Annotated in this window: 43 protein-coding genes, 1 pseudogene and 2 other annotated features (1 of these 46 only partly in view); of the genes and pseudogenes, 5 read left to right on the forward strand and 39 right to left on the reverse strand. The window is 44.0% G+C overall.

Annotated elements, in window-relative coordinates:
* The 10 genes from OW255_RS18640 to OW255_RS18685 form a co-directional block, all read right to left on the reverse strand.
* Positions 1-5,813 carry the 5' portion of an InlB B-repeat-containing protein gene (locus tag OW255_RS18640; RefSeq protein WP_268114945.1) on the reverse strand. It extends 421 nt beyond the left edge of the window, so 5,813 of the gene's 6,234 nt are visible here — the first part of the coding sequence; its start codon is at positions 5,811-5,813; its stop codon lies beyond the left edge, outside the window.
* Positions 5,810-5,974, reverse strand: coding sequence for a hypothetical protein (locus tag OW255_RS18645; RefSeq protein WP_268114946.1), 165 nt, complete (start codon positions 5,972-5,974; stop codon positions 5,810-5,812). Before OW255_RS18645 ends, OW255_RS18640 begins: the two co-directional genes overlap by 4 nt.
* 10 nt (positions 5,975-5,984) lie before the next feature.
* Entirely contained in the window at positions 5,985-8,243 is a 2,259-nt protein-coding gene (locus OW255_RS18650; protein ID WP_024834784.1) for a DUF6273 domain-containing protein, read from the reverse strand.
* Positions 8,227-9,195: a hypothetical protein gene (locus OW255_RS18655; RefSeq protein WP_024834783.1), complete on the reverse strand. Its 969-nt coding sequence runs from the start codon at positions 9,193-9,195 to the stop codon at positions 8,227-8,229. The genes OW255_RS18650 and OW255_RS18655 overlap by 17 nt, the downstream gene beginning before the upstream one ends.
* 1,535 nt (positions 9,196-10,730) lie before the next feature.
* A complete protein-coding gene (gene prfA / locus OW255_RS18660) occupies positions 10,731-11,804 on the reverse strand; it encodes a peptide chain release factor 1 (RefSeq protein WP_024834782.1) in 1,074 nt (357 codons plus the stop codon).
* A gap of 41 nt (positions 11,805-11,845) precedes the next feature.
* A complete protein-coding gene (prmC, locus tag OW255_RS18665; RefSeq protein WP_331485685.1) occupies positions 11,846-12,712 on the reverse strand; it encodes a peptide chain release factor N(5)-glutamine methyltransferase in 867 nt (288 codons plus the stop codon).
* Positions 12,709-13,653, reverse strand: coding sequence for a DUF1385 domain-containing protein (locus tag OW255_RS18670; protein ID WP_268114947.1), 945 nt, complete (start codon positions 13,651-13,653; stop codon positions 12,709-12,711). The genes prmC and OW255_RS18670 overlap by 4 nt, the downstream gene beginning before the upstream one ends.
* A 107-nt stretch (positions 13,654-13,760) precedes the next feature.
* Positions 13,761-13,967 (reverse strand): 50S ribosomal protein L31, encoded by a 207-nt coding sequence (rpmE, locus tag OW255_RS18675; protein WP_024834780.1) that lies wholly within the window; start codon positions 13,965-13,967, stop codon positions 13,761-13,763.
* A 134-nt stretch (positions 13,968-14,101) separates the two neighbouring features.
* Complete coding sequence (rho, locus tag OW255_RS18680) at positions 14,102-15,874, reverse strand: transcription termination factor Rho (protein ID WP_268114949.1); 1,773 nt, start codon at positions 15,872-15,874, stop codon at positions 14,102-14,104.
* 165 nt (positions 15,875-16,039) lie between these two features.
* The gene (locus tag OW255_RS18685; RefSeq protein WP_268114951.1) at positions 16,040-17,359 is read right to left on the reverse strand and encodes a replication-associated recombination protein A; all 1,320 of its coding nucleotides are present in this window, start codon (positions 17,357-17,359) and stop codon (positions 16,040-16,042) included.
* An 830-nt stretch (positions 17,360-18,189) separates the two neighbouring features.
* Between OW255_RS18685 and OW255_RS21120 the strand changes: the two genes are divergently transcribed.
* Positions 18,190-20,274: a spore surface glycoprotein BclB gene (locus tag OW255_RS21120; protein WP_326498162.1), complete on the forward strand. Its 2,085-nt coding sequence runs from the start codon at positions 18,190-18,192 to the stop codon at positions 20,272-20,274.
* Between the two features lie 400 nt (positions 20,275-20,674).
* On the opposite strand, the gene OW255_RS18695 is transcribed toward OW255_RS21120, so the two are convergent.
* From OW255_RS18695 to OW255_RS18705, 3 genes are read right to left on the reverse strand one after another with little or no spacing between them, the layout of a single operon-like run.
* On the reverse strand, positions 20,675-21,202 hold the full coding sequence (locus OW255_RS18695) for a ClbS/DfsB family four-helix bundle protein (RefSeq protein ID WP_024834776.1): 528 nt from the start codon (positions 21,200-21,202) through the stop codon (positions 20,675-20,677).
* Positions 21,203-21,255: 53 nt separating this feature from the next.
* Positions 21,256-21,816, reverse strand: a complete 561-nt coding sequence (locus tag OW255_RS18700) for a flavin reductase family protein (protein ID WP_268114952.1) — start codon at positions 21,814-21,816, stop codon at positions 21,256-21,258.
* Positions 21,817-21,869: 53 nt separating this feature from the next.
* Positions 21,870-22,787, reverse strand: coding sequence for a helix-turn-helix transcriptional regulator (locus OW255_RS18705; RefSeq protein ID WP_268114953.1), 918 nt, complete (start codon positions 22,785-22,787; stop codon positions 21,870-21,872).
* 534 nt (positions 22,788-23,321) lie between these two features.
* Between OW255_RS18705 and OW255_RS20930 the strand changes: the two are divergent.
* The 3 genes and pseudogenes from OW255_RS20930 to OW255_RS18715 form a co-directional block, all read left to right on the forward strand.
* A pseudogene (locus tag OW255_RS20930) lies at positions 23,322-25,118 on the forward strand (hypothetical protein); the annotation flags it as partial.
* 205 nt (positions 25,119-25,323) lie between these two features.
* Positions 25,324-28,869, forward strand: a complete 3,546-nt coding sequence (locus OW255_RS20935) for a thioesterase domain-containing protein (protein WP_331485692.1) — start codon at positions 25,324-25,326, stop codon at positions 28,867-28,869.
* Between the two features lie 552 nt (positions 28,870-29,421).
* The gene (locus OW255_RS18715) at positions 29,422-31,008 is read left to right on the forward strand and encodes a transposase (RefSeq protein ID WP_024835214.1); all 1,587 of its coding nucleotides are present in this window, start codon (positions 29,422-29,424) and stop codon (positions 31,006-31,008) included.
* 172 nt (positions 31,009-31,180) lie between these two features.
* Here OW255_RS18715 and OW255_RS18720 read toward each other — a convergent pair whose 3' ends face one another.
* The 18 genes from OW255_RS18720 to OW255_RS18805 form a co-directional block, all read right to left on the reverse strand.
* Positions 31,181-31,900, reverse strand: a complete 720-nt coding sequence (locus tag OW255_RS18720; protein WP_024838271.1) for a polysaccharide deacetylase family protein — start codon at positions 31,898-31,900, stop codon at positions 31,181-31,183.
* 446 nt (positions 31,901-32,346) lie between these two features.
* Positions 32,347-32,550, reverse strand: coding sequence for a cold-shock protein (locus OW255_RS18725; RefSeq protein WP_024838270.1), 204 nt, complete (start codon positions 32,548-32,550; stop codon positions 32,347-32,349).
* A 252-nt stretch (positions 32,551-32,802) separates the two neighbouring features.
* Positions 32,803-33,174: a 50S ribosomal protein L7/L12 gene (rplL, locus tag OW255_RS18730; protein WP_026893227.1), complete on the reverse strand. Its 372-nt coding sequence runs from the start codon at positions 33,172-33,174 to the stop codon at positions 32,803-32,805.
* A gap of 121 nt (positions 33,175-33,295) precedes the next feature.
* Entirely contained in the window at positions 33,296-33,790 is a 495-nt protein-coding gene (gene rplJ, locus OW255_RS18735; RefSeq protein ID WP_268114955.1) for a 50S ribosomal protein L10, read from the reverse strand.
* Between the two features lie 60 nt (positions 33,791-33,850).
* Positions 33,851-33,996, reverse strand: a sequence feature (ribosomal protein L10 leader region).
* A 40-nt stretch (positions 33,997-34,036) separates the two neighbouring features.
* Entirely contained in the window at positions 34,037-34,732 is a 696-nt protein-coding gene (gene rplA / locus OW255_RS18740) for a 50S ribosomal protein L1 (protein ID WP_024838267.1), read from the reverse strand.
* Positions 34,733-34,864: 132 nt separating this feature from the next.
* A complete protein-coding gene (gene rplK, locus OW255_RS18745; RefSeq protein WP_024838266.1) occupies positions 34,865-35,293 on the reverse strand; it encodes a 50S ribosomal protein L11 in 429 nt (142 codons plus the stop codon).
* Positions 35,294-35,378: 85 nt separating this feature from the next.
* Entirely contained in the window at positions 35,379-35,894 is a 516-nt protein-coding gene (gene nusG, locus OW255_RS18750) for a transcription termination/antitermination protein NusG (protein ID WP_024838265.1), read from the reverse strand.
* A gap of 23 nt (positions 35,895-35,917) precedes the next feature.
* Entirely contained in the window at positions 35,918-36,121 is a 204-nt protein-coding gene (secE, locus tag OW255_RS18755; RefSeq protein ID WP_024838264.1) for a preprotein translocase subunit SecE, read from the reverse strand.
* Positions 36,122-36,145: 24 nt separating this feature from the next.
* The gene (gene rpmG / locus OW255_RS18760; protein WP_024838263.1) at positions 36,146-36,295 is read right to left on the reverse strand and encodes a 50S ribosomal protein L33; all 150 of its coding nucleotides are present in this window, start codon (positions 36,293-36,295) and stop codon (positions 36,146-36,148) included.
* Positions 36,296-36,527: 232 nt separating this feature from the next.
* Positions 36,528-37,373, reverse strand: a complete 846-nt coding sequence (gene rfbD, locus OW255_RS18765; RefSeq protein ID WP_024838262.1) for a dTDP-4-dehydrorhamnose reductase — start codon at positions 37,371-37,373, stop codon at positions 36,528-36,530.
* Between the two features lie 25 nt (positions 37,374-37,398).
* Complete coding sequence (rfbB, locus tag OW255_RS18770) at positions 37,399-38,421, reverse strand: dTDP-glucose 4,6-dehydratase (protein WP_268114958.1); 1,023 nt, start codon at positions 38,419-38,421, stop codon at positions 37,399-37,401.
* Positions 38,422-38,449: 28 nt separating this feature from the next.
* The gene (gene rfbA / locus OW255_RS18775; protein ID WP_024838260.1) at positions 38,450-39,334 is read right to left on the reverse strand and encodes a glucose-1-phosphate thymidylyltransferase RfbA; all 885 of its coding nucleotides are present in this window, start codon (positions 39,332-39,334) and stop codon (positions 38,450-38,452) included.
* Positions 39,335-39,421: 87 nt separating this feature from the next.
* Entirely contained in the window at positions 39,422-40,612 is a 1,191-nt protein-coding gene (locus tag OW255_RS18780) for a MerR family transcriptional regulator (RefSeq protein ID WP_268114959.1), read from the reverse strand.
* Between the two features lie 17 nt (positions 40,613-40,629).
* Positions 40,630-41,121 carry a GNAT family N-acetyltransferase gene (locus tag OW255_RS18785; protein ID WP_268114960.1) on the reverse strand — a complete coding sequence of 164 codons (492 nt, stop codon included), beginning with the start codon at positions 41,119-41,121 and terminating at the stop codon, positions 40,630-40,632.
* 42 nt (positions 41,122-41,163) lie between these two features.
* Positions 41,164-41,874: a ComF family protein gene (locus OW255_RS18790; protein WP_268114961.1), complete on the reverse strand. Its 711-nt coding sequence runs from the start codon at positions 41,872-41,874 to the stop codon at positions 41,164-41,166.
* 71 nt (positions 41,875-41,945) lie between these two features.
* Positions 41,946-44,171 carry an SF1B family DNA helicase RecD2 gene (gene recD2, locus OW255_RS18795; RefSeq protein WP_024838256.1) on the reverse strand — a complete coding sequence of 742 codons (2,226 nt, stop codon included), beginning with the start codon at positions 44,169-44,171 and terminating at the stop codon, positions 41,946-41,948.
* A 110-nt stretch (positions 44,172-44,281) separates the two neighbouring features.
* Entirely contained in the window at positions 44,282-45,283 is a 1,002-nt protein-coding gene (mreB, locus tag OW255_RS18800) for a rod shape-determining protein (RefSeq protein ID WP_330371971.1), read from the reverse strand.
* A 458-nt stretch (positions 45,284-45,741) separates the two neighbouring features.
* On the reverse strand, positions 45,742-47,298 hold the full coding sequence (locus OW255_RS18805) for an ABC-F family ATP-binding cassette domain-containing protein (protein WP_024838254.1): 1,557 nt from the start codon (positions 47,296-47,298) through the stop codon (positions 45,742-45,744).
* A gap of 177 nt (positions 47,299-47,475) precedes the next feature.
* Here OW255_RS18805 and OW255_RS18810 point away from each other — a divergent pair, with 177 nt between their 5' ends.
* Entirely contained in the window at positions 47,476-48,330 is an 855-nt protein-coding gene (locus tag OW255_RS18810) for a putative ABC transporter permease (RefSeq protein ID WP_024838253.1), read from the forward strand.
* Between the two features lie 57 nt (positions 48,331-48,387).
* Here the strand turns inward: OW255_RS18810 and OW255_RS18815 are convergent, their stop codons facing one another.
* The 8 genes from OW255_RS18815 to OW255_RS18850 form a co-directional block, all read right to left on the reverse strand.
* Complete coding sequence (locus tag OW255_RS18815) at positions 48,388-50,124, reverse strand: phospho-sugar mutase (protein WP_268114962.1); 1,737 nt, start codon at positions 50,122-50,124, stop codon at positions 48,388-48,390.
* Positions 50,125-50,200: 76 nt separating this feature from the next.
* Positions 50,201-51,178 carry a protein kinase family protein gene (locus OW255_RS18820; protein WP_024838251.1) on the reverse strand — a complete coding sequence of 326 codons (978 nt, stop codon included), beginning with the start codon at positions 51,176-51,178 and terminating at the stop codon, positions 50,201-50,203.
* Between the two features lie 106 nt (positions 51,179-51,284).
* Positions 51,285-52,487 carry a CCA tRNA nucleotidyltransferase gene (locus tag OW255_RS18825; protein WP_024838250.1) on the reverse strand — a complete coding sequence of 401 codons (1,203 nt, stop codon included), beginning with the start codon at positions 52,485-52,487 and terminating at the stop codon, positions 51,285-51,287.
* A gap of 32 nt (positions 52,488-52,519) precedes the next feature.
* On the reverse strand, positions 52,520-53,953 hold the full coding sequence (proS, locus tag OW255_RS18830) for a proline--tRNA ligase (protein ID WP_024838249.1): 1,434 nt from the start codon (positions 53,951-53,953) through the stop codon (positions 52,520-52,522).
* A gap of 52 nt (positions 53,954-54,005) precedes the next feature.
* Positions 54,006-54,216: a binding site (T-box leader), on the reverse strand.
* A 53-nt stretch (positions 54,217-54,269) separates the two neighbouring features.
* Positions 54,270-54,842: an HD domain-containing protein gene (locus tag OW255_RS18835; RefSeq protein ID WP_268114964.1), complete on the reverse strand. Its 573-nt coding sequence runs from the start codon at positions 54,840-54,842 to the stop codon at positions 54,270-54,272.
* Positions 54,839-55,954 carry an AI-2E family transporter gene (locus OW255_RS18840; protein WP_024838247.1) on the reverse strand — a complete coding sequence of 372 codons (1,116 nt, stop codon included), beginning with the start codon at positions 55,952-55,954 and terminating at the stop codon, positions 54,839-54,841. The genes OW255_RS18835 and OW255_RS18840 overlap by 4 nt, the downstream gene beginning before the upstream one ends.
* A 113-nt stretch (positions 55,955-56,067) precedes the next feature.
* Positions 56,068-56,757 carry an RluA family pseudouridine synthase gene (locus OW255_RS18845; RefSeq protein ID WP_268114965.1) on the reverse strand — a complete coding sequence of 230 codons (690 nt, stop codon included), beginning with the start codon at positions 56,755-56,757 and terminating at the stop codon, positions 56,068-56,070.
* 7 nt (positions 56,758-56,764) lie between these two features.
* Entirely contained in the window at positions 56,765-57,502 is a 738-nt protein-coding gene (locus tag OW255_RS18850) for a nitroreductase family protein (protein WP_268116634.1), read from the reverse strand.
* Positions 57,503-57,671: the final 169 nt, after the last annotated feature.

Consider the following 57,671-nt stretch of genomic DNA (forward strand, 5'->3'; position numbering starts at 1 on the left):
CACTCATTGCTTGCAGGAGTCCCGTCCGGCTTAATATAAGTAACATCCTTTGGATTCTCCGGGTTTACGTTAAAGGTACCACCATCATTCCTCACGCTTGGCTTTGAAGTACTGTCTATGGAAGGAATCTCTGGAACAGTCACGGCCTCATTATCCTTAGCTTTTGATTCATTTGGCTTTACTGGATCTGGCTTTACTGGATCTGGCTTTGTGGGTTCTGGCTTCGTTGGCTCCGTGTCAGTTGGCTCCGTGTCAGTTGGCTCCGGATCGGTCGGTTCTGGCTTCGTTGGTTCCGGGTCAGTTGGCTCCGGTTTTGTCGGCTCTGGATCGGTTGGTTCCGGGTCAGTATTTCCATTGTCTACTTTCTTATAATCATCTGAAGTACCTGGTTCTCCATCTGGCCCATTTAGCCAGGTTTCAGTATCATGATCCCAACTTCCTCCGTTCCCTGGCCGGATATGCGTTACGTCTCCGTTGTCGATGTAATAACCGCCACCGGGCAGTACATGGATCTGCCTATCATTATCGGTTCCCGGTTTTCCGTCCGGGCCATACCACCAGTGTTCCGTTCCACTTGTCCAACTTCCTCCGGTTCCCGGTCTTATGTAGGTTCCGTTTCCGTTGTCAATGTAATAACCGCCGCCGGGCAGTACATGGATCTGCCTATCATCATCGGTTCCTGGCTTTCCGTCCGAACCGTACCACCAGTGTCCCGTTCCACTTGTCCAGCTTCCTCCAGTTCCTGGTTTTATGTAGGTTCCATCTCCGTTGTCGATGTAATAACCGCCTCCGGGCAGTACATGGATCTGCTTATCATCATCGGTTCCTGGCTTTCCGTCCGGACCGTACCACCAGTGTTCCGTTCCACTTGTCCAGCTTCCTCCAGTTCCCGGTCTTATGTAGGTTCCGTCTCTGTTGTCAATGTAATAACCGCCTCCGGGCAGTATATGAATCTGTCTATCATCAGAAGTTCCCGGTGTTCCATCTGGCCCATACCACCAGTACTGTGTTTCACTTCCCCAGTTTCCTCCGGCTCCTGGTCTTATATAGATTCCATTTCCACTGTCAATGTAATAAATGGGTGTTCCGTTGCTTCCATTCCCTCCGTTATAAATCCGGACATCATCATAGGTTCCAGGGATTCCATCGGGGCCATTCCACCAAAGTTCAATTCCACTGGCCCAGCTTCCCCCTGTACCTGGTCGGTAATGAGTTCCATTTCCATTGTCTGCATAGGAACCAGTCCCATTTGCAAAGGTAAGGATTCGCTTGTCATCGGAAGTCAGAGAAATTCCATCAAGCCCTTTCCACCAGAGTTCATCATCAGTGGTATTCCACGTTCCATCGGCTCCGGGTTTTCTGTAAGTCCCGTTTCCATTGTCGATAATTCCGATGGTCCAGTGCCCATAATAGGTCTGATCCCCCAGTGCTGCCAGTGTAGTCTCCTTGATCCGGGTTCCTCCTTCTGGTTCAGTAAACCAACCAAGGAACACATAACCTGTCTCATTTAGATTAGGCAGCACACCAATAGGAAGAGCATAGGTCACGGTCTTATCTTCCGGATCTTCCATGGTCTCAGATTCTGGTAGATTTCGCTCAAAATGAATCGTATACTGGTTTGCCTTCCATTTGGCTTTATACTCTGTATCACCAGCTTCCACCCAACTTCCGGCCGTCACTTGCTCCCCGTTATCTTTAAACCAACCACCAAAGGTATAGCCTGGCTTCTCCGGTGACGGAAGGGTTCCGAGACGGGAGGGATAATCCTGATTTATTTCTATTACAACTTGCTTTCCATCTGCATCATAGTAAACAAATTGAATTTGATAAGAATTTGATTCCCAGCCTGCATGATAGGTATATCCCTCTGCTCCAGACTGTGGCTGAAAGATGGTCTGAGGATTGATTTTTTTGTTTTCCCCATCATACCAACCTGTAAAGGTATACCCTTTCTCTTCCGGAGCCGGAAGCGTTCCAAATGCCTGGTCATAGGTCTGGTTCACCGTAAAGGTCTGTACTGATTCTTCTTCTGGTTGTTGAGCCTTTGAAATAAACCGAACCTCATAGGATATTGGGTACCAATTTCCGTAATAGACCACATCTTTGGATTCCACCATGGAATGGCTAGTCAGTTTTGTTCCTGTCCCATTCTTTCCGGTCCACCAGCCATTAAATTTCCAGCCGTAGATTTCAGGAGCCGGAAGGGTTCCCAGTTCCGTATCAAACGTATGCTCTTTCTTTAACACTCCTTCCGTCCACCTCACATGATCCGGATCAAAAGTCACTTTGTAAGTATTGGGGAACCAATGAGCATACACGGTCACATTAATGGACGGCATCTGGTTACCTCTGTAGGAATAGATACTTCCTCCAGATGCACTTGTGTACCAGCCATCGAACTGATATCCAGGTCTTTCTACAAGATCTTTTCCATCTTCTAGTATCTGGTCAAAGGATTGATCAAAGGAAATGACCACTTCTTTTTTTGGACTTCCCTCCAGAGTTCCACCGTTTCCATCTAACGTTAGTAAATACCCGTTTATGGAATACTGGGCGGTGACTTCCTTATGGTCCTGAATGTTGGCCGTTGGCTTATCCCAGCCAATAAATGTGTACCCAGCTCTCTCAGGTGCTTCCGGTGGCGTTGCATCGGCCCCTAGTAAAATCTCCTGCCTATCAATGACAGTTCCATTCCACTCTTTAAAAGTAACCTCGCTGGAGCTTCTTTCCCACTGTGCATATACAGTCAGATCTGTATCAGGCATTACATTTCCGCTTTCCGGATATTTACTGCCCTCGGTGGGAGCTGTATACCAGCCTGTAAAGGTATAATACTTACGAATTGCATTGTTTTTTCCATCTGTAAGATCCTGATCTAAGGACTCTCCAGCCGTAACATCCATTGTTATGTTTGTTTTTCCGGACAGACTTCCTCCGTTCCCATCTAAGGTAAGGCGATGAGAATTAATCTCATATTGAGCTGTTAGGACCGTATCTTCCTGGATATTTGTGGTTGAATTATCCCAACCAATAAAACGGTATCCAGTGCGTACTGGTGGTTCTGGCAGCACTGCACTCTCACCATATAGAACCGTTTGATTGGATAGAATATTCCCATCCCAATCCTTAAATGTTACTGTGAAATCTCTTACATATTTAGCATACACATTTACATCTATAGTTTTAGCACTTTGTACTGGGTCTTCTGGTTTTAACCCAAGGCTAAAATCTATAGGATTTGTAAACTCTTTATCGTAATAGAACCCCTTAAATACTCTGCCGTCATCGTATATTTTTTCATTCTTTAGGTTAATTAAATTATCATAATTATCTGAACTTATTACCTCATCATATTTACCATACACAAAACCCGATGTATTACTCTCCCAACTAGAAGTGGTATTGCTTGGAAACCAGGCAATAAATTTTAAGGTTTTTGGAGTTCTTGCAAAATATACATTTCTATTTGTAGTAGTGGCATATTTAAGATCAGTTGGTAGTATTACACCATTATCATCACACCACCCGTTACCATATCCAGTACTTATATATCCCGGAACTTCCATACTTGCAGTTGATGGTAGATATCTTTCGCATAACACTTTATCACTATTGCTTGAATTTAGGGTCATTGTTCTAGGTGGTCTGCTATCTCCAATACCATAGTTTATGGTATAATTTACGGTCCAGTTATCCCATTTTCCATATAAGTTTAAAGACTCTCCTGGCATTTTATAGTCTGGCTGTACACCGGAACCATATTCAAAAGCATATCCAAACTTTTCTAAATGCCATTTAACAATTCTTTTACCATTACTACTAGAGAAGTTGGGCGGGTTTCCTATAGCATCACCCTCATTTATTTTACCTACTCTCTGATAATTGGTGTCCGAGCCATCTAAATTTCTATAATAAATAATATAATTTGAATTACGTTCCCATACTGCATATAGAGTTAAGTCGCTACCTAGTCCGCTAGGGTAGTAGCTTGATCCACTTCCTTCTGGATTTGTATACCACCCCTTAAAGTTGTATAAACTTCTAGTTGTTTTTGATTCTAAATTCTTAAGTAAGTCATATGTACGTGTTCCATAAATTAACTCTTTCGTATATGTTTCACTGCCATCTATTAAACCACCATTACCCATTAAAGTTAATGTCACTGTGTCTTTATACTGAGCCTTAAATGTGGAATCTTTTGATATATTGGAATAATCTCCACCCCAACCGGTAAATATTTTACCAGGTATTACAGGAGGTGTTGGAGCTGTGGCTGAATTACCGGATAATACTATTTGCTCACTTAGTATATTACCGTCTATATCTTGAAAAATTACTGTATTTTCAAGTGGCTTAAATGAAGGAAATACCCAAGTAACCTTACCACTAGTACCGCAATTAATCTCTGTACCACTAGCTATATAATCACCATATCCACTACCTAGTCTCCAACCTTCAAAAATATATCCTGATTTTGATGGTTTACTTACTGAATCTATATTAAATGAACTATTTCTTCTTACTTTAATATCTTGAATATCATAGGTATAGTTACCTACATTGAAATACTCTACCTTTTTATTTACACGATCCTCCTGCTCCCTAGCAAAAATATACATGTCTGCATTATCTGGACACCACACACCATATATTGACGTAGGATACCACTCATCAGATTTAAATATAAATCCTTGAGATAGTAAAGTGACACTACTGTAATAACTATCTATATTTGCAGGGTCTCCATTTAGTAAGTCATACCCTATTACTACGTTAGATGCGTTATATCTCGGAACTGAAAAACTATTGTCATTACTTCTATAGCTTGCCCAAGCTACAAATTTTGAAGTAAAGTTCATACCTCTATCTATAGCCGATTGATACGGCTTTTGAGGATACATTGTGCTACCTCCCATAGATGGGTGATCTTTTATAAGGTATTGATTAGACGGAATACTTGACCTAAACTGTCCAGGAGCGTCTAAATACCACTCATAATCATAATAAGTAGTGGCCATCAAACTGGCTCTTAACATATTATTTACATTTATCACTCCATCTTCATCGGAATAGTACCAGCCTGGCTGACCTTCTCGTTCTTCCTCATTTATTATGATTCCATAAAAGTGATATCCTAGATTTCCATTATCATCACTTTCTAAATGCCAAATATAATACCCTGATGTATCCCAATTTTTAAAACCACTTATCTTTTTTCTAATGTAATCATTAATTTCATTATTATTAGAAAATAGCCTCCAAGATAAGCTTGTCCATGCAGTTTCATCTGGCACTACGCTCCTATATACAAAAGGAGCCAAATCGTAATACTCCTCATCCAGATTCACCGAATCAGAAGCATCATCAACCGTCCCGGTCAGATCCGTCACATACCATAGAGGAAATTCTACATCTCCTTGTAAATATCCGTAATCCCGGTACTGCATCATCCCATACCGGTCCTCAAATTTCCAAAATTTCTTTCCTAAATCCGATGCCTGGGAGTAATATTCCGGAATTTCTTCCGGCTCCACTCTCACAAACTTTTTTACTACCTCAGAAGGTGTTGCTTTTCCATCTGGAATTTCTGCTTCCGATGGTGTGGCCTCTCTCCCTAGGCTTTCCGCTTCTGAAGGCGTAGCAGTTGAGCCTTGCTTTGTAGATTCCGATGGAGACGCAAGCAATTCCAATGCTTTCTCCATATTTGTCTTCCAAGATGCTAAGGAAGTAAATGGAGGGGCATATCCTACTGTGGTTACTGCAATGACAGCAGCAAGGAAAAGACTTAATATTCTTTTTCCATTCCCTTTCATGTTTTATTCTCCTGTATCCTTTGTTTAAATTCTCTTATCCACTGCATTTGTTCCTTATCATTAATTGCCCTTTGTTCTGGGCTTATTTTAAGGATATTTCCTAAGAATATTGCAGAGAAGATAACGATAATTAAAAGAAGCAAAGACATAATTAGTAGCATCTTAATCTCCTTATCCTTGTGGAATTGCCATTACAGGTCGGACTCCTATGTTTGTTTCAGAAACCTCCACAGGCCGAATATTACCACCTACCAAACTAACCGTATAAATGGCATCCCCGTACTGAATATCTAAATTTCCACTATCCTGCGGTGTACGAAGATAATATCCTTTAGAGTAAGCTGAAACTTGAGATTCTGGATTGTTATTTACACTCCCGTTAAACTTCCATAAGTAATCCTTATACTTAATTGCCTCATCCACAGACAGGATAAACACCCGGTCCTCTAACTGCTGAAATAACCTTGCCTTTCCCTGTAAGCTGTTCTCTGAAAACTGCTCATATGCTCCCGTACTCGTTGATCCCATATAAGAGTTTGTTATACCTATGTAAGTATCATGAACAAAATCAGCTTTGGCATTTTCAAGGAGCCACCCCCTGACTTTGGAATATTTATAATTATTGTTATCCCCAAAGTTCAATTTTTTAGAAGACCCTTGGACATCAGACCTTATTACACTGTCACAGATAAATAAAGCAAGCTTTTGGCTTTTTCCCAAGGCATCCTCATAATCATCGTCAATGCAGCGGAACAAGTATAGTTTGTCTCCGATAGCTCTTACCTGTACATCTCCAATACTGTAATGTACTGCTTCCGGAGCTTCATCTGACGGCTCTTGACAAATATCACAGGTACCATCATGGTCCTCATCTATATGACCGGTAGCCGGTAATATAACTGTTTCCTCCTTTCCACACTTTTTGCATCCAACGGTTTGATGACCGTTCTCTATACATGTAGCAGCTACTTTATCAATCATTTCATACTCATGGCTGCAAATGTTTTCATCATATGCTTTTTCAAATCCAACCCGCAAAACAGTGTATGTAGTCCCTGAAATAGTTAATTGCTCCACTGGAAGCTCCGAAATATTCTTTATCATTGGTAACCTTTGACTGATAATTCCAGCGCTTGGATAATACCCCTTAGCAATCAGATAAATTTCTTTCCGTTCTGTCCCTTCAGCCATGGAGACCAGGTTGAGGAGCCGCTCATTTCCTTCGGTCTGACTCGTTGAAATGAGCTGTATTTCCGTTGGATACTCACCAGTTATAAGATAATCTGCCATCCTTGCGGTTTCTAGCCAGTCTAGTAACCGTTCCTTTGATTCATCATCTGGATCGGCTTCCTCTGGGATCTGTTCTCCTTTTCTAAATTCAATATAGTACTTTTGTATCCCATTGCCGTTTACCTCAACACTCCAGGGACTTGATACTAGGGAATGGTAATAATATCTGTCCGTCCCTATAAATGTTTCAGGAAAATCTATGACAAGCTCTTTCCCTTCCTCAGTCTCTCCTTTCTGTCCTTTTAAAATTTCTTTGTCTGGTCTTCCCCCTTCAATAAAATATAAATTCCAGCTAATCTTTTTTGCTTCCGACGGAGAAGAAAGAGCTTCTTTTTGGTAATAAACAGATACATTTGTGTGGTTGCCAGTAAGAATAAGACCATCTTTTTGCCCTTTACAAATCCTGTAACCATCAATCTCTATTGGTGTTATCTGAATGGTTTCTCCCTCCTTCCCATATCCCGTTACTACCTGTAGTGTAGATTTGTCATCTATGTCCATATATTTGATGGTATAAATGCATTGACCCTCTGGATTTTTCGGAATTTCACTTTCACTCTTATCGGGTTTGGTTTCAGACGGCTGCTCAGAAGGCGTTACCGGATTTGACTTAGGTTCTTGATCAATTGAACTATTGAAATCCCTGATTTTTCTATTGCCTCCTCCACCTCCTCCTGTGATGAACTTTGATACAGCAGCAGAATTCTTTCTTTCGGTTTGTATGCCTTTTCCGGGAACCTCCATTATTTGTGTTCCCTCAAGCCAGGCTCCGGTTTCACCTACTTGATATCCATCTGGAGTTAAATCATTTAGAAACATGGCTCCTTCGGGATATTTCTCTTCTGTTTTTACTGAAAGGTAGTAACATCGGCCATCAATCCATTGCCAACCGGTCAGCATTTTCCCTGATAAACCATTTAATCCGAAAGCTAAAAAATACCATCTACCGTTAATTTGTTGCCAACCAGTTAGCGCCTCTCCATTTTTATTGAAATAAAACCAATTTTCATCTATGCACTTCCAACTCCCTTCTGTTAAAGGCTCACTGGCCTTTACGTTCATTTGCAAAAGCAAGCAGGTCAGGCACATGGTCAGAATAATTAATCTGCCCTTGTTCTTCTTGTCAGTAAAGCTCCTCATGATCTATCTCCTTTCTTTTTTTGATATGTTTTAATCTTCGTTTCAAGGATATCGCCAATACAATCAAACCAATTATTAATAAAATGGAAAATGTTACAACAACACTTCTACGAAAAATAACCCAACTTCCTTTCTTGTCATTTCCAGTGAAATCTCCTGAGTTTACAAGGTGCTCTCCTGCCTGATCCCAACCATCTGTCACAGAATTAAACCCTCGATAAACAGCTACACATTGATTTCCTTGAAAAGAAGGTAATATTGCTTCTCCACCATAAGTCACATGATAATCAGATACTTTTTTTTCTCCTGTCACCAAAGCATTTCTACAAATAACACCTCCATCACCTATGTAAGGATCTCCTTCCCATGCGGCATCCGTAATCCTGTATTTTTCAGGATCAACCTGTATTTCATTAAGTAGTTCCGTGTAGCAATCCTTTATTTGAGGTTTTTGATTGTCAAATGGAATTTTTTTACCACCCAGCTGATAGTAATCCGCGTCATAGGAGTGAAATACTGCAGTAAAAGAAAATCCAGGAACCCACTGCTCATTACCAGGTTCCATTTGGTAAATGGGGATATCTCGCTTCACAGTTTGTCCAGTAACTTTATCTTTAATAGTTATAGGAGTCTGCTCAGGAATTTGCGCCGCCCACTCCACCTCTTTATAATCTACCGTTTGTACCGCCCACTCCTTCCTTTCTGGTAAATAAAGAGGTTCTATATGCCACTCCTTTAACCAAAATTCTTTTCCATCTTGGTCTGTATAACTCTCATCTGGTATATAGTTGTCATTTTCATCAATGGCGATTTGAGATCTGATGATTACCTCTGATTTTTGAGTATCCACCTTTATTTCAGGATACTCTGCTGCCCATATGTGTTTTTCATACGACTCCCCTTGAAAAACACATACAATCACAGCAAGTAAAAATAAAAGCTTTTTTAGCAAAACAATAAAACACCTCCCGCTTTATTTAAATGTGTTGAGAATTTTTTTGAGTGATTCAGAAATAAATAAGAATAGCAAAAGATATAACAGAGATAAAATGATAGAAATAAAATACCAATATATTGAACTAATAACATCTGTTATAAAACAACTAATGAAAGACAAAAAAAAATTACTTATGGAATGGAATTTGATAATAAAAATGAAAGAGATATAAAATGATATAAAAAAGAAATATAGAATAATTAATACAACATTTAGCCACAGCCCACAGCCCACAGCCCACAGCCCACAGCCCACAGCCCACAGCCCACAAATTATTATTATGTAATGTAAAAAATCCACAAGCCTATAACAATAAATTGTCTATGAAATTTTGACTCATTCAAAAAACAACATCTGTCAGCATCTATAAACAGATAAGAATATTACTAAAAATATAAAGTTAACAACAACAGCAACAACTTTAGACACAAAAATCGTCAGATGCTCATGTACGTTCATAACTATAGTATACTATAATTATAAATCTCTTAGAATTACAATCTAGAATTACAACTAAAAAACAAAACAGAATAAGGAATATAATTCGAAAGAAACAGATAAACAGCGAAATAACACTTTTACAGAATAATCATATGATGGTAGAAATTAAAACTTGTGATAAGTATAATCCATTTTACAAAAATAATCAATTATCTTTTTTCATTTATATAACAAAAATATTTACACTCCGATAGAGAAAATATTATATCAACATTAACTACCGTTAACAGATAGAATCAAAATAAGTTTGCAGCACTCAACCTTCCTCCATCAATTACCAAGCTTTACATCCATATTCTCCTCCCAGCCCTATCTCTACTCATTTCATTCACTCCTCTCCCAAAATCCCCCAAAAAACTGAACTTGTCCCCCCTACAACTATCTATTCACCCAACCACTCATCTCCCCTAAAACCCTCTACCAGATTCTCTCCCAAACCCATACGCAAGAAATCAGCCCCCTATCACCCCCATAACATTAAGATTCTTCTAACAAATCACTTTAAAATCTTATTATTTTGTTACAATTTACAAATTAATTGTATTATTAACTTTGTCTGCATATAATTATATCAGCAGATAATATCTGCAGGCAATCGTGTATAGGGTGGTTGGCCTCTATTCTACATAGAATGGAGGGGTTGCTTATGAAGAATTTTGACTTTAAAGACATGATGTCTTTTGGCATGTTCATCTTAGCACTACTGACATTCATTTTTATGACATGTCAATAAGTAAAAAACCTCCCCTGTACTTTGGCCGGTAGGGAAGGTTTTCTAAAATTTCGATCGGTCAACCACCCTGTGGCGATTGCCTATGTTAAGTATATTATAACAAATAATTGATTTATTACAAGTAAATGAAATAGTTTTTCAAACACTTCTTAATTTCCAGTGTCACTGACAAGATTATAGAAGGATGCCTGCCATAAACGTCATTTTCTCTGATTTTTATTATTTCAGGAATTACAAGCTATTTCTGATTGTTTTATCAATTTTGGTTCAGTCTTGCAAGCTTTTCTGCCTGGTCTGCTGCAATCAGGGAATCCAGTAATTCGTAAATATCCCCGTTCATAATATTGTCAATCTTATAAAGTGTCAGCTTGATCCTGTGATCCGTTACACGGCCCTGAGGGAAATTGTAGGTACGAATCTTCTCAGAACGATCTCCCGTTCCGATCTGGCTTCTTCTTTCCTCTGCCTCAGAGTTTTGGCGTTTTTCCAGCTCCAGATCATAAAGCTTGGAACGCAGCAGGCGAAATGCCTTTTCTTTGTTCTGAAGCTGTGATTTTTCCGTCTGGCTGTAGATAACGATTCCAGTAGGATTATGAGTCAGTCGTACTGCGGAGTCAGTCGTATTGACACACTGCCCACCGTTTCCGGAAGCACGCATTACATCGATTCTCACGTCCTTATCCTCAATCACAACATCGAATTCCTCGGCCTCAGGCATAACTGCAACCGTGGCTGTAGAAGTATGAATTCTTCCGCCGCTCTCTGTCTCAGGAACTCTCTGAACACGATGCACACCGCTTTCATATTTCATCTTGGAATATGCGCCTTTTCCTGTGATCATTGCAACTACTTCCTTGAAACCACCAATTCCATTTTCATTGACACTGATCAGCTCCACCTTCCAGCGCTGACTTTCCGCATAGTTAACATACATACGGTATAACTGAGAAGCGAATAAAGCAGCCTCATCGCCGCCTGCACCTGCACGGATTTCCAAAAGGATATTTTTATCATCATTTGGATCCTTGGGTAATAGTAAAATCTTAAGCTCCTGCTCTAATTCTTCTATACGCTTCTTGGCATCGGATAATTCCTCTTTTGCCATTTCACGCATATCTTCGTCGCTTTCTTCCTCGAGAAGCAAAAGGCTGTCTTCCACGGCCTGTTTTGCCTTCTTATACTGGGTATAGGTCTCAACAAGATCTGCTAAATCTGCCTGCTCCTTCATCAGCTTACGAAAACGATTCTGATCTTCAGCAACGGAAGGATTGTTAAGCTCCTGCATTAATTCTTCATAATGAACCAAAATATCATCTAACCTGTCAAACATAGGTAACCTCCTGAATCTTACAAAACGGGCCTCGCCCAAACTTATTTCATAACGGCACAAACCACACGGTCTAATCCTGCCGCATCTTTTACTACCCGTATTTCAGCAAAGCCTGCATCTTCAAGCAATGCACTGACTGACTCTGCCTGATCATATCCGATCTCAAAATATATCGATCCCCCGGGATTTAAGAATCTGCGTCCCTCTGAAACAAGCTGTCTGTAAAAAAACAGTCCGTCTTCCCTGCCATCAAGGGCAAGCATAGGTTCAAAATTCCGTACCTCCGGCTGAAGCTCCTTTATAATCTCTGTTGGAATATAAGGAGGGTTAGAAACGATGATATCAAACCTGCTCTTAGGTTCAATCGCCTGAAACAGATCGCTTTCTATCAGGGTAATTCTGCCTGGTCCTAAAAGGACGTCAGCATTTCTTTTTGCTACTTTTAAAGCTTCTTTGGATAAATCGACAGCAGCCACATCATCAAATCCACCGATTTTTGAAAGACTGATTGCAATGCAGCCACTTCCGGTACACATATCAAGAATTACAGGCTTTCTGCCCTTATAATCCTTTAAAATCAGTTCTACCAGGGTCTCTGTATCCTGTCTTGGAATCAAAACGTGTTCGTTCACATAAAATTCCAATCCCATAAATTCCCGGCTTCCCGTAATATGCTGTAAGGGAATCCTTTGAGATCTTTTTTCAATCATGAGACGGTATTGTTTCACCTGATCTAAGACCTGGTCATCCTCAGATATTACTCTTCCTCTATCCAGTAGAAAATGGGTCATATCCGTATGAAACACCTCAAAAAGCAGATACCTGGCATCTAAAGTGGCTTCCTCTATTCCTGCCTCTGTCAGCACCTTTACACCCTCTGTCAGTAATAAATCCAATGTCAGGCTCATGAGTATTTCTCCGGAAAATTCTTAGCTAAAAATGCACGCCAGTCAAGAACAGCTTCAACCGAAGAGATTCCAACCTCAATCATGGAATCATCAGGTTCCTTTGTGGTAAGCTCCTGCATCCACATTCCAGGACGGCTTAAAAGGTTTACCAGAGCAGAATCGCTGTGTCCTGCAAGGCGTAATAATTCATAAGAAACGCCTGCAATCACAGGGATTAATACGACTCTGCTAAGAACTCTAAGGGGGACTGTATCCACCTGTACTACCATAAAAAATAAAATACTGATAATCATAACGATCAAAAGAAAGCTGGTACCGCACCGCTTATGTTCTTTAGAACTGTTTCTAACATTTTCTACAGTCAGCTCTAAGCCATGTTCCAGACAGTTGATACATTTATGTTCCGCTCCATGATACATAAAGGTTCTTTTAATATCCTCCATACGGGAGACCAACTTAATATAAGCAATAAAAATTCCAATTCGGATCACGCCCTCTAAAATAGCCATCACCGTATGAGAACTTATAAAACGCTGAAAAATACTGGCCAGAAACATAGGGAGCACCATAAAAATACAAATGGCCATCACCACGGAAAAGACCATGACCATACTCATAAGAGCCTTTTCCATCTTTTCTCCAAATATCTTTTCAAGAAATTTTTCAAATTTAGATGGTTCCATATTTTCTTCATCATCTTCAAAAAAGCTGGCAGAAAATGTCAGAGCTCTCATTCCAAGAATCATGGAATCTGCAAAGCTGAAGACCCCCCGGATAAATGGAAGCGAGAAAAATTTCACCTTTTCCCCCATACTGACATAAGAATCTTTTTTTACTTCAATGGCACCGTCCGGCTTACGGACTGCTGTGGCATACTCATCCCCGTTTTTCATCATAACGCCTTCAATTACGGCCTGACCGCCGATTCCTGAATACTTCATACGCCAACCACCTCTCTATTTAAAATGGAAGCTTTTGCCTTTTTAAAATTTTAAAAAAGGTTGAGCTAAAGTGTTTCCACTAAACTCAACCTTTTTTTGCTCCAAACTTATTCAGCATTAACGCCATATTTACGATTGAATTTATCAATACGTCCACGTGCGGAAGCAGCTTTCTGCTGTCCGGTGTAGAATGAATGGCATTTAGAACAAACTTCTACGTGGATATCTTCCTTTGTAGAACCAGTTACGAATTCATTACCACAGTTGCAAACAACTTTTGCCTGATAGTAATTTGGATGGATTGCCTCTTTCATGATTTTCACCTCGCATAATCTGATTTCTATTAAATCGCGGTACTTAAACCGACTTTGTCTAATAAACAGCTTGTATAGTATAACATAGAAAATTTTCTAATGCAAGCATTTATTTCTATAAAAACCCGTAATTCCTAGAAAAACCGCATTTTCTTGGAAGCCTCGACAAATTCCCAGTTGTTTTTTGTCTTGGAGAACAAATCGAGAATTTTTTCTACTGCATCCTCTGGCTTTAACGTATTGGTAGCCTTGCGGATATTGTCCACTGCCTCTGCCTCATCTCTGCTTAGCAGCAAGTCGTCTCTTCTGGTACCAGACTTTAAGATATCAATGGCAGGGAATATTCTCTTTTCAGACAGCTTTCTGTCAAGAACCAGTTCCATGTTTCCGGTTCCTTTAAATTCTTCATATATGACATCATCCATACGGCTTCCTGTATCCACCAGGGCGGTAGCTAAAACGGTAAGGCTTCCGCCTTCTCTCATATTTCTGGCCGCACCAAAGAAGCGCTTGGGCATATGAAGAGCGGCTGGATCAAGACCACCGGATAAGGTACGTCCGCTTGGCGCCACAGTTAAGTTGTAGGCCCTGGCTAGACGGGTAATGCTGTCAAGTAAAATGACTACATCACGCCCATGCTCTACCAAACGCTTCGCCCGTTCCACTACCATTTCGGATACTCTCTTATGTCTCTCTGGAAGCTCATCAAAAGTGGAATATAGAACTTCAACGTTATCTCCCACAATGGATTCCTTAATATCTGTGACCTCTTCCGGGCGCTCATCAATGAGAAGAATCATAAGATGAATCTCAGGATGGTTAAGGGTAATGGCCTTTGCCACTTGCTTCAGCAATGTGGTTTTACCGGCTTTTGGAGGAGATACGATCATTCCTCTCTGTCCCTTTCCAATGGGGGCCAGAAGATCTAAAACACGCATGGCTGTGGTATTCTTTCCTCCCTGTGTTTCCATATGAAGTCTTTTATCCGGAAAAATGGGAGTCATATTTTCAAAATTTGGACGGCGTTCTGCCACACTGGCTGGAAAACCATTGATTTTCTTTACATACAGCAAAGCAGCAAACTTCTCAGTCGCTGATTTCACTCTTCTGCTTCCATGAATGATATCTCCCGTTTTCATATTAAAACGGCGGATCTGGGAAGGTGCAACATAAACATCATTTTCCCCAGGCAGATAATTCTCACAGCGGATAAATCCAAATCCGTCCGGCATAACTTCTAAAATACCATGTGCATCGATTCCGCTGTCTAATTCCTGCAGTTCAGGGCTGGGCTGAAAATCAGGCTTTACTTCTTCTGCATTATAGTCTAAACGTGGCTCATTGCGAACCGGAGTTTCTGAAGTATAGGCAGGTGCAGAATTTGCAGAGGATGAGTTAGCTGGTGCAGAACGGTATGGAGCAGGTCTCTGCTGTGTCTCTGGCCGATAAGATCGAACAATTGTCTTTCTCTGGCTGTTTCCAGAGGAATATCCTTGCTGATCCACCATACCCTGGCCTTGACCCGTTGACGCTGATGCAGGCGCATTTACCGGTGCCGTTGTAGATGAAGTTGTAGGTGCAGTTGCAGATGTAGGTACAGTTGTAGTTGCAGGTGCAGGTGCAGGTGCAGATGTAGGTACAGTTGTAGGTGCAGGTGCTGGTACGGGTGAAGATGATATATTTGACGTAGATGATGCTATGGTTGATTTCATTATATCCTTATTTTCTTCTTTATTTTCCTGTGAAGCATTCCCGTCTGAAACACGAACCGGAGAATTTTCTTCTTCCTTTTCACAAAGTAAATCTATAATTTCAGCTTTTCGCATGGAACTGCAGCCTTTAATCCCTTTGGCTTTGGCTAGCTCCTTCAATTCCGCTAGGGGGAGTGTCTGTAATTTTTCACGCATATTATTCTCCTTCATGATTCCTTATAACACATTTTTCGTAATCTTGGGAATGATTCACGATAGAATATCGCAAACAGATGGCCGGAAGTGTAATTCCGGCCCAAATCAAACTGAATCAGGTCGTACGATACGCCTATTATATACCTTAACAGAAAAAAAGAAAAGTTATTTTTTCAGAAAGCTTAAGTGGTCTTTTATTTTCTTTTCATAACCATTTTCCGTAGGGCGGTAGAATTGATTTCCCTCCATCCCATCAGGCAGATATTGCTGCTTTACGTAGTTATTAGGGTAATCGTGGGCATAAAGATACCCCTGTCCATGGCCCAGCTTGGCAGATCCCTTATAGTGGGAATCCTGCAAATGCACTGGTATTGGCATGGTTTTATGATCCCTTACTGCCTGCTGTGCCTCAAATATCGCGTTGCAGGCCGCGTTGCTTTTAGGAGCTGATGCTACGTAAGTAACTGCCTGGGATAGTATAATCTGAGCCTCAGGCAGCCCCACTCTCTCCGCAGCCTGAGCTGCCGATACTGCTACCACAAGGGCCTGAGGATCAGCATTTCCAACATCCTCTGAAGCACAAATCATGATCCTTCTGGCGATAAATGTTAAATCCTCTCCTGCATATAACATTCTTGCCAGATAATATACTGCTGCGTCCGGATCAGATCCTCTCATACTTTTAATAAATGCAGAAATGGTATCATAATGATTATCTCCATTTTTATCGTAGCGGACAGCCCGTTTTTGAATGCATTCCTGGGCCACTTCCATATCAATATGAATTTTTCCGTCCTGCTCGTTCCGCCCAGTCGTCATGACCCCCAGCTCAATTGCATTAAGGGCTGCTCTTGCGTCGCCATTTGCCACATCTGCAAGAAATTCCAACGCGTCTTCTTCAATTACCGCATCGTAAGACCCCATTCCTTTTTCCCTGTCATATACGGCACGGCGGATTAGTTCTTTAATGTCGTCATTTCCCAGGGATTTCAGTTCAAATACTCTGGATCTGGAAAGCAAAGCCCCATTCACCTCAAAATACGGATTCTCCGTTGTGGCACCAATTAGTATCAGAGTTCCATCCTCTACAAAGGGGAGAAGATAATCCTGCTGCCCCTTATTAAAACGATGAATCTCATCTACAAACAGAATGGTCTTTTTGCCATACATTCCAAGAGAATCCTTAGCTTCCTTAACGATCTCTTCCATGTCCTTTTTACCGGCTACCGTTGCATTTAACTGCTTAAAATCTGCGCTGGTGGTATTGGCGATGACTCTTGCAAGGGTCGTCTTTCCGGTGCCTGGGGGGCCATAAAAGATAACGGATCCAATCTTATCCGCCTTAATAGCCCGGTAAAGCAGCTTGTCCTCACCAATGATATGCTGCTGCCCAACTACCTCTTCAAGGGTCGTGGGTCGAATTCTGGACGCAAGAGGGGATTCCTTTTCCATGGTATTCGCTCTCATATAATCAAATAAGTCCATTTGCATTCTCCTATTTTACTTTTATTCTATGGGATATGTTCATTCATTTGAGATTAAGACAGCTAAAATGAATGCTTGAGATATATCTTCTGTCAGGTTTCATCTTCATTTATAAATCAACTTTGATTTGAAATTCAGCTAAACTTTATTTAGTTTATGTTCTGAATTAAGGTTTCTCATAAATACATCAGTATATAACCATTATGGGCAGAATCTATTTCTTTGTCAAGAACAGTTCCTGCTAATCTACTATAAATGATTTAGAAATGATGATTATTAATGAACCTATGATTTTTTTAGATTCCCATAGAATCTATCAATGATTAGACAAGCCTCGACATTGAAATTTATGTAATTCTTTTTCATTCTTACTAATTTGAATCCAATGAAAAGGAAATTTGGTGTTACTATGAATTATTCGAGTTTCAATCGTATTTATTTGTTTTAATACCATAGGAAACCGGACCTATGCAAACGTTGTTCCTTGTTCACATATCTTAATAGAAAGATCTTTTAAGTCTATTGCTTTGCAGCTACTCTTATTATTTTTCAAATTGTTAATATACATAATCCATTTTAATTTAATGTAGTAAATGATTTTACTTTTTCGTTTATTACATAATTACGATTATTCTGAGTTAACTTCTCAATTTAAATATTTTTTGGCAATGTCTGATGACATTCCTAAAGCAAACTATTTAATGACGCTTTTAACAATAAAATGGATTATATGTATGCTAAAAATACTATTGCTGATAACTCTCCATTTAGAATATCAACAAATAGCATACGTTTTACAGCTTCATCTTTCATACGAAAGGAGTTCTATAATGAGCAATATTGCAATGCAACTCGTATTAACATCAACGACTAGTGTGACTGTTGGAAATAGAGTATTATTTAATACAACTCTCTATTCTTCTGGAAATATAAGTTACAATTCAGCAACAGGCACTATAACGTTTCTAGAAAATGGTCGTTATATCATAGATTGGTGGCTGGCAGTTCAAACTTCGAATTCTACAAATGGTTTGGCATTTTCGCTAACGTCATCCCAAGGCGATAATATAATAAGTAATTCACCTATAAAAACAACTCAAGTATATGGAATGGGTATTATAGATGTTATATCTGCTCCGGTTACTTTGTCTCTTGTAAATGTAAGCACATTTCCTGTAAACTTTTCCACGTTTGTTCCTGTGGTCGGGAGCTTAATGGTTGTACAGGATGATTTGCAAGGAGTTACCGGGCCAACGGGACCTATTGGGCCTACGGGTAATACTGGACCTACTGGAGCTACTGGGCCTTCGGGAGCTACTGGGCCTTCAGGAGCTACTGGGCCTTCCGGAGCTACTGGGCCTTCCGGAGCTACTGGACCTTCGGGAGCTACTGGGCCTTCGGGAGCTACCGGGCCTTCCGGAGCTACTGGGCCTTCCGGAGCTACTGGGCCTTCCGGAGCTACTGGACCTTCGGGGGCTACTGGGCCTTCCGGAGCAACCGGACCGACCGGCTATACCGGACCTACCGGCATCACCGGACCGACTGGCGACACTGGACCTATTGGCGACACTGGGCCTACTGGAGATACTGGTACTACTGGCGATACTGGACCTACGGGGGCTACCGGCGATACCGGACCTACTGGACCTACTGGCAATACCGGGCCTACGGGTAATACCGGACCTACCGGTGACACCGGGCCTACTGGGCCTACGGGTAATATCGGACCTACTGGTGACACCGGGTCTACTGGACCTTCTGGTAACACTGGACCTTCTGGCGACACCGGACCTATTGGTGATACTGGGCCGACCGGGGATACTGGGCCTACTGGCTACACTGGGCCTAGCGGAGATACTGGATCTACTGGCCTAACTGGACCTACTGGTGCGACTGGAGCTACCGGGCCTACCGGTGCAATTGGATCTACTGGCGATACTGGACCTACCGGCGCCACGGGGCCTACCGGCAATACCGGGCCTACCGGAGATACTGGACCTACTGGCTACACCGGACCGACTGGCGTCACCGGACCTATCGGTGTCACCGGACCGACTGGCGACACTGGACCTATTGGCGACACTGGGCCTGCTGGAGATACTGGTACTACTGGCGATACTGGACCGACTGGACCGACTGGCAATACCGGGCCTACGGGTAGTACCGGACCTACCGGTGACACCGGGTCTACTGGGCCTACGGGTAATATCGGACCTACTGGTGACACCGGGTCTACTGGACCTTCTGGTAACACTGGACCTTCTGGCGACACCGGACCTATTGGTGATACTGGGCCGACCGGGGATACTGGGCCTACTGGCTACACTGGGCCTAGCGGAGATACTGGATCTACTGGTCTAACTGGACCTACTGGTGCGACTGGAGCTACCGGGCCTACCGGTGCAATTGGATCTACTGGCGATACTGGACCTACCGGCAATACCGGGCCTACCGGAGATACTGGACCTACTGGCTACACCGGACCTACTGGCGTCACCGGACCTATCGGCGTCACCGGACCGACTGGCGACACTGGGCCTACTGGAGATACTGGTACTACTGGCGATACTGGACCTACGGGGGCTACCGGCGATACCGGACCTACTGGCAATACCGGGCCTACGGGTAATACCGGACCTACCGGTGACACCGGGTCTACTGGACCTACGGGTAATATCGGACCTACTGGTGATACCGGGTCTACTGGACCTTCTGGTAACACTGGACCTTCTGGCGACACCGGACCTATTGGTGATACTGGGCCTACTGGCTACACTGGGCCTAGCGGAGATACTGGATCTACTGGCCTAACTGGACCTACTGGCGCGACTGGACCTACCGGCGACACTGGACCTACTGGGGACACTGGGCCTACTGGCGCAACGGGGGCTACCGGACCTACTGGCGACACCTAGCCCTTTATATTAGGAAAACATTTCTCTCTATATAGTTTATAATTTTCATATTACTTCCTTCTAACTCTTATATAAATGACCTAATATTATTTAGCTTTTTAAATATTTTATAACTCTATTTAATATTACTTGTACATTTCTTGTAATATATAAAAACTCAACTCGAATCCTAAAAGATGAAAACTATTATATAATTAAAATCCTCTTGTAAAATAAATCAAAATCATAAAATGTCTAATTATAAATAAGTTAATAAAATAAAAACACGACCACATTCTGATGTGACCGCGTTCTATAATATAATAAAGCTGCCAAATACAATTTTTTAAAGCACTTTCAATTCCCCAGTAAAAAAGACTTATATATTCTATATCATAAATTTGGTTACTAATTTATACCCTTATATTAGTTTATTTGTTTCATGTAGCTTTTTCCATTTTCTAATCTTAGTACGGAACGTTTTAAATGGGGCAACGGTATTAATATGCACCCATTTCCAAATAGGCCAATTAGAACTTGTTGATGCAGCCCATTTTCTACCACCAGGTTCAAATAATTCTTCATCACTAAAATCATTTAACCATTCAACAAGAGAATCCACTGTATCAACAAACATTTTCTTTAGTTCTTCCAGAGAGTAGTCCTCATATTTTGCATAAAAGCTTTGATACAATCCGCCTAATTGATTCCATTTATAACCCGGCTCAGGCATTACAACGTCATTTCCCAGAAGCTCATTCTTGTCCCAACTGCGTACCAGTCCCATCCAGCCAAGTTGATATGCTATCATTTCTTGAGGAGTTCGATCGACTTCTCCATAGCGAGTATCTTTATTCAGTTCATCTACAACGTCAAACTCATGAATAAATAAATTAGCCGTTTTATTTATCTCATTAATGAAATCACTTTTACTGTTATACTCTTGCATAATTATTACACCTCAATTTATAAATAGCCAATCATTAATGGCTACATTAGCAATTATAATAATTCTTTTCCTATATCAAACCCTGTTCCTAAGCGTTCACCCAGAGACCAATATTGATTATCCATGGCGTAAATGATCGGGTTGATCTTCTTTGTATCTGCGTATCCATTTGTGCAGTATTTCTCACTTACAAGCGTTTTATCTATATCTGCTACAAACATGTACTGATTATAAATCTCTGTAGTTGAGATTACTTTGCAAAGAATGTTAACAGCGCATTCCTCGATCATAGGTGCTATGTTGCCTTCATTGTAAAAATAATGGAAAAATGTTGATTTATCCACATCTCTGCCGGAAACAAGACCAGCACGATCGACCTCTTTTATCATAGTGCAAGGAGCAAAATTAATGCTGAATTCACCTTCATTTATGATTCCCTTAGCAGTATATGACTGCTTGCTAATTGATATATAAACAACCGCAGGCTCAACGCTCACAATTCCACAATTTCCTATAGGCGCTACATTTGCTTTCCCATCTACTTTTGCACCTATTAAAGCTATGGGCAATGGATAAATTAACGGATACTTACCACAATTTATTTTATTTTCCAAGATTGAATACCTCCTTTTTTTATATCATACATCTTGATTGTGACAGCATGCTGTCAACAATCATTTAATATAATTAAATTTTTTAAATATTCTAGGTATTCCTCTTTTAATTCAATTGGGTGAATAATTTTAACGGTTAAACCAAATCCCAGTATAAAATGTATTAACCACTCCTTATCAGAACAATGAAAAGTCACTATTATAGAGTCATTCTCCCCTTTCTCATAATTCTCTTTTCCAAAAATGTCAATTACACGGTATTCCATTGATTGTTCAAAAGATAATACTATTTTTTCTCCTCTATCATTTGTAAAATCATCATCCCAATCGGTTGGAACTTCCGCATTTCCCGGAATAAAATGTTCATTTATTAATTCTATTTTTTCAATACGATTTATTTTGTAAAAATGATGCTCACTGCTTATGGTGCTCTTTCCATATAAATACCATGCTGCATTTTTAAATATAACCTTATAAGGTGCAATTTTTAATTCAGACTTTTGATGAGACGATATATACTTAATCTTTAAATAACTACTATTCATAATTGCCATACGAATTAAATTTATACTTTGCTTCAAAGCTTCAGTCGCATTTTTGTTCCATGCTGAGAAATCTATTAGTATATCCGAATCTGCAGCAAAATAAGAATCAGCAGGAGACAGCTTAGTTAACAAAATTTGTAGCTTTTCTGGATCTGTTACTGTTTTCAATCCCGATACCCCTGCCATAAGATAATTTATCTCATCAACAGTCAGAGCAGTTTTATTCAGCTTATATTCTTTAACAATTCCAATGCCCCCTCCAGTTCCAGGTATGGCATACAGGGGTATCCCCGCTTCTTCAATTGCTTTAATATCTCTATATATCGTTCGGAGTGATACCTGGAACTTATCAGATAATTCCTTAGCAGAAATCGTATCTCGGGATAATAGTATGGATAAAATACCCAATAATCGATGCAAACGCATGGTAATACCTCCTTAATTTCATTTATTATATCATACTTTTTTGACACCACTATGTCAACAATTGGGGATTGTTAGCTACATCACATTGTTAATACTATTATTTTTTAATAATAAATTTTTAATTGCTTCAACACTTCATATTTCGTTTGCATTAACATAATGGGCAGCATTTTATTGGGTGGTTCTTTAACATTGATTAATCCAAATTTTATAACTAGATGCATTTCCAACTCTTAACGTTTTTAATATAACTATTTCTTCTAAGCTCAAATACATATATTATTCCATTTTCCTAAAATAAACGTCGCCACCGGGCCTATAGGGGCAACTGGGCCTACTGGCGACTCTGGGCCTACCGGCTATACCGGACCTACCGGCTATACCGGGCCTACCGGCAACACTGGACCTACTGGTGATACTGGATCTACTGGCGATACTGGACCTACTGGTAATACTGGACCTACCGGCGATACTGGATCTACTGGCTATACCGGACCTACTGGTAATACTGGGCCTACCGGCGTTACTGGCGATATCGGGCCTACTGGGGCTACTGGACCTACCGGCGATACCGGACCTACCGGCGATACCGGACCTACTGGCAACACTGGACCTACTGGCAACACAGGACCTACCGGGCCTACTGGTCCTACTGGACCTACGGGAAATACTGGACCTACCGGCTATACCGGACCTACCGGCTATACCGGACCTACCGGCTATACCGGACCTACCGGCTATACTGGACCTACGGGCGATACTGGACCTACGGGCGATAACGGACCTACGGGTAATACTGGACCTTCCGGCGACACTGGAAATACCGGGCCTACCGGGGCTATAGGGCCTACTGGCGATACTGGGCCCACCGGCGATACCGGATCTACTGGAGCTACTGGGTCTACTGGCGATACTGGACCTACTGGTGATACCGGACCTACCGGCGATACCGGACCTACTGGCGACACGGGACCTACTGGGTCTACTGGAAATACCGGGCCTACTGGCTATACCGGACCTACTGGCAACACGGGACCTACTGGTGATACTGGACCTACTGGTGATACCGGGCCTACCGGCGATACCGGACCTACCGGCGACACGGGACCTAGCGGGGCTACCGGACCTACTGGTAACACCGGGCCTACCGGCGATACTGGTCCTACTGGGGCTACTGGACCTACCGGCTATACCGGACCTACCGGCTATACCGGACCTACCGGTGGTACTGGACCTTCTGGCGTTACCGGACCTACCGGTGGCTCTGGACCCACTGGTGACACCGGGCCTACCGGCGATACCGGACCTACCGGCTATACTGGACCTTCTGGCGATATCGGGGCTATAGGGCCTACTGGCAACACTGGACCTACTGGTGATACCGGACCTACGGGGGGTACTGGTGGCTCTGGGCCTACTGGCGATACCGGACCTACTGGTGATACCGGGCCTACCGGCATTACCGGACCTACGGGTGATACTGGGTCTACGGGTGCTACCGGCGATACCGGACCTACCGGCGACACTGGACCTACCGGCGACACTGGGCCTACTGGCGATACCGGACCTATCGGTGATACTGGACCTACGGGGGATACTGGATCTACCGGCGATACTGGACCTACCGGATCTACTGGAAATACCGGGTCTACTGGCGATACTGGACCTACCGGCAACACGGGACCTACCGGCAACACGGGACCTACCGGCAACACGGGACCTACCGGTAACACTGGACCTACCGGCGATACCGGACCTACGGGGGCTACTGGTGGCACTGGGCCTACTGGCAATACCGGACCTACCGGCGATACCGGGCCTACCGGGGCTACTGGCGATACTGGACCTTCTGGCGATACCGGACCTACCGGGCCTACTGGCAACACTGGACCTACGGGTGATACCGGACCTATCGGCAACACTGGACCTACTGGTGATACCGGACCTATCGGCAACACCGGACCTTCTGGCGATACTGGACCTTCTGGCGATACCGGACCTACCGGGCCTACTGGCAACACTGGACCTACTGGTGATACCGGACCTATCGGCAACACCGGACCTACTGGGGCTACTGGTGGCACCGGGCCTACTGGCGATACCGGACCTACCGGCATTACCGGACCTACGGGTGATACTGGGTCTACGGGTGCTACCGGACCTACCGGCGATACTGGACCTACTGGCGTTACCGGACCTACCGGTGTCTCTGGACCTACTGGTGACACCGGGCCTACCGGCGATACTGGACCTACTGGTGATACTGGACCTATCGGTGATACTGGACCTACCGGTGATACCGGACCTACCGGCGACACCGGAGCTACTGGCGATACTGGACCTTCTGGCGATACCGGACCTACCGGGCCTACTGGCAACACTGGACCTACCGGCATTACCGGACCTACGGGTAATACTGGGTCTACGGGTGCTACCGGACCTACCGGCGATACTGGACCTTCTGGCGATACTGGACCTACCGGTGACTCTGGACCTACCGGTGATACCGGACCTACTGGTTTAAACGGACCTACTGGTGACACCGGGCCTACCGGCGATACTGGATCTACCGGCGATACCGGACCTACCGGCGATACTGGACCTTCTGGCGATACCGGACCTACCGGGCCTACTGGCAACACTGGACCTACTGGTGATCCCGGACCTACCGGCAACACCGGACCTACTGGGGCTACTGGTGGCACTGGGCCTACTGGCAATACCGGACCTACCGGCGACACTGGACCTACCGGCACTACCGGACCTACCGGCGACACTGGACCTACCGGCATTACCGGGCCTACCGGGGCTACTGGCGATACCGGACCTACCGGCATTACCGGACCTACGGGTGATACTGGGTCTACGGGTGCTACCGGACCTACCGGAGACACTGGACCTACCGGCAACACCGGGCCTACCGGGTCTACTGGACCTACGGGCGACACTGGACCTACCGGCGATACTGGACCTACGGGCGATACTGGACCTACCGGAGACACTGGACCTACCGGCAACACCGGGCCTACCGGCAACACCGGGCCTACCGGGTCTACTGGACCTACGGGCGACACTGGACCTACCGGCTATACTGGACCTACCGGCGATACTGGACCTACGGGCGATACTGGACCTACCGGAGACACTGGACCTACGGGCGATACTGGACCTTCCGGGCTTTCTGGGGATACTGGACCTTCCGGCGATACTGGACCTACTGGGGATACCGGACCTACTGGCCCTACGGGCGATACTGGACCTACCGGAGACACTGGACCTTCCGGCGATACCGGACCTACCGGAGACACTGGACCTTCCGGCGATACCGGACCTACCGGCGATACTGGACCTACTGGGGATACCGGCGATACCGGACCTACCGGCGACACTGGACCTTCCGGGCTTTCTGGGGATACTGGACCTACCGGCGATACTGGACCTACCGGAGACACAGGGCCTACCGGCATTACCGGATCTTCCGGCGACACTGGACCTACCGGCGATACCGGACCTACTGGCGATTCTGGACCTACTGGCGATACCGGACCTACTGGGCCTACTGGAGATACTGGAAATACCGGGCCTACCGGCGACATCGGACCTACCGGCAATACTGGACCTACCGGCGATTCTGGAGATACTGGGCCTACCGGCGATACCGGACCTACTGGGGTTACTGGCGATACTGGACCTACGGGGGACACCGGGTCTACGGGTACTACCGGACCTTCCGGGGATACCGGGCCTACCGGCGATACTGGACCTTCTGGCGATACCGGACCTACCGGGTCTACTGGCAACACTGGACCTACTGGTGATACCGGACCTACCGGCAACACTGGGGCTACTGGGGCTACTGGTGGCACTGGGCCTACTGGCAATACCGGACCTACCGGCGATACCGGACCTACCGGCAATACTGGATCTACCGGCGATACCGGGCCTACCGGCGATACTGGATCTACTGGCGATACTGGACCTACCGGCGATACCGGACCTACTGGCGATACCGGACCCACTGGGGCTACTGGCGATACTGGACCTACCGGCAACACTGGGCCTACTGGAGATACTGGAAATACCGGGGATACAGGACCTACTGGGGTTACTGGCGATACTGGACCTACCGGGGATACTGGACCTTCCGGCGATACTGGACCTTCCGGCGATACTGGACCTACTGGGGATACCGGACCTACTGGCCCTACGGGCGATACTGGACCTACCGGAGACACTGGACCTTCCGGCGATACCGGACCTACCGGAGACACTGGACCTACCGGCGATACCGGACCTACCGGCGATACGGGGCCTACCGGCATTACCGGACCTACCGGCGATACTGGACCTACCGGCATTACGGGACCTACCGGTGATACCGGGCCTACGGGTGCTACCGGACCTACCGGCGATACCGGACCTACCGGCGACACTGGACCTACCGGTGCTACCGGAGCTACTGGTGATACCGGCGATACCGGACCTACTGGGGTTACTGGCAATACTGGACCTACCGGCAACACTGGGCCTACTGGAGATACTGGAAATACCGGGCCTACCGGCAATACCGGACCTACCGGCGACACTGGACCTACTGGCGATACCGGACCTACCGGCGACACTGGACCTTCCGGGCTTTCTGGGGATACTGGACCTACCGGCGATACTGGACCTACCGGAGACACAGGGCCTACCGGCATTACCGGACCTTCCGGCGACACTGGACCTACCGGCGATACCGGACCTACTGGCGATTCTGGACCTACTGGCGATACCGGACCTACTGGGCCTACTGGAGATACTGGAAATACCGGGCCTACCGGCGACATCGGACCTACCGGCAATACTGGACCTACCGGCGATTCTGGAGATACTGGGCCTACCGGCGATACCGGACCTACCGGCGATTCTGGACCTACCGGCAACACCGGACCTACCGGCGACACTGGACCTACGGGCGATACCGGACCTACCGGCGATACCGGACCTTCCGGCGACACTGGACCTACCGGCATTACCGGACCTACCGGCGACTCTGGACCTACTGGCGATACCGGACCTACGGGGCCTACTGGAGATACTGGAAATACCGGGCCTACCGGCGATACTGGACCTACGGGCGATACTGGATCTACGGGGGATACCGGACCTTCCGGCGACACCGGGCCTACCGGGTCTACTGGACCTACGGGCGATACCGGGCCTACTGGACCTACCGGCGATACTGGACCTACTGGCGATACCGGACCTTCTGGCGACACTGGACCTACCGGCGATACCGGACCTACCGGCATTACCGGACCTACGGGTGATACTGGGTCTACGGGGTCTACCGGACCTACCGGCGACACTGGACCTACCGGGCTTTCTGGTGATACTGGACCTACTGGCATTTCCGGACCTACGGGTGATACTGGGTCTACGGGTTCTACCGGACCTACCGGCGATACCGGACCTACTGGGCCTACTGGAGATACTGGAAATACTGGGCCTACTGGCAACACCGGACCTACTGGTGATACCGGGCCTACTGGACCTATTGGTAATACTGGGCCTACTGGTGATACTGGGCCTACTGGAAATACCGGGCCTACTGGGGCTACCGGGCCTACCGGCATTACGGGACCTACCGGAGCTACTGGACCTACCGGCATTACCGGACCTACCGGTGATACCGGGCCTACCGGCATTACCGGGCCTACCGGCGCTACGGGACCTACCGGCATTACCGGTCCTACCGGTGATACCGGACCTACCGGCATTACGGGGCCTACCGGCATTACCGGGCCTACCGGTGCTACCGGACCTACCGGCATTACGGGACCTACCGGCGCTACCGGACCTACCGGCATTACCGGTCCTACCGGTGCTACCGGACCTACCGGCATTACCGGTCCTACCGGGTCCACTGGACCTACCGGTCCCACAGGTTCCACCGGACCTACTGGCGATACCGGACCTACTGGCCCTAACATTGCTGCAACCGGTTTTTCAGCCTTCAAGTCATCACTTTCGGTTTCAGGCAACACGCAAATTACAGCATGGACTATCACTTCGCCTTACTATGGGAATGCGGCTTTAAATGCCACAACAGGAAACTTTACGGTCCCTGTATCAGGTAGATATTCCGTCAGCGCTACCGTTAACTATTCAACCGCTGCAGCTCTGACTGCATCCATTGGCAGCCAGAACCCAACTTTTAGCATAAGAAGAACCTCCCCATCCACTCAGGATTTAATCAGTGGATTGGTACCAGTACTAAACGTAAACGTAACACTTTTAACTTTAAGAGCAATACTAGGAAACGGAACCGTAACATTAAGCGGTGATGTTGAACTAACGGCAGGTGATGTAATCGGATTGTTCTACAACTCCGATGGCTTGGGCCTGAACTTGAACTTAGGTGGTAACAACTCAAGTGGAGTCGTATGGTCGATTCATAGAATGACCTGATTTTTATACGAGTTTACATTGATGAAATAGTAAAACCACATCTGTTCATTACCATCTGACAAAAAGAAAATAAGGAGACTAATCATAAAGAATTCAAAAATAAAGGGGCTGTAAAAAAACTCCCCTAAAAGAAAAATCGCTGAGGTCGTGAGACTTCAGCGATTTTTTGGTATAATTAATTATGCGACTAAATAAAAACACCAATGATAATTATACCGTACGACAGCTGAAATTACCATTGGAAATTGAAAAACTAATTAATATATCTGATCCAGTATACACTTTCTGTGAGGTAATAGACCACATAGACCTATCAAAATATTTTGTAGAGAAAGGCTACAGAGCAGGTCGTCCAAGATGTGATGAACAGAAACTCCTCAAAGTGATACTCTTTGCTTTCATGGAACACGGAATCTGCTCTCTTCGGGAAATCGAAAAACTTTGCAGAAATGATATCCGATATATGTATCTTCTTGATGGCATGAAGGCGCCTTCATTTGCTACATTTGGCAACGTCATCCGAAATGAACTTACTGATTCCATTGAACAGATTTTTTTGGATGTGAATACCTATATTTTTGAAAAGGATCATGTCGACCTGGAACACACCTACATTGATGGGACAAAAATAGAGGCAAATGCAAACCGCTATACTTGGGTATGGAAAAAGTCCTGTACAAAAAACCGTGGAAAGGTTTTTGAAAAGATATCCGTGCTAATTGATGCAATGAACCAGGAAGCATTAGGATATTTTGGTGTAAAACTTGATAAGAGAGACGAGTATGCTGTTGAATATGTATCTGAACTCTTGGAAATGTACAAGAATGCAACAAATCTGGAGGAATCCACGTTTGTATCTGGTTGTGGTCATAGAAAAAGCCTTCAGCAAAAACAATATCAGGAATTAGAGGAATATCTAGAACGATTAAAGACATATGCACATCATATAGAGGTCTGTGGCGTTGAAAGAAACAGTTATTCCAAAACCGATCACGATGCCACTTTTATGCGCATAAAACGGGATTATATGGGCAATGATCAGCTTCTCCCAGCGTACAATCTACAGACCGCTATCTGCGATGAATATATAGCAGTAGTTGATGTAAAACCATATGCATCAGATATGGAATGCTTTGTTCCTTTGATGGAAAAATTCAATAAAATCTATGGTCATTATCCAAAGTATCCAGTTGCAGATGCAGGCTATGGTTCCTATAATAACTATCTTTACTGTGAAGAGCATGGGATGGAAAAGTATATGAAATTCACCATGTTCAAAAAGGAAACATCCGATAAGAAGTATCATGAAAATCCATATCGTGCAGTCAACTTTAAAAGAGACGAGAATGGAAATTTGAAATGCCCAAATGGAAAGACTTTTCACTTCAAAAGCAAACAACATGTCTATAAAAACAAATATGGCAGAACCGAAGAAATCTATGAATGCGAATCGTGTGAAAGCTGCCAATTTAAAAACGATTGTTGTCCTAAGGCAAGCAAAAACAGAACCATTCGAATGAATCAGGAATTAACATCAATACATCAAGAGGTAATTACAAACCTTGAATCAATACATGGCGCACTGTTGAGAATGAATCGTAGTATTCAGGCAGAAGGAACATTTGGCATTTTAAAATGGGATAAGTCCTACAAAAGATTATTTCGAAGAGGTGAGAAAAACGTAATCCTTGAACTCACACTGATTTCTTGTGGTTTTAATCTTTATAAATATCATAATAAAAAGCGGAGAAACGAGTTGGCTGCTTAAAATCCAAGAACTATATTCATAGCTTTATTAAGTGCACGCTTTTTTATGGAAAAATCAATCATTATCATAAAAAATAGATAAAAAAACGAAGAATCGCCAGTTCCGGCATTTGCCGGAACTGGCGATTCTTGATTAAGGACTTATTTTACAGCCCCTTTTACTATTTTAAGGTCTAATCAATCAACAGCTCATCAACTGTAACAAAGGAGTAGCCCTGTTTGGTTAGCGTATCTATTACTTCAAGTGCCGCTTCCACGGAAGTGGGATAAACATCATGCAGCAAAATAACATCCCCTGGTTCAATATGCTTTGTTATACTACGTACGATCCTCTTGGTGCTTTGCGTTTTCCAGTCTAAGGGATCTTTATTCCAAAGAACTACCGTCATATTTGTGGTGCATCCAAGCTCTTCTGTCCATGCACCATATGGCGGTCGGAGATATTGAGGCCGCACCCCCGTAATCTTCTCAATCTGTTTATTGTTTTCCTCGATTTGATCACAGGCTGTATTTACAGACTCTTTGCTCATTTGAACATGGCTGTAGCCATGGTTTCCGATTAAGTGGCCGTCCTCCTGCATCTGTTTCACTATGGCCTCTTTTCCTACCACATTTTCTCCCAAGAGAAAAAATGTAGCGTGAACCCCTCGTTCTCTAAGTCCATCGAGCAGCATTGGGGTATAAACAGAGTGGGGTCCGTCATCAAAGGTCAACGCAATCTGCTTGCTTCCGGAAAACTGCTCTTTTACCTCATCTTTTGCATCTGCCCCCGCATCTGCTGGAAGGAATAAAGTGTCCTTTGTATTTATGTAGGATTCATACATTGCTTTGACACATAGAACGTCCAGTATAAAAACAGCCAAAAAAACGGCAACTTTCCATCTCATTTTCATAATTCACAAGCCCAGCTTTCTGCCATTATTATTTAATCTATGGGCGACAACTGGAAAATAACACTGAAACCTTCCCAGGGCTTGTGTAAAATCAGAAAAAACACACTCCTTATTAAATGGAGCGAAAATAGCTGGTCAGATTTTAACACTGCCAAGATGTTATGTTAGCGACTTCCTACATCCGCACGTCATTGGAATCCGGCATTGCATATGTCTGCGTAATACGATGTAAGGTGATGTAAGGCCATTTAGTAATTCACATCTGCGACCAATTCTCCTCAACTGTCCTATGACTCTCTCCCGCCAGGACCTTTATTGTCATAGGTCTGAATTTCCTATCACATGAAATGTGCCATGTTACGTCCTGTCTTTTCAGCAAAAAAAGGGCTGTTCCTCCATCGAAATGGGGAACAACCCTTAAAGCTCACTTTATACAGAAGCTTTAATTAAGCCATGCAAACGTTAACTGCCTGAAGACCGCGGTTTCCTTCTGTTGTTTCGTAAGTTACTTTCTGGCCTTCTTCTAAAGTCTTGTAACCATCAGACATGATACCAGAGAAATGTACGAATACTTCTTCTCCTGTAGCATCATTAACAATGAAACCATAACCCTTAGCACCATTAAACCATTTTACTGTACCGTTGTTCATTACGTGTACCTCCTATAAAATAAAAAAATAATTTTTGATTTATCGCCTGAAACAAAAAATCACATATTTTTGTAAATCATCATCCGAAAATAATGACTTACAAAAATATGTGAAATCATAACTCCATTCGATAATACACGTACATTCTAACCCGTTTTTGGCAAAATGTCAAGACTGTTTAGACATTTAAAATAGGAAAAAACAGAGCCCTCATCCTTCGAAAAAGATGGGGCTCTGAAAATAGGTCTATAATTACTTTAAAGTAACTTTAGCGCCTTCTGCTTCTAATGAAGTCTTGATCTGCTCAGCCTCTTCCTTAGAAGCGCCAGCCTTTAATACCTTAGGAGCTCCGTCAACTACGTCTTTAGCTTCTTTTAAGCCTAAGCCAGTAGCTTCACGAACAACTTTGATAACTTTAACCTTGTTAGGACCAACCTCAGTTAATTCTACGTCGAATTCTGTCTTCTCTTCAGCTTCTGCTGCGCCGCCTGCTGCTGCAACTACTACGCCTGCTGCTGCAGATACACCGAATTCTTCCTCACATGCCTTTACTAATTCGTTTAATTCTAATACAGATAATTCTTTGATCGCTTCGATAAATTCAGCTGTTGTTAACTTTGCCATGATAATATACCTCCGTATTTAATATGAGTGTTTTTTTAATGGAAGTTCGATTCGCCTTTGGCTCATCGAACGGCTAATATTCTAAATTCAAGCTGCGATTCGCTTGCTTTCATTAAGAAAATTATGCCTCTGCGCTCTGTCCGTCTGCAATCTGCTTGAGGACGCGAGCAAAGTTTGTGATAGGAGACTGGATGCTTCCAAGTAACTTTCCAAGAAGGATCTCTCTGGAAGGAATGCTGGAAATCTTCTCCATAGCTTTTGCATCATAATATACGCCTTCAACAACACCGCCCTTAATCTCTAATTTCGGAGCTGTCTTAGCAAACTCTGCAAGAATTCTTGCTGGAGCTGTTGCGTCTGTCTTGGATACAGCGATAGCTGTAGGTCCTTCCAGACTTGGGGCCAGTGCTTCAAAAACTGTACCCTCTGCTGCAAAGCGGATCATAGTGTTCTTATATACTTTATAAGAAACACCAGCCTCTCTTAATTTCTTACGAAGCTCTGTATCCTGTGCAACGGTGATACCGCGGTAGTCAACAACTACTGCTGTCTCAGCGCCGTCCAGTAATTCTTTGATCTCGCTTACGATCGGCTGCTTTAATTCAACTTTTGCCATTATGGTTTACCTCCTGTTTAGTCTGAGTTCCATGGTTGTCCACAAAACCCGCTCGTATAAACCGCAAAGAAAAAACCTCTCCGCCAAAAATGGACAGAGAGGTCTACAATTCATTTACAAAAAATGATCCTTGTATGTTCCTCGGCAGGCGTTTACACCTTATGCCTTACGGCACCTGCTGTCTTCGGCAGTCAATACTAAGTTAGTATAACATTATTTATAATTAATGTCAACCACAAAACAAAATTAGTTCATTAACTTTGCTACGTTAAGCTTAACGCCAGGTCCCATAGTGGAAGCCAGAGTTACGCTCTTTAAGTAAGCACCCTTAACTGTACTTGGTTTTGCTTTAACGATTGCATCAACAAGCGTCTGGAAGTTGTCCGCTAACTGATCTTCTGTGAAAGAAGCTTTTCCAACTGGCACGTGGATAATATTTGTTTTATCAAGTCTATACTCAACCTTACCAGCTTTGATATCGTTGATTGCCTTGGTTACGTCCATAGTAACGGTACCAGCTTTTGGGTTTGGCATTAAGCCTTTTGGTCCAAGGACACGTCCTAAACGACCAACAACACCCATCATGTCTGGTGTAGCAACAACTACATCAAACTCCAACCAGCCTTCGTTCTGGATCTTCGGAATTAATTCCTCAGCTCCAACATAGTCTGCGCCTGCAGCTAAAGCTTCGTCAGCCTTAGGTCCCTTAGCGAAAACTAAGATACGAACAGTTTTTCCTGTACCGTGTGGAAGTACAACGGCACCACGGATCTGCTGGTCTGCGTGACGTCCGTCACAACCGGTTCTGATATGAGCTTCAATGGTTTCATCAAATTTAGCACTTGCATTCTTCTTTACTAAAGAGATTGCTACTGGTGCATCGTAGAGGACAGTACGGTCTACTGTCTTAGCTGCTTCTACGTATCTTTTTCCTTTTTTCATTCTAAATAACCTCCTAGTGGTATTGTCGGGGATTTTCCCTCCCACGTTCTCAAAACTTCGATGATTGCAACAAAGGAAGTTCGGCTGGCCAAATGCCTTGCCGAACGGCTCATTTTCGACTAGGTCTGAAAATTAAGCCTCTTCAACGGTGATACCCATACTTCTTGCGGTACCAGCGATCATGCTCATAGCTGCTTCTACAGATGCAGCGTTTAAGTCAGGCATCTTAAGTTCAGCAATCTTCTGTAATTCAGCTTTGGAAATCGTAGCTACTTTTGTCTTATTCGGAACTGCGGATCCGGATTTAAGCTTGCAAGCTTTCTTTAACAATACAGCAGCTGGTGGAGTCTTTGTGATGAAGCTGAAGCTTCTGTCAGCATAAACAGTGATAACGACTGGAATGATTAAATCACCCTGATCAGCTGTTCTTGCGTTAAATTCCTTTGTAAACTGAACGATGTTTACACCATGCTGTCCAAGAGCTGGACCTACAGGAGGAGCTGGTGTAGCCTTTCCTGCTGGAATCTGCAATTTGATATATCCTGTTACTTTCTTTGCCATAATTAGGCACCTCCTAAATAAATGTGGTATTGTCGGGGATTTCCCTCCCACGAGCCTATACACCTGTATAAGCCGCTTTTACTTGTTACATCTTCTTTATCTCGCTGAAATTCAGTTCCACCGGAGTCTCCCGGCCAAACATCTCAACATTGATGGTGATGGTTTTCTTACCTTCGTTGATGGACTTGATGGCACCAACAGTATCCTTCCATGCACCGGAAGTTACCACTACGGTATCTCCCACTTCAAAGCCAACAATGACCTCTTCGTTTCTGAATCCAAGTTTCTCCATCTCTTCTTCTGTCAGAGGAACTGGTTTTGATCCAGGACCTACAAAGCCTGTCACTCCTCGGGTATTACGTACCACATACCATGTGTCATCATTCATGACCATGTGAATCAGTACATAGCCGGGAAACATCTTTTTATCGGCCTTTTTCTCCACGCCATTTTTAAGCTCAATGACGGACTCAAGAGGTACCGATACTTCCAGAATCTGATCCTGCAGGTTTCTGTTCTCGATTGTTTTTTCAATATCGACTTTTACTTTGTTCTCATAACCTGAATAGGTATGGACTACATACCAATTTGCTTCTGACATAAAATCACCTTAACCCTTACGAATTATAAGATAAAACTGAGACCGAACTTGATGATCAGATCAATAATCGCAATAACCAGTCCTAAAGCAATCGATGCTGATACAACAGCAATTGTCTGTTTCGTTACGGTATCTTTGTCAGGCCAAACGATTTTATGAAACTCAGCTTTTAAACCTTTAAAAAAGCTTCTCTTCTGAGCGCCCTCGTTGTTCACTGTATCTCCCATAATTTCACATCCTTTACAAACTGATTACTTTGTTTCCTTGTGCATTGTATGGCTCTTACAGAACTTACAGTACTTCTTAGTTTCCATTCTGTCCGGATGAGTCTTCTTATCCTTGGTCATATTGTAATTACGCTGTTTGCATTCTGTACATGCCAGTGTGATTTTTGTGCGCACGACTTCCACCTCCACTTAAATTTTCGTTGTTGTGTTTCAGTCTCTTTTTATCCGCTGTAAACATTTTTGAGCATAAAAAAAAGACCTAAGCTCTTCCATTCGCCCAATTACTATAACACACAGGGGCAGGATTCGTCAATCTTTTTTTACAAAAACCTATGAAATTGCAATGTCTTGACATTATAACACGGGAAACTATAAAAAGCAAGTAAAAAGTTTCCCGTGTTTTTAATTAATACTCGATTTCCGTCAAATACCGGGCAAGTGCATCCTGCCAGGAAGGAAGGGGGACAAAGCCGTTTTCTGTCAGCTTATCCTTGTTCATACGGCTGTTCATCGGCCGTTTTGCCTTGACCGGAAACTGGTCTGAGCCTACAGGCTCTACAGAAACATTCATCCCAGCCTGCTTAAAAATCTCACAGGCAAAGTCGTACCAGCTGCAAAGTCCTTCGTTGGTGGCATGATAGCGGCCGTACTTGTCAGTCTCGATCATATCCACCAAAAGACGGGCAAGGTCATACGTATAGGTAGGGGAACCGATCTGGTCAGCTACCACCGTAAGCTTATCTCTGGTCTTTCCAAGGTTCAGCATGGTCTTAATAAAGTTCTTTCCATTCACACCGAACACCCAGGCAATACGAACAGTAAAGAACTTATCAAGAGTTTCTTCTACCAAAAGCTCTCCTTCGTATTTGGTCTGACCATAAATATTCAGCGGCTCTCTTACATCATCTGGCTCCCACGGGCGGGTTCCCTGGCCGTTAAATACATAATCCGTACTGATGTACATCATCTTAATATCTAAATCCTTACATACTTTGGCGATGTATCCGGTGCCTGTTGCATTTACCTTCCGGCAAATGTCCACATTGTCCTCTGCTGCATCAACAGCAGTGTAGGCGGCACAGTGAATCACGGCGTCTGGAGCTGCTGCTTTTATGACACGGTTCACACTCTCCTCATCGGTGATATCCATTTCTTCAATGTCAACACCAATGGCTTCATGTCCCCGCTTTAAAAGTTCGTTTACAACGTCAAATCCAAGCTGGCCTTTTACGCCAGTTACTAATACTTTCATAGCTGCCTCACTTTACAGATGGATTTTATAAACGGTTTCCGTACATTGTGTCGAAATAACCCTGATACTCTCCATTTATAATATGTTTCCACCAGTCTTCATTATCCAGATACCACTGAATGGTCTGACGGATTCCGGTGTCAAAGTTATATTTTGGCTTCCAGCCAAGCTCTGTTTCCAACTTCTTAGGATCAATGGCATAACGTCTGTCATGACCTGGACGGTCTTTTACATATTTAATCAGGCTTTCTGGTTTATCAAGAGCTTCCAGAATGGTTTTTACCACTTCCAGATTGGTGCGCTCGTTGTGTCCGCCTACGTTGTAGACTTCTCCTTCTTTTCCTTTGTGGATGATTAAATCAATGGCTTCGCAGTGGTCTGATACATGAAGCCAGTCTCTTACATTCTCACCTGTTCCGTATACCGGAAGCTCTTCATCTGCAAGAGCACGGCTGATGATCAGCGGAATGAGCTTCTCTGGGAAATGGTAAGGGCCGTAGTTATTGGAGCATCTGGAAATAGTAACCGGAAGTCCAAAGGTTCTCTGGTATGCCAGAACAAATAAATCCGCACTTGCCTTTGAGGATGAATAAGGGCTTGAGGTGTGAAGAGGGGTTTCCTCGGTAAAGAATAAGTCAGGGCGGTCTAATGGAAGGTCGCCGTATACTTCATCGGTAGAAACCTGATGGTAGCGCTTAATGCCATAGGTACGGCAGGCATCAAGTAAGGTTGTAGTTCCCATTACATTGGTTCTTACAAATGCTTCCGGATCGGTAATGGAGCGGTCTACATGGCTCTCTGCTGCAAAGTTTACGATGATATCTGGCTTTTCATTCTCGAAAAGCTGGAATACAAAATCTCTGTCTGCAATGTCACCTTTGATAAACTTATAATTCGGCTTATCCTCCACTGGCTTTAAGGTTTCCAAGTTTCCTGCGTATGTTAAAAGATCTAAATTAATGATCTGGTAATCCGGGTATTTATTTACCATGTGATGTACGAAATTTCCGCCGATGAATCCGGCTCCGCCTGTAACGATGATTTTCATTGATCGTTCCTCCTAACTTTCTTTCACTCTACAGTTTATCGATATATTTTCCGGCAAGGACATCCATTAGATACTGTCCGTACTGGTTCTTCTTTAAAGGCTCAATGCTTGTCATAAGCTGATCCTTTGTAATCCAGTGGTTTAAGTATGCGATTTCTTCCAGGCAGGCAATCTTTCTATGCTGATGAGTTTCCATGGTGCGCACGAAGTTTGTGGCATCTACCAGGGATTCATGAGTTCCTGTATCCAGCCAGGTAAAGCCCTGACCTAACAGTTCCACATCAAGCTGGCCGTCTTCCAGATAAATGCGGTTCAGATCCGTGATCTCAAGCTCTCCTCTAGCCGATGGCTTTAAGTTCTTTGCATATTCCACGACTTTATTATCGTAGAAATAAAGTCCTGTAACACAGTAGTTGCTCTTTGGCTTCTCTGGCTTCTCTTCAATAGAAATAGCCTTTCCGTCTGAATTAAATTCCACAATACCAAAGCGTTCCGGATCATCCACATAGTAGCCGAATACAGTAGCTCCGTCTTTTTTGTTGGCAGCGTTTAATAAGCGCTTGGTGAGGCCATGGCCTGCAAAGATGTTGTCGCCTAATATCATGGCAACGCTGTCATCACCGATAAATTCCTCTCCAATGATAAATGCCTGAGCAAGACCATCTGGAGATGGCTGTACCGCGTAGGATAACTGGATGCCAAACTGAGCTCCGTCTCCTAAAAGTGCTTCAAACCTTGGAGTGTCATCTGGGGTAGAGATGATCAGGATATCACGAATCCCTGCATTCATAAGCACGGATAAGGGATAATAGATCATTGGCTTGTCATAGATAGGCAGAAGCTGCTTTGATGTTACCATGGTCAGCGGGTAAAGTCTGGTGCCGGAACCCCCGGCAAGAATAATTCCCTTCATTTTTACAAATCCTCCATATTATTTCATATCTCTATCATACAGGGTGACGTAAGGTCACTGTCAAGGACTTTCTGCCATTTTACTGTTTTATTTGACGCAAAGGAAGGCACCGGCCTGTTTTGTGATGTGAATATACCCCTTTTTTTCCATCTTTCGCTCCAGAAACTCCCGGAACTCACCAAATCGGTCGCTTAGATACTCCTGCTGGTTTCCATGACAGGAGAGAATGTATTCCATCAAGGCTCCGGCATCCCTGACCTCAAGATGATCATTGAATTCCCTTTTTTCAACCGAATGAAAATAGGGTACCAGCTGCTCTTCTCCATTTTCAAGTCCGAACACATCATAGAGGTTTACTTCGGAAAGTGTGATTCTGGAATCGAATTCCTTTACCAGCTGGCTGATTTCTTTCATGTGACCGGCTCCGTAGGTACTGCAGCAGAAGGTTCCGCCCGGCTTTAATACCCGCTGCACCTGACGGAATGCACCATCTAAATTGGAAAGATAGAACAGCACATGGTTTGCTGCCACCAGATCAAAGGTTTCTGATGGCTTTGGAATCTGTCTGCAGTCAAATACTTCAAAGGAGAAATTACCGGATACGTGCTTAAAGTTTTCTTCCACGTCCCGAATCATTCCTTTTGACACATCAGAAAGACAGATGGCTGCACCTTCTGGAATCCGGTCCCGGTTAGTGAGCCACAGTTCTCCATTTCCGCAGCCCAGCTCAAGAATGTTTTTTCCGGCAAGGGGTTCCATCAGCCCGAACAGCCACTGGAACCAGCTGATTGGGCTTTTGGCATATTTTTTGTGAAGTCCGATCCGTATATTAATATTAGCGGCATCTTTATATTGTTCCACCAGTGTTTTTTCCATATTCGTAATATGTATCAGGTGAAGAATCTTGTTCCAGTCCACTGCCTGGTTATCCGTCACCAGCCTGGAGGTCTCCGAAAGTGTCTGCTCCACAAGCTTTAAATGCTCGATCCGCTTGCGCACCAGATTAAGCTGAAGTCGTAAGGACTCGTCCACATAATCGTTGTCATCATCATTGATGGTAATGGAGCGAATCTCGTCCAGGGAAAAGCCAAGGTATTTTAAGGATAGAATTTTCTGCAGCTTGGCAAAATCAGAATCCGTATAAAGGCGGTATCCGCCCTCACTGACTCCTGCCGGCTTTAAAAGCCCCTGCTTGTCATAATAGCGGATGGTACGTATGGTTACATTTGCTTTTTTGGCGAACTGGCCGGAGGTATAAAATCCATCTATTTGACTCATTCTAAAATCCTTCCTTTCTATACCATGAGCTGGTAATTTATAATATCAAGCATTTTGCCGAATTTCATTCCCATTTCTTTCATGGTACCGCAGTATTCAAAGCCCAGATGCTCATGAAGAAGAATGCTGGCCTCATTTCCACCCGTAATAACAGAAATAACGGTGTGCACATCATCTCTTTCCCTTGCAATCTCTATTATAGAAGAAGCCAGCTTTCCTGCGATTCCTTTCCGTCTGTAGTCTCTGCTTATATAAATGGACAGCTCCACAGTCGTTTTATAAGCTTCCTTGGGTCGGTAAGAGGAAAGACTTGCATAGCCTACCGCCTTTCCGTCTTCTTCTGCTATAATGAGGGGATGGTTTCCTATATTATGTTCGCGAAACCATACCATTCTCTCTTCCAAGGTCTTAGGAGTTAAATCAAAGGTGGCAAATCCATGCTCTACTTCGTAATTATAGATGGCCAGTAACTCTGGCATATCCTTTTCTTCGGCAGTTCTAATTATCATACGCATTCCTCCAAATTATAATTTATCTTATCATACATCATTCTAATACCCTCGTCCAATACAAATTGTGAGGAAATATATCCTCTTAATTCCTGCTTTTTTCAACGCTCTGGTGCAAGCCTCCATGGTACTTCCTGTGGTATAAATGTCATCCATTAATATAGCTCCTTCTATTCCTGGTTTTCTTTCTCCAGGCACAAAGGCCGCCTCCAGATTCTTAAGCCGCTCGTTAGGATCCAGGCCCTTTTGAGGCATGGTGTTTTTATTTCTAAGAAGCATCCCGGAAGCCACCGGAAGGTCTAAGGCTTTCCCCACCTTATTTGCCAGCACTTCGGCCTGATTAAAGCCCCGTTCTCTTTCTCTTTTAGGGTGAACAGGAATCGGGACTAATACACCGGCATTCATCCGGCGTATCTGCTTTTCATAACGGGCTGCAATGCCTTCCCCATAAAAATCCAGGTACTCCCGTCTGTTTTTATATTTTATCTTTATCATGGAACTTTTGGCCGTTTCATCATAATTAAGAAGAGCCAGACCATAATCAAAGGATCGTTTGTGCCTGACGCAGTCGAAGCAGTATTCTATGTTTTCACTCATGACTTCCTTGCCGCATTTTTTACATACAGGACCTTTGACAAAGGATAGCTTTTTAAAACATGCCGGGCAAATGAGCCGGCCTTTTGGCATAACAATATCATCACAGACAGGGCATCGCCTGGGAAAAAGAAGATCGACAAAAAAAGAAGGATTCATAGCAGAATGTTCTCCTTGCAAATAAGAATGGCGAGACAGGCAGGAAGGGATCCCTTCCTGCCTTAAGAGTATCATGAAAGGTGATTGATTTCACAGATCCGGTCCTTAAGGCCGGAATATCTGCGCTGTTCTGTTTCGTTATTTACCATTTCCTGAAAGATCTCAGGGATTCCCACAAGACACACACAGGACTTTGCCCGGGTGACTGCGGTATAGATTAAATTTCGGGTCATCAGCATCCGGGGGCCTGAAAATACAGGAATCACCACGGCTGGGTACTCACTTCCCTGGGATTTGTGAATGGTGATGGCGTAAGCAAGCTCCAGCTCTTCCAGCTGCTTGTAGCTGTATTCTACCAGCCTTCCCTCGTCGAATTCAACGGTAATAAGCTCTGCAAAGCTGTTGATCTCCCGGATAATTCCCATATCTCCATTATAGATTCCGGTTCCTTTGTCCACAGGAATTCCGTACTTGTTCCGTACTTCCCATTCAATGTTGTAATTATTTTTAATCTGCATGACCTTATCGCCCACCCGGTAGATGGTTCCTGGAGTCTCCTTCTGTGGCTTGTCCTCGGAAGGAGGGTTTAAAAACTCCTGTAAAATAGTGTTAAGCCGTTCTACTCCCATGGCCCCTTTTCTCATAGGGGTCATAATCTGGATGTCAAAGGTGTCTGCATGAACATAATCCGGCAGCTTTTGCTGCACCAGAGTAATCATTGCATTAATAATGGTATTGGGGTCTTCCCGTTTGATGAAAAGGAAATCATTGCTTTTCTTTCCCAAGGGAATGACCTCTCCCCCATTGATTTTATGGGCATTGACCACGATATCGCTCTGGGTGGCCTGACGGAAGATCTTTGTCAGCATGACCACATTAAAGCACTCAGAGTCTATCATATCCCGAAGCACATTACCCGGTCCCACGCTTGGAAGCTGGTTTACGTCACCCACCAGGATCAGTCTGGTTCCAGGGTTTATTGCCTTTAGGAGGGACTGCATCAAATGGATATCCACCATGGAGGTTTCGTCTATGATAACTGCATCTGCATCCAGGGGATTTTCCTCGTTCCGTTCAAAATGCATGGAGGCAGATCGATCATCTCCCGGTGCACCGGACAGCTCTAAAAGCCTGTGAATGGTTCTGGCTTCATAGCCGGTCGCCTCTGTCATTCGTTTGGCCGCACGTCCTGTAGGCGCTGCCAGAAGGATTTCCATCTCCTCGCTTTCAAAGAAGCGGATTATGGTATTAATGGTTGTGGTCTTACCGGTTCCAGGTCCTCCGGTGATGATTAAAAGACCGCTGTTTACGGCCTCCACCACAGCCTTTACCTGCTTTTCGTCAAGCTCGATCTGCTCTTCCTTCTGTATTTTTAACAGCTTGGTCCGTATCTCACCCTCCGGCATCTGTCCCCGTATATTAAGGTCGTGAAGCATCTTGGCGGAGTTTAGTTCCATATAGTAATACTGGGAAGCATAGACCACCCGCCTGCCGTCAGTCTCTCTGATGACCAGGCGTTTATCAAGCTGCATGTCCATAAGATGCTTTTCAATCAGCTGGCGATCCACCTTAAGAAGCTCTGAGGCCTGGCAGAGAAGCTCCTCTTCCGGAAGATAGGTGTGACCATTTGACGTGGCCTGTAAAAGACTGTAGAGCACTCCGCACTTGATCCGGAAATCGGAATCCGTGAAAATGCCTACCTTTCTGGCAATCTCATCTGCCATCTTAAATCCCACGCCCGGAATATCATCTGCCATCTGGTAAGGATTTTCCTTAATAATTCCATAGAGTCTGGGGCCGTATTCCTGATAGATTTTTGCAGCCAGATTCATGGATATTCCATACTCCTGGAGAAACATCATAGCCTGACGCATCTCCTTTTTCTGCTCCACCTGCTGGGAAATGGCCATTGCCATCTTTTCGCTGACTCCCTTGACCTCAGAAAGCCGCTCCGGCTCCTCCTCCATAATGCGGAAGGTATCCGCTTTAAAGCGCTTGACAATTCTTGCAGCTAAAGCCGCTCCTACTCCCTTAATGGCCCCGGACCCCAGATACCGTTCCATGGCAGCGGTATCCTCCGGTGTCTTGATCTCATAGGTTTCCACCGTCATCTGTTCGCCGTAGACCGGATGCTCGGTCATGGCACCAACCGCTTCCACCATCTCCCCCTCGCTTATGTAATGAAAATTACCTACAAGGGTATATTCTTCGCCTTCATTTACGAGACTTAAGACCGTATAGCCGTTATCTTCGTTCCTGTATTTAATTCTCTCTACAAATCCGCAGACAGTTGCCATAATCCCTCCCGTAAACACAGACAGACTGCCCCAAAACAATCCCTGACGGAATCATAAGATACCGCCAGGGCTGTTTTAAAGCAGTCAAATTTATATGTTGTGTACTCAGTTTAAAATTCTCTTTTATTATCTCCGCCGTGGGTAAATTCGATAAATTTACCGGTTCCAATGGCTACTGCTGTGAGCGGGTCTTCTGCGATCATGGTAGTGATGCCTGTCTTCTCTTCAATGAGAGCATCAAGGCCGCTTAAGAGAGAGCCGCCGCCTGTAAGGACGATTCCGCGGTCAAAAATATCTGCTGCAAGCTCCGGTGGTGTGCGCTCCAGTACATTATGAACCGCATCAACGATCTGCATTGCCGGCTCCTTTAATGCATCAAGAGTCTCATCAGAGGTAACCACAATGGTCTTTGGAAGGCCGGTAACCAGGTTACGTCCTCTTACTTCCATGGTCAATACTTCTGGTCTGCGGTATGCAGCACCGATGTTAATCTTTATTTCCTCGGCAGTTCTCTCACCGATTAAAAGGTTATGTTTCTTACGCATATAGCGTACCAAAGCTTCATCGAAATCATCACCAGCAACCTTAATGGAGGTGCTTACCACCGTTCCGCCAAGAGAGATAACTGCAATGTCGGAAGTACCGCCGCCAATATCGACAATCATGTTTCCGCATGCTTTGGAAATGTCGATTCCTGCGCCAATAGCTGCTGCTACCGGTTCTTCAATAATCGATACTTCTCTTGCGCCTGCCTGATAGGTTGCATCTTCAACAGCCTTTTTTTCGACTTCTGTCGCACCGCTTGGGATACAGACGCTGATTCTTGGCTTTCTTAAAGTCTTTTTACCTACAGCTTTATTGATAAAATACTTCAGCATCTTTTCAGTTACCGTATAATCAGAAATGACTCCCTGACGGAGGGGTCTGACAGCAACGATATTACCAGGAGTTCTACCGATCATCAGTCTGGCTTCTTCTCCAATGGCCTTTATTTTATTGGTGTCACGGTCAATGGCAACCACTGAGGGCTCTTTTAAAACAACGCCCTTGCCTTTAATATACACCAGTATACTGGCGGTTCCTAAGTCAATTCCAATATCATTGGACATCATAAACATTCTTCCTCCTGATTCCTGTATCCTGTTCCCAAAGTTTCCTTTATCTTCAAATTTATGTGTAATTCGCAAATTAGGTCGCACTTTCTACCCTATTATATACAATAACCCCAGGTTTTTAAAGGGGTTTTTTTATTTTTATTATCTTTATTAATTTTTAATGTATCGTACACATTTTCGACACATTTTCATTGTATACTTATGATACGTTATCCAAAAGGATAACGGGCCTTTTGTTTCAAGTAACTTACTTGAAATCACAAAGCTTTTTCATACTCATACCGGACGGTGCAAACCGTCCGGCCCCCCTAAATAACAATTTGATTACATTTTTGAATCATTTCTGATAGAACGTGATAACAGGACCTGGCTTTCCTTGTGAACCAGGTCCTGTTTTTTATTGAAATTTTTTTCTTATCTTTTTCCAAACCCCATTATAATAGGATGCTTCTCCCTTAAGACAGCCTTAATGCCCATTCCCGACAGTCGATGACTCTTGTTGCAAGACCCTCGTAAAACTCTGGCTCATGACAGATTAAAAGTATGCTTCCCTTATATTCTTTTAATGCCCGCTTTAATTCATCCTTTGCATCTACATCAAGATGGTTGGTCGGCTCGTCCAAAAGTAGAACGTTAGATTCCCGGTTTAACAGCTTACATAGACGCACCTTAGCCTGCTCTCCACCGCTTAATACACGGACCTGGCTCTCGATGTGCTTTGTGGTCAGTCCACATTTTGCAAGAGCGGAACGGACCTGATACTGAGTATAGGAGGGGAACTCCTTCCAGATTTCTTCGATGCAGGTGGTGTTATTTCCTGGTGTCATCTCCTGCTCAAAATAACCGATGGATAAATAATCACCAAGCTCAACGCTTCCGCTTAAAGCCGGAACAAGACCAAGAATACTCTTTAAAAGAGTGGTCTTTCCAATTCCGTTGGCACCGACTAAAACCACCTTTTCTCCACGCTCCATAGAGAGATTTAAAGATCTTGACAATGGCTCATCATATCCAATTACCATATCACTTGTTTCAAAGATAACTTTTCCCGCTGTCCTTGCTTCCATAAAATGAAATTCCGGCTTTGGTTTCTCTCTTGCAAGCTCAATGACATCCATCTTATCCAGCTTTTTCTGCCGGGACATCGCCATATTTCTGGTGGATACCCTGGCCTTATTCCGGGCTACGAAATCTTCAAGCTCTGCGATCTCCTGCTGCTGGCGCTTATAGGCTGCCTCCAGCTGGGAGCGTTTTACTGCATATACTTCCTGGAACTTATCATAATCGCCTACATAGCGGTCAAGATTCTGGTTTTCCATGTGGTAAATAATATTGATTACGCTGTTTAAGAAAGGAATATCGTGAGAGATCAGGATAAATGCATTCTCATATTCCAGTAAGTAGCGTTTCAGCCATTCGATATGAACCGTATCCAGATAGTTGGTTGGCTCGTCAAGAAGAAGAATATCCGGTTTTTCCAGAAGAAGCTTTCCAAGAAGGACCTTGGTTCTCTGTCCTCCGCTTAACTCGGTCACATCTTTATCAAGACCCATTTCCGTTAATCCCAGGGCTCTTGCCACTTCTTCCACCTTGGAATCAATGATGTAAAAGTCATGAGCCATAAGAAGATCCTGAATGGTTCCAAGCTCTTCCATCATTGAGTTCATGGTCTCTTCATCTGCCTCTCCCATGCGATCACAGATATCATTCATCTGCTCTTCCATCTGGAACAGGAATGCAAAGGCGCCTTTTAACACTTCACGAATGGTCATTCCCTTTTCAAGAACCGTATGCTGATCTAAATATCCGACCCGGACTCTCTTTGACCATTCCACTTTTCCTTCATCCGGCTGTAATTTTCCGGTTATGATATTCATAAATGTGGATTTACCCTCACCATTGGCTCCGATTAGTCCAATGTGCTCTCCCTTTAACAGCCGAAAGGAGACGTCCTGAAATATAGCTCTGTCTCCAAATCCGTGGGTGAGATGCTCAACATTTAATATGCTCATTGATATAACTCCTTTATTCATGGGTATACAATACGAAACATCATAATTCTACATGACAGAAGCAATTAAGGCAAGTAAAATACCTTGATTCTTCTAAGACTTTTTTCCAGTTGCAAAAAAGGACAAAACCGTATATGATAGTTCCAATACAGTGATTGATCGAAAGGAGTCACGCTTATGTACGTATATTCTTGGTCTCAATGGCTGCTGTTCTTTTTCATCTATTGTTTTATTGGCTGGATCATTGAATCTACCTATGTTTCCGTAAGAAGTCTTCATTTTGTAAACCGTGGATTTTTGCGCCTTCCGATGCTTCCTTTGTATGGAAGCGGAGCCATTATTATGCTATGGCTGTCTCTCCCTGTTAAGGGTAATTTAATCCTTGTCTTTTTGTTTGGTATGGCGGGGGCTTCCCTTTTAGAATACGTGACCGGATACGTGATGGAACGTCTGTTTAAGATGAAATACTGGGATTACAGCAACAACCCTTTTAATATCAATGGTTACGTCTGTCTGGGTACCTCCATTGCATGGGGCTTTTTAACGCTTCTTTTGACTGAGGTGGTTCACAGACCTTTAGAATGGCTGGTCCTTAAATTAGATAGTAGCGTAACCATCTATCTGGTCATAGGGATTTCCATTGTATTTACCATTGATACCGTTCATTCTGTGAAGGAAGCACTGGATCTTGGACGGATCCTGGAATCTATGACAAAGCTAAAGGCAGAGTTAGAAGAGGTTCAGGTTCAGATGGCTCTTTTAAAAGCAGAGACCACACAAAAGGTATCGGAATTTAAGACTGAAACTCTGGTGAAGATCACCAACTTAAAATCAGAGACAGCCAGTGTGATCAAGGAATCCGCTCTGGTGGAACGGCTTCAGTCCTTGACAGAGACCAAAGAAAAGCTAAGTGGATATTTAAACTTTTACCGGAAAGGAATCCTTCGCCGGAATCCTACTGCTTCCTCTAAGCTGTTTGGGGAAGCGTTAAAGGAATTAAAAGAATATTCTAAGAAATATAAAAAATCCTGATTGTATAAAAAGTGGGAACGATTTTATCTCGTTCCCACTTTTTTTAATTGAATCATATTATAGCATCTGGTTGACCATGGCCATAACAGCCTCTCCCAGATTGTTAGACATTTCCTCTGCTTCTTCCTTCGAAGCACCCTTGATTCCATAATAGAACTTAATCTTTGGTTCTGTTCCTGATGGTCTTACGCAAAGCCATGCATCGTCGGATAAATCATAATAGAGAACATCAGACTGAGGAAGCCCGGTTGGTCTCACCTCACCAGTTGCCATATCCTTAATGGTATCTAGCTTATAATCTCTGGCAGAAAGTACCTTGTAGCTTCCAACCATCGGAGGAATCTCTCCTCTCATGGTCTCCATGATTGACCTGATTTTTGCCTGGCCTTCAATTCCCTTTAAGGAAATAGCCTGAACCGAATCCTTATAATAACCATATTTTTCATACATGGCTGTCATGGCATCCCATAAAGTCATGTTCTTTGTCTTATAATAGGCAGCTGCCTCGCACAAAGCCACGGAAGCGGAAATGGCATCCTTATCTCTGGCATACGTTCCGATGAGACAGCCATAGCTTTCTTCCAGACCGAAGAGATACGTTCCGTGCCCGGAAGACTCATTCTTTAAGATCTGCTGTCCGATGTATTTAAAGCCAGTCAGCACTTCAATGAGCTCACAGCCATAGGATTTGGCAACTGCGTCCACCAGATTGGTGGTAACGATGGATTTTACAACCTGTCCATCCCCTGGAATCTCTCCCCGTTCCTTTTTCTGGCTGAGCACGTATTCACACAGGAGAGAGCCTGACATATTGCCGGTAAGAGGGATATAATACCCTGTTTTACTATCCTTTACATACACTCCAAGACGGTCTGCGTCAGGGTCTGTTGCCAGAACCAGATCCGCATTCTTCTCTTTTGCAAGAGCCAGTCCCAAGGCAAAGGCTTCCTCTGCCTCCGGGTTTGGATAGCTGACCGTAGGGAAATTCCCATCTGGCAATTCCTGCTCCGGAACCACATAGACATGAGTAAAGCCAATCTCTTTTAACGCTCTTCTTACAGGAAGATTGCCAGTCCCATGAAGAGGGGTATAGACAACGGAGATCTCATCCTGCATACGGTCAATGGCGTCCTGGTTCACGACCTGGGCCTTTACATGAGCAATGTATTTGTCATCCACAGAAGCTCCTATGATCTCATAGTTCCCCGCTGCCACAGCAGCTTCTCTGGTGGTAGTCTTCACAGTGGAAAGGTCTGTAATGCCTAAGACCTCCTCTGTTACCCCTTTGTCATGTGGGGGCGTGAACTGGGCGCCATCCTCCCAATAAACCTTGTATCCATTATAATCCGGCGGGTTATGGCTGGCCGTTACATTAATACCAGCGATACAGCCTAATTCCCTTACGGCAAAAGAAAGCTCCGGTGTCGGTCGCAGAGATTCAAATTTGTATGCCTTGATACCATTGGCAGCTAATGTTAGTGCAGCTTCCTCTGCGAACTCCGGAGACATATGCCTGGAGTCATATGCGATGGCTACGCCTTTGTGGGCGCCGCCCTGTTTTATAATATAATTTGCAAGCCCCTGTGTGGCTCTTCTTACAACGTATATGTTCATTCGGTTGATGCCTGCTCCGATGATTCCTCTTAAGCCGGCAGTCCCGAATTCAAGATCCTGATAAAAGCGTTCCTTGATCTCATTGTCATCTTCCTGGATTTCCCGAAGTTCCTTTTTGGTGGCCTCATCAAAATATGGATTCAAAAGCCATTCTTCAAAAATGCTCCTGTAATCTTTCATAGCAAATTACTCCCTTCTCTCCATTCCTGTTATGGCTATTATAAAACATAACATAACAAAAGAAAAGCGGATTGTGCTATTTTATTCTTGACAGAAATGAGTTCCTTACCGACTGCTGAATCTCAAGATCCTTCAGTTTTTCAATGTTTCTTGCCGGTATCCAGGCCTTGTTGGCATTATAATAGAAGTTAATCTGCTTCCAGTATTTTTCCGGGTATAAGAATAAATAGTAAAGGCAGGTCCTGTCTGCATCCGAAAGAGGAAGGATATCAGAATAAGCATCAAGCATTGCCATTCCAAGCTTTAAGTTCCAGTCATGTTTTTCCATGGCTTTGCGCATAAAATGATACAGATCTTCCATCTGCATCCCTTTATGCATACGGTTAAATTCTACAATTGCGACATTATGGGCACACATTAAAATGTGATGCTGGTTTAGATCCCCGTGGCATAAGTACTCCTCTCTTATCTCCCGGTTCTCCAAAAAGCCTGCCATTCCGATACAGGCCTCCATAGCCTGTTCATAAAAGGTATCATAATTACCCATCACGCAAAGTTCGAATTCCGATTTTTTTCTCTTATTCCGGATAAAGGAACGGGCCCTTACCAGTTCTTTGTTGTGACGCTCCATTTCCTCTGCCGGCTGCTGCACTAAAATGGAACCTAAGTTCCATTCCTCCTTAAATTCAATCCCTCTTAGAATTTTATGTAGGCAGGCTATCTGTTCAATGGCACACAGTACTTCCTTGCTGTCCTTTAAGTTGCATTCCCGGTCCGCATACCAGTCCTTTACAATCCACCTTGTACCGTCCTCAGCGACGGAGAGGAGTTCCCCTTCCTTATTCCTGACGTAACGATCCACGTTCAAATGGCCGGCTTCTTCCATCTGTGAAAATACCTGATCTTCAAATTCCAGGCGCTTTAAAGTTCCTTTATATTCCCGAAGCAGTTTCAGACCCTGATTCGTTTCACACAACCAGGCGCCCCGGCCGCGCTTTACATCAAGAACTTCAAGCTCATACTGCGAAAGCACCTCTGTGTATTTCTCGTTCACAACCACCCCTCCAACTCTTAGCTCATCAGCTACTTCTAGGGTATGAATGGGCAGGAAAAAATATGCAAAATCTGGCTGAAAGTTATGCGGGCCAGCAGCCCGTTTTTCATAACATTTCAGCCAGATTCATGAGGGTATCTTTTTTATTATGTTCTGGATTCTTTAAGACTTCTTCAAACAGAGCGTCTAAAACCTCTCCAATCTCGGGTCCTGGCTTCCTGCCTGCTGCTATCAGCTCCCTGCCGGTCACTGCCATGTCCTTTAATCGGATGCAGTCCTTGTCCCTTATGATTTCATTGGCGAATTCTTCCACCTTTTTAAGACTTTCTAAATAAGGTTTTCTTCCGAATATATTTTGAAAATAAAGGAGATCTTGAAAGAGCTCCGGAGTCAGTCCGCTCATCACCTTTCGGATGGCAGGCTTATCTTCCGGTATCTCCTGATCCCAGAGGGCGACTAAGGTCTTAACCTGGCTGATGGTGTCATTATCCAGCTTTAAATCCCTTAATATCTCTACTGCTATTTCCGGCTTCTGATGCCTCAAAATCCCAGCCCAGCGCATATGCTTCTTGTCTGGGAGCCGTACCAGGTTCTCCTCACCGGAAAGTGTTTTTAAAGCCTGGTGAAACACACCTGATATATAAGGAGAGATTCCGCATTCATTTACTTTAACAATTGTTTCCGGATGCTTTGATACCAGCAGCTTGGAAAGCTCCACCTGAATCCGCTCCTTACTGACCTTTGCCATATTGGGAGCAATCACAGTGATTGCTTTTCTCGTCTCCTCTTCGATGGAAAAGCCAAGCTGGGCGGAAAACCGTACAGCCCTTAAAATCCTCAGGGCATCCTCAGTGAACCGGTCCCTTGCATTGCCTACACACCGGATGATACCCTGCTCCAAATCCTTTTGCCCGTCAAAGATATCCACCAGACCATCCCGGTCACTGTATGCCATGGCATTAATTGTGAAATCGCGCCGTTTTAAATCCTCTTCCAGATTTCTTGTAAACTCCACAGATTTTGGATGGCGTCCATCCTCATATTCTCCGTCAATGCGGTAGGTGGTTACTTCATACCCAGTCTTGTCACAAAGCACTGTAACCGTCCCGTGCTGAATTCCAGTGTCAACGGTCCTTGGAAATATATCCTTTACCTGCTCCGGCTTTGCGGAGGTTGTGATGTCCCAGTCTTCAGGGGTCCGATTGAGCAGACTGTCTCTGACACACCCGCCTACCACATACGCTTCAAATCCATGGGCATTCAGTTGTTCTATGATGTTCCCTGCAGCCTGGGGCACTAAAATCTTCATCACGCTCTCCTTTTCCTTGTTCCTATATAAGATTAATACGCTCTTCCCCAGTAAACCATCTTAACCGCAGGCTTTCCGCAGCAGATACAGGTATCGCTGAGTTTTTCCTGGTTAAATGGCATACAACGGGAAGTTGCTCCTGTTAATTCCTTGATTTTATCTTCACATTCCTGATTGCCGCACCACATAGCCTTTACAAAGCCAGGCTTTTCTTCTACGGTTTTTGTAAAGGCCTCCATAGTAATGGCTTCACTGGTATGTTCATCTCTGTGGCGTTTTGCCCGCTCAAACATATCCTTCTGGATAGCGGTAAGGAGCTTTCCTACCTCTTCATCCAGTTCATCAATGGATACGGTCATCTTTTCATGGGTATCACGGCGTACTAAGACTGCCTGATTCTGTTCCATATCTCTCGGTCCGATTTCCACACGAATGGGGATACCCCTCATCTCAGATTCGCTGAACTTCCAGCCCGGGCTCTTGTCGCTGTCATCTACTTTCACTCTGTAATTAGAAAGCATGCCTTTTAATTCTAATGCCTTATCAAGAACGCCTTCCTTCTGCTGCTGAACCGGAACGATAATCACCTGAACCGGAGCAATTCTTGGAGGGAGGACAAGACCGTTATCATCGCCGTGTACCATGATGATACCGCCGATTAATCTGGTACTTAAGCCCCAGGAGGTCTGATGTACGTAGCTTAACTTATTTTCTTTATCGGAATACTGAATCTCAAAGGCTTTGGCAAATCCGTCTCCAAAGTTATGGCTGGTTCCGGACTGAAGTGCCTTTCCGTCATGCATGAGGGCTTCAATGGTGTAAGTTGCCTCAGCACCTGCGAATTTCTCTTTCTCGGTCTTCTGGCCTCTGATTACGGGCATTGCAAGAACTTCTTCGCAGAAATCTGCGTATAAGTTAAGCATCTGCTCGGTTCTTGCCTCTGCTTCTTTCGCTGTGGCATGTGCGGTATGGCCTTCCTGCCATAAGAACTCTCTGGAGCGTAAAAATGGTCTGGTCGTCTTTTCCCAGCGGACTACGGAGCACCACTGATTATATAATTTAGGTAAGTCACGATAGGACTGGATCTCTCTGGAATAGAAATCACAGAATAAGGTCTCTGAGGTAGGTCTGACACAAAGGCGCTCCTGAAGGGGCTCCAGTCCGCCATGAGTGACCCAGGCAACCTCCGGTGCAAAGCCTTCCACGTGGTCTTTTTCCTTCTCGAGAAGACTTTCTGGAATAAACATGGGCATGTAGACATTTTCAACGCCTGTTTCCTTAAATCTGCGGTCCAGCTCGCTCTGAATGTTTTCCCAAATGGCATAGCCTGCAGGCTTAATGACCATACAGCCCTTTACGCTGGAATAATCAATCAATTCTGCTTTTTTTACTACATCCGTGTACCACTGGGCGAAGTCCACATCCATGGATGTGATTGCTTCTACTAATTTCTTGTCCTTTGCCATGACAATTCTCCTTTATTCTTTGAATTAAAAAAGAGCCATCCGTTCCCTCTATAAAAGGGACCGAACAACTCGGCGGTGCCACCCAATTTAGCCAAAGATACATTCAATGGCTCACTTTTAGATCCGATAACGCCGGAAATTGCGCCGCAGTTTGCTGCGGGACTCCGAGGTAGGTTGGGTCATGAGGGGTATAAAGGCCTTTCACCAAATGGCCTTCTCTCTGGAATACATCATCACTTAGTAATCCTCTTCAACGTCTTTTGGTTGATTTTACGTTATTTGCATATGTTTGTCAAGAGGAAGGCCTGGCTTTTGTTTATTTCCTGCCCTTCTCTTCCTCCATTAACCTTATGCTGTCCTCCCTTACCTGGTTCCTTAAATCCTTTGTCTGGGGAAAGCTGTCACAGATTTCATTTCCATAGGTTAAGTTTAAATCATATTCCAGGGGAAGCCAGTAGCCAGTACCTCCCTCATTGTGCTGAATCACAGTTTCAATCTTATCAAGGGCTTTAACCAGCTTTGCTTCCCTTGTCTGGCACTCTAACAATTCTAGAAAAAGAGAGGTAAAGCGGTCAGAAGCAGCCTTTGGCAATCTGTCTAATAAGGAATGAATGGCTTCTTCCTCTACTGCCTCATCACTATCGGTCTTAACAAAGGCTGGAATATCTCCGGTTACCGCCTCGCCCCAGTCATGGATGAGGCACATGCGAATCACCTTATTCATATCCAGGTCTTTAAAATCCGGCTCCATTAACATAGCAAGAACCGCCAGCCGCCAGGTATGCTCTGCCACACTTTCCTGGCGTCCGGAGGTTGTCCAGTTGTGCCTTGTATTGCATTTTAACGTTTCTATCAATCCTAAAAACTCAATCAATTCCTTTGGGTTCATCGTGCCTTTTCATTTCCTTCCCGATTCGTTTGTTCTCTGCAATTATAGCACGATCCGCCATACAGCTCCACAATATCTTCAATAATTAATAATCCGATCGGCCCCATAATAAAGCCAAATAGCCCAAAAAGCTGAAGTCCTACAAACATGGACGCCAGGGTTTCCAGAGGTGTCAGACCTACCTTTCCTCCCATAATCTTTGCTTCCATCACTTCTCTTATGAAATAACAGATAATGTAAATGACTATCAGGCCAATACCATATACCCAGTTTTTCCCCACCATAGCAGCAATTGCCCAGGGAATTAAGACAGTTCCCGTACCAAAGATAGGAAGGGCATCTAAAAAGCCAATTCCGATTCCAAGGAGGATAAAATATGGATTCCCCATGAGAAACAGACCCACAGAGCAGATGATCATGGTGAAAATCATGATGGTGGCCTGGGTCTTTAACCATGCGCTGCCCACTGACATCAGACGGTTTCCAAGCATGGCGTATTCATAACAGAACATGGAATTATCTCTTCTGGTTCTGATATCATCCATTTCCTGAAGTGTTAAGATGGTGGCAATAAATAAAATGACAGTCAGAATGGTCACCTGCACCAGCCATTTGATAATGCTCATTGAATTTAACATGACAAATGACATGGCTCTGCTTTTTATTGCGGCTTCTCCGCCTGATATAATATCCCGAACCACCTTAAGGAGATATCCGTCAGGCAGCTTTAAAAACTGCTCCGCAAAGGTGCAGTTTTCTGTCAGCCAGGCATCGATGCTCCTCATAATCTGGGGAAGATTCTGGAATAGAAGCTTGGCCTCCATGGTAAGCTTTCTTCCTCCGGCATATAGAATAATCCCGAATACGATCATGAAAAGAATGATTTCGATTCCGCCGATGACTGCAAGGGGAATGGAAATCACTTTTTTCTTTATGGTGAACCGGGTCTTTCGTTCAATCCAAAGGGCAGAAGGACGTAAGGACAATGCAAATACATAGGCAATCAAAAAGGGAATCACGAGGGGCAGCAAATAGCGAAAACTCAAATACACTGCCCCCGTAACTCCCAATATTAATAATGTTTTCTTCAGTTTCCTGCTCGGTTTCTCCATGGACTCACCTGTTTCTGTTTTGTACTTCTTTTGTACATTGACTAGTATGAGCGCCAGGACTTTAAATTATTCAGATTTGAAATTAGTAAAAAATTCCTCATAAAAACGAGTTTTTATAAGGAAAAAAGATCAAACATTTCGCCTTTTGGTTTCACAGAAAATGTCATCTTCTTGCCTGTTACAGGATGGGTTATGGTAAGACTGGAGGCAAATAAAGCTACATTGGTCCTATTGCCCTTTTGCTGAAAACGAGGGTTGTACTTTTGGTCGCCCCATAGAGGTGTTCCATGTCCTGCCATCTGTACCCGTATCTGGTGATGGCGTCCTGTTTTCAGCCTGATTTCAAGAAGGCTTAATTCCTCTCCTTGAAGCTCTTTGTTATCCACAATCTTAAAGTCAAGTTCTGCTGCTTTTGCACCTTTTATCCCCTTTTCCACAATCTTAGAACAATTGTTTTTTCCGTCTTTCCACAAATAATCCACGTAGGTGCCAAAGTTTTCCACAGGTTTTCCACATACGACAGCATAATACATTTTATCTGTTTCGTGGCCGGAAACCTGCCTGCTTAAAGACTCTGCGGCATTTTTTGTTTTTGCATAAACCATGACGCCGCCGACCGGTTTATCCAGCCTGTGGATAACACCCACATAAGACTCCCCTGATTTTGGGGATAAGGTGTGGATATGTCGCTTTACTTCACTGACCATATCCGGTTCAAAGGATCTGGCTGACTGGGATTCTATGCCCACTGGTTTTTCCACGATCAGGATTTCTTTGTCTTCATATAGTATATTTAAATTCATATTTTTTCTAATCCTCTTTTTCCCAGGCTTCTATCATGGCCTTTACGGAGCGGCTCATTTCCACACTGAAATCACTATTCCATTTTCTGTTACAAAATGCATTGACCCAGGCCTTAAAATCCGGCTTTTCTCCTTCACTGTATGTAAGCTCTTTTTCAAATTCTTCCGGGCTTTGGCGGCGGTATGTATTTTCAAACACCACACATTCCCTTCGCTGTCGGGCAGGCTTTATTCTTTCCTTTTGCTGCTCCGTTGGATATCCGAATACGACCATTGCCGCAGGGACCGCATATTTGGGCAGACCTAACAGCTCTTTATGAATTTCATAATTTTCTATAATATCTCCAATATAGCAGGATCCGATTCCCATGGACTGAGCGGCTACGACTGAGTTCTGGGCTGCGATTAATGCATCGTCTATGGAAAGCATAAGGTCACCAAGGCCAGGGTGTCTCACTTCTTCCACATGGCGGCAAAACAGATCATACCATTTTTGATAATCTGCTACAAACACTAGGACAAGGGGCGCCTTTGCAATAAATGGCTGGTGATCACAGGTTTCAGCCAAGCGGTCCTTTATCTCTTGATCGGTTACCTTTATTATGGAGTATAAGGTCATCTTACCGGCTGTAGGAGCCTGCAAGGCGGCTTCCAGGATTAAATCTTCTTTTTCAGGTTCAATTGCTCTATCTTCGTATACCCGCACTGATTTTCGTTCTGTTAATTCCCTGATTGTCTCATTCATCATAGCCTTCCTTTCTAAACCGAAACATTTGTCGTCTTTTTATTATATTAAATATCTGAGGTACAGGCAAATACATTTCAAAGAACTTAAACAAATATTCATCTATTTATATCCAGAACCTGGCAACCCAGGGTATTATGAGATCCGTCTGCCCAGCAGTTGACATCTT

It is taken from the genome of Lacrimispora xylanolytica (genome assembly GCF_026723765.1).
In the GTDB taxonomy this organism is placed as follows: Bacteria; Bacillota; Clostridia; order Lachnospirales; family Lachnospiraceae; genus Lacrimispora; species Lacrimispora xylanolytica.

Bases quoted from the DNA above. Each gene is read 5' to 3' on its own strand.
- OW255_RS18845 (WP_268114965.1), bottom strand. From the start codon at position 56,757: ATGAATTTAAATATACTATATGAAGACAAAGAAATCCTGATCGTGGAA.
- prfA (WP_024834782.1), bottom strand. From the start codon at position 11,804: ATGTTTGACAGGTTAGATGATATTTTGGTTCATTATGAAGAATTAATG.
- OW255_RS18695 (WP_024834776.1), bottom strand. From the start codon at position 21,202: ATGCAAGAGTATAACAGTAAAAGTGATTTCATTAATGAGATAAATAAA.
- rpmE (WP_024834780.1), bottom strand. From the start codon at position 13,967: ATGAAAGAGGCAATCCATCCAAATTACTATCAGGCAAAAGTTGTTTGC.
- mreB (WP_330371971.1), bottom strand. From the start codon at position 45,283: ATGATGTCCAATGATATTGGAATTGACTTAGGAACCGCCAGTATACTG.
- prmC (WP_331485685.1), bottom strand. From the start codon at position 12,712: ATGAGCCTGACATTGGATTTATTACTGACAGAGGGTGTAAAGGTGCTG.
- rfbD (WP_024838262.1), bottom strand. From the start codon at position 37,373: ATGAAAGTATTAGTAACTGGCGTAAAAGGCCAGCTTGGATTTGACGTT.
- OW255_RS18790 (WP_268114961.1), bottom strand. From the start codon at position 41,874: ATGAATCCTTCTTTTTTTGTCGATCTTCTTTTTCCCAGGCGATGCCCT.
- OW255_RS18645 (WP_268114946.1), bottom strand. From the start codon at position 5,974: ATGCTACTAATTATGTCTTTGCTTCTTTTAATTATCGTTATCTTCTCT.
- secE (WP_024838264.1), bottom strand. From the start codon at position 36,121: ATGGGAGATACAGTGAACAACGAGGGCGCTCAGAAGAGAAGCTTTTTT.
- OW255_RS18705 (WP_268114953.1), bottom strand. From the start codon at position 22,787: ATGCGTTTGCATCGATTATTGGGTATTTTATCCATACTATTATCCCGA.
- rplK (WP_024838266.1), bottom strand. From the start codon at position 35,293: ATGGCAAAGAAAGTAACAGGATATATCAAATTGCAGATTCCAGCAGGA.
- OW255_RS18650 (WP_024834784.1), bottom strand. From the start codon at position 8,243: ATGAGGAGCTTTACTGACAAGAAGAACAAGGGCAGATTAATTATTCTG.
- rplJ (WP_268114955.1), bottom strand. From the start codon at position 33,790: ATGGCAAAAGTTGAATTAAAGCAGCCGATCGTAAGCGAGATCAAAGAA.
- OW255_RS18720 (WP_024838271.1), bottom strand. From the start codon at position 31,900: ATGAAAATGAGATGGAAAGTTGCCGTTTTTTTGGCTGTTTTTATACTG.
- OW255_RS18805 (WP_024838254.1), bottom strand. From the start codon at position 47,298: ATGAGCATATTAAATGTTGAGCATCTCACCCACGGATTTGGAGACAGA.
- OW255_RS18670 (WP_268114947.1), bottom strand. From the start codon at position 13,653: ATGAAGTATTCAGGAATCGGCGGTCAGGCCGTAATTGAAGGCGTTATG.
- rfbA (WP_024838260.1), bottom strand. From the start codon at position 39,334: ATGAAGGGAATTATTCTTGCCGGGGGTTCCGGCACCAGACTTTACCCG.
- rplA (WP_024838267.1), bottom strand. From the start codon at position 34,732: ATGAAAAAAGGAAAAAGATACGTAGAAGCAGCTAAGACAGTAGACCGT.
- recD2 (WP_024838256.1), bottom strand. From the start codon at position 44,171: ATGGCAACTGTCTGCGGATTTGTAGAGAGAATTAAATACAGGAACGAA.
- OW255_RS18810 (WP_024838253.1), top strand. From the start codon at position 47,476: ATGTACGTATATTCTTGGTCTCAATGGCTGCTGTTCTTTTTCATCTAT.
- rfbB (WP_268114958.1), bottom strand. From the start codon at position 38,421: ATGAAAATCATCGTTACAGGCGGAGCCGGATTCATCGGCGGAAATTTC.
- OW255_RS18785 (WP_268114960.1), bottom strand. From the start codon at position 41,121: ATGATAATTAGAACTGCCGAAGAAAAGGATATGCCAGAGTTACTGGCC.
- OW255_RS21120 (WP_326498162.1), top strand. From the start codon at position 18,190: ATGAGCAATATTGCAATGCAACTCGTATTAACATCAACGACTAGTGTG.
- nusG (WP_024838265.1), bottom strand. From the start codon at position 35,894: ATGTCAGAAGCAAATTGGTATGTAGTCCATACCTATTCAGGTTATGAG.
- OW255_RS18685 (WP_268114951.1), bottom strand. From the start codon at position 17,359: ATGGACTTATTTGATTATATGAGAGCGAATACCATGGAAAAGGAATCC.
- rho (WP_268114949.1), bottom strand. From the start codon at position 15,874: ATGCGTGAAAAATTACAGACACTCCCCCTAGCGGAATTGAAGGAGCTA.
- proS (WP_024838249.1), bottom strand. From the start codon at position 53,953: ATGGCAAAGGACAAGAAATTAGTAGAAGCAATCACATCCATGGATGTG.
- OW255_RS18825 (WP_024838250.1), bottom strand. From the start codon at position 52,487: ATGAAGATTTTAGTGCCCCAGGCTGCAGGGAACATCATAGAACAACTG.
- OW255_RS18725 (WP_024838270.1), bottom strand. From the start codon at position 32,550: ATGAACAACGGTACAGTAAAATGGTTTAATGGTGCTAAGGGTTATGGT.
- OW255_RS18850 (WP_268116634.1), bottom strand. From the start codon at position 57,502: ATGAATGAGACAATCAGGGAATTAACAGAACGAAAATCAGTGCGGGTA.
- OW255_RS18835 (WP_268114964.1), bottom strand. From the start codon at position 54,842: ATGAACCCAAAGGAATTGATTGAGTTTTTAGGATTGATAGAAACGTTA.
- OW255_RS18815 (WP_268114962.1), bottom strand. From the start codon at position 50,124: ATGAAAGATTACAGGAGCATTTTTGAAGAATGGCTTTTGAATCCATAT.
- OW255_RS18840 (WP_024838247.1), bottom strand. From the start codon at position 55,954: ATGGAGAAACCGAGCAGGAAACTGAAGAAAACATTATTAATATTGGGA.
- OW255_RS18715 (WP_024835214.1), top strand. From the start codon at position 29,422: ATGCGACTAAATAAAAACACCAATGATAATTATACCGTACGACAGCTG.
- OW255_RS18780 (WP_268114959.1), bottom strand. From the start codon at position 40,612: ATGAGTCAAATAGATGGATTTTATACCTCCGGCCAGTTCGCCAAAAAA.
- rplL (WP_026893227.1), bottom strand. From the start codon at position 33,174: ATGGCAAAGTTAACAACAGCTGAATTTATCGAAGCGATCAAAGAATTA.